Genomic DNA, 53,643 nt, shown 5'->3' with positions numbered 1-53,643 from the left:
AGACTGATATCGGATTTTGAAGTCTTAAAACGATCGGTCAACCGATCAGGAAAATATTCTTAACTGATCGGCATTAGCCTTAGTGCCGGCTTTTTGTTGTTCGTTTCTCTCAATATATTTCGTTCAGGGTTTATGACGCTATTGCAGCCTTTTCTTGCCCCCCTTTCTTGTTAGATTCTTCTTACATCCTGTCAGCGTTAATTCATCGACATTGGTCGTAATGTGCTTTAGCAAAACCAATTCTGTTTTACAGTGGTATAAGCAACGAACAAGCTAAAAACGAAACGTACCGTTTACTATCATCAACTATAGGAAGGTGAATCGTGACGCCAAAGGTTATTTTCTTCGATATTAATGAAACACTACTAGACATGCAGGCCATAAAAACAGGCTTAGCGTCGGTGCTAAACGGCGATGAGACACTGGTAGACTTATGGTTTGCTAACCTATTGCATCACAGTTTAGTGGATGTTGCGTCTGGACAGTTTCACGATTTCATTGATATTGGAGCCGCAGCGCTTACCATGGTAGCTCACAGTAAGGATATCTCTGTTGATGAGGCTACCGCAAAAGATACCATCAAACAGCATATTACCCGATTGCCAGCGCACGACGATGTTGTTCCTACATTAAAGGCGCTTCAAAGTGCTGGTGTAACCTTGGTCGCGCTTTCAAACTCGTCTAAAGCCGGACTAGACGCACAGCTTGAGTTTGCCAATATTAAGCCCTATTTTTCCCATGTATTAAGTGTGGAAAGTGTACGTACCTACAAACCACATGCTGCGGTTTATCACTGGGCCTGTCAGCAGGCTAACGTAAAGAACGAAGATGCCATGATGGTGGCGGCTCATGGTTGGGATGTAAGTGGTGCTAAGGCGACAGGTATGCAAACCGTATTCGTAGAGCGCTCGGGAAAAATGGTGTACCCGTTAGGGCTTGCTCCCGATCACAGCATTGCTTCGCTTACTGCGCTTATCGAAATGATAAGTTTGTAACGGGTTCTGTGTGAGGGCACAACGACCTCGCTGTGCCTGACCGCTACAAATCTAGCGTAGTTGCAAAATAAATAGGCGCAAACAAAAAAGTCTTACCGAAGTAAGACTTTTTTCAAATCGAAATACGAAACAATTAAACTTTTGCTAGCTCGGGCTGGTTTGGCTTAAAACCTTGTGTGCTGCAAGAATTGCGTTTCGTTTCTAGTGCGCTTAATTGACGCTTAAGCCATGACTTCTGAATACCTGACTTAGCTGCGTCCATTTCAGTGCTTACGCGAGTGATTTCTTTTCCGACGTTCACGCATGCTTTCTTATTCGGTTCAAAGCCGCCATTAGCCAAAACAGAAGAAGAAAACATTAAAGCTGATACTGCTATAAGCGTTTGCTGTTTCATAAGAGTCCCCAACTACTCGTTATAATCCCGGGTTAGTGTCATACCGTAAGAATGAGCATATATTTGCTCTCAAATCTGTAAGGAATATAGCAGGCCTTTTATTCTAGTTAGGTACTACAAAACATACGCAGTAATAAAACTTTGCCTACCTTGTTCTTGCTAACGCACATAAGCCATTGTCTTTTATATTATTATGTCGACAATGATTTACCTTACCATTCCACTTACGTATCGATTTTTATATTTTTACGCACTAAATAGTGAGCCTATCCATAGTATCGGCTACAGCAACAGCATTCTGCAGCAGCATTACTCACTATTAAGCGTTGCTATTAAAACACCTTAGCTTTTCTGGAACAAGAAAAGTTATAACAATCCTTTTACAGGTTTTAGGACAGAAATTGCATTCTGTAAGTATTTACTCACTATACTTACAAGCGACTACCTGCCGAGAGCTTTTCTACGGTTTGCATAACACTTCTGCCCATATCATCTAGGCTTATTACGCGCTTAGCGGCGCCCTTTTCTATGGCTACTTTGGGCATACCAAAAACTATACAACTAGCTTCGTCCTGACAAAATGTTTCGCAGCCCGCGTTAAACATTTCGTGAAGGCCGCTTGCGCCGTCGCTACCCATGCCCGTAAGTAAAACGCCTAACGCATTGCTACCAGCACTTTTACAGATAGAATTAAATAACACATCCACCGAGGGCTTGTGACCCGATACGCGCGCGCCATCGGTCAATCTAATCCGGTAATCAGCCCCGCTTCTTTCAATTTCCATGTGTTTATCGCCAGGTGCAAGGTAGGCTTGGCCTGGTAGTAAACGTTCTCCGCCTTTCGCTTCTTTGACCTGCATTTGGCACACGGCATCTAGTCGTTTAGCGTAAGTCGAAGTAAACCCTGCTGGCATGTGTTGTGTGATCACGGTGGCAGGAGCGTTCGCCGGAAAGGTGCGTAACACCTCTTTTATGGCTTCTGTCCCACCGGTCGAGGCACCAATTGCAATGATTTTCTCAGTACCCGAATAATTGACTTTGCTCACGGTAGACACTTTCGAAGGCGCTGATTTTTTCACTTTAGAGCGCGCAGCTGTACGTATTTTCTCAACAATCAACTGGTGATAGTCTGCCATGCCTTGCGCCACACCTATTTTGGGCTTTGCAACAAAGTCGATAGCTCCTAACTCCAAGGACCTCAGCGTGGCATCAGCGCCTTTTTCAGTTAGCGTAGAAATCATGACTACGGGCGTTGGCCTCGCATTCATCAGCACTTCTAGAAAGCGTAATCCGTCCACTTTAGGCATTTCTATATCAAGTGTAATAACATCTGGCGACTTTTCTAGAACCAGCTTTTTTGCCACGAAAGCATCGGGAGCAGCACCCACTAATGCCATGTCTGGCTCACTTTTTATAATTTCACTTAGAATTTGCCGGATCAGTGCCGAGTCATCTACCACCAAAACTTTTATCGTCATTGTTAGTCCTCGAAGATATCTACGCTACCGGTAGGTGCACGTCTTGACAGTTCCCACCGATGCTGACTTTCTCTTTCAATAATAGTGGCGTTATTAAGCTCGTGAATTCGTTTCATAAAGACATTGCCGTTGCTTGGAAAAAAGTAAACCTTGCGCGCGTAAACATCACATAAGTCACTGGCCAACATCGGTATGCCTTCCGTGCTTAAAAAGTCTGTTACGAATTCTGCGTTGAACTTCCCAACATCGTGCTGCACGAAGGACGGCACCACTTTTCCACCACCAAACACTTTTGCTTTTATTCGGGCTTTATTGGCACCGGCTTTCACTAAGTCGTTGATAAGAATTTCCATGGCATGCACGCCGTATTTGGCAGCCATACCTTGTGTTTTTTCGAACTCACTGGCAGTTTTATTTACTGTAGGCAACATAAAGTGATTCATGCCGCCAATGCCCGTTTCAGGGTCGTATAAACATGCCGCCACACACGAGCCCAATACCGTTACCAACATTTTATCTTGTGTTGTTACGAAGTATTGTCCAGGTAATAGCTTTACTGCGTCGATAGAAAAACGTTTGTCGTAATAGCTAATAGGTACTTCGAAATTACAAGATTCCACACGTGCTCCTAATGAACCGGGCGATATATAGTTTTACCTACCGGTCTCACAAGATTAGTACACATATTGAAGTTTTCAGAATGCCCTGCCATATAAAGTCCTGCAGGCTTTAACATACCCACCATTCTTTGTAACACGTTTAATTGCGTGGGCTTGTCGAAGTAAATCATTACGTTTCGACAAAAAATGATATCGAGCGGACCTTTTACATCCCACTTTGCATCGGTAAGATTGAGTTTTTTGAACTGCACCATATGTCTTAACTCATCCACTACTTTCACTTTTCCCTCGTTTGCACCTTTACCTTTATGGAAGAATTGTTTTTGTCTTTGGACGGGTATTTTCGCGATCGATGCTAAAGGATAAATACCCGCTTTGGCTTTTTGCAGTACCTTACTGTCTATGTCTGATGCAATGATTTTCACAGGCGTTTTGAAGCTTCCAAACGCCTCTGCGACGACCATGGCAATAGAGTAAGGCTCTTCTCCGGTGGAGCTGGCAGCACACCAGATAGTGGTTACTTCTGGATGTTGTTTTAAGTGCTCAGCCAGTGCAGTGAAGTGGTGTGGCTCGCGAAAAAACGACGTAAGATTGGTCGTCAATGCATTGATGAACTGCTCTAGCTCAGGTTCAGACTTATCAACTACGCCTAGATAATCGTTAAAGCTTGTGAGCTGAAGGGCTCTGATACGCCGAGCCAATCTGCTGTATACCATCGCTTCTTTAGCGTCTGACAACTTTATACCTGCTTTTTTGAAAAGCATGTTTTGCACTTTGTGGAAGTCCGCCTTTTCAAAGGCGAACTCCCGAGTGCTATCACGCGATGAAAGAACCGTTGTCATTAGAACGACTCCCACTCGGCTTCATCAGGCAGTGCGGGTTTCAATGCTTGTGCTTGAGGCGCGTTGTTAATCACTGAGGCTACGCGTGGCTGCTTGAAGTCGGTGTGAGAGAGCGCAGCGATGTGCTTTTGCTCCATTGACAAGCCCTTTCCAACTTCAAATACCGATACCCGTTCATTAAGTTGCAACGACTGCTGCTTCAAACTGTCCGCGGCGGCGGCAGCCTCTTCTACCAGTGCTGCATTTTGTTGGGTCATTTCATCCATTTGAATGACCGCTTTGCTCACCTCTTCAATGCCCGCCGCTTGCTCGGCAGACGCAGCGGCAATTTCAGACATAATGTCGTTTACGCGCTTAATGGAAGTTACTACCTCAGCCATGGTGTCACCCGATTTCACAACCAGCTCGTTACCGCTGGCTATTTTAGTAACAGAGTCGGAAATCAGTTCTTTGATGTCTTTAGCAGCTTCGGCTGAGCGCTGAGCTAAGTTTCTTACTTCTGAAGCAACTACCGCAAAGCCTCGCCCCTGTTCGCCCGCGCGAGCAGCTTCAACGGCTGCGTTTAAAGCAAGAATATTAGTTTGAAAAGCGATGCCGTCTATAACGCCAATAATGTCAGAGATCTCTTGTGCCGAGTCGTTGATTTGGGTCATGGTTTTCACCACTTCACCTATAACCTGCCCCCCTTCTGAAGCAATTTTACTCGCCTGTGCCGCTAAGCCATTCGCTTGCTCTGCATTTTCTGCGTTGAGTTTTACGGTTCCCGTTAGCTCTTCCATACTCGATGCAGTTTCTTCCAGGCTGGATGCCTGTTGCTCGGTGCGGCTTGATAAGTCAGCATTGCCCGTTGCAATCTCACCCGACGCCACATTAATGGTTTCTACTGCTTCGTTAATACTTGTGATGGTGCCTCGCATTTCGTTGATGAACTGATTAATGGCCTCGCCCAACACAGCAAAGTCACCGTCTAAAGCATGTTCAATGTTGACCGTTAAGTCGCCCTCAGTCAGCTTGGTCATTACGTGTTTAATTTCATCAACAGCTTGGGTTCTACCCGTAATATCGGTAGCAAACTTAACTACACGGAAAGGCTTACCGTTGTGGTCTAAAATAGGGTTATACGTGGCTTGAATAAATATCTCTTTGCCGTTTTTACCCAATCGACGATATTCACCTGAAGAAAAAGTGCCGCTGCGTAGCGCATCCCAAAACGCCGCGTATTCTGGGCTTGCTCGGTGAGCAGGGTCGACGAACATGCTGTGATGCTTACCTTTGATTTCATCTAAGGTGTAGCCCACCGTAGTTAGAAAGTTTTCATTGGCGTGCTGAATAATGCCATCCATATTGAACTCTATGACGGCCTGAGACTTTCCTATTGCAGCTAACTGCCCTTCAAAGTAGGCATTTTTCACTTTCTGTTCGGTGATATTACTGGCGTACTTCACCACTTTAACCACATTCCCACTCATGTCTAAAATAGGATTGTAGGTCGCTTGAATCCAAATATCTGAGCCGTCTTTCGCAATTCTGTGAAATTCACCCGAGTAAAATTGGCCTTCTGCCAGTTTTTTCCAAAACGATTGGTACTGTTCAGATTCTCGCTCTTGTTTAGTGACAAAAATGCGGTGGTGTTTGCCCTCAATTTCATCTAGGGAATAGCCAACCGTTGCCAGAAAGTTATCGTTGGCGACGAGAATATTGCCCTTTGTATCAAACTCGATCACCGCTTGTGATTTACTTATTGCGTCTATTTGCCCTGTGTTAAACGCGTTTTGTAGCTTCTGTTCAGTCACATCAGAGGCATATTTCACCACTTTTATTGGCTGGCCGAACTCGTCAAAAATAGGGTTATAAGACGCTTGGATCCAAAGCTCACTGCCATCTTTTTTTACCCGTTTGAATTCGCCTGACTTAAACTCACCTTTCTTTAAGTCACGCCAGAACGCTGCATACTCAGGGCTCATTTTATAGTTGGGTTCAACAAACATACTATGATGCTGACCTTTGATTTCGTTCAGCTCATATCCCGTTGTTGCGCAGAAGTTTGCGTTGGCGTTTTGAATAACGCCTTCAAGGTCGAACTCAATCACAGCAAGGGACTTGTCAATGGCATTTATTTGGCCTTCGTAGTCTGCATTTTTGCGTTTTTGCTCCGTTACATCGGTAGCAAATTTTACTACCCGAACAATATTTCCGAGCTTGTCATAGATAGGGTTGTAAGAGGCTTGAATCCATACTTTGTCGCCGTTTTTCGCTACGCGGCAATATTCACCGCTGCTGTGCTCACCGTTTCGCAGCGATTCCCAGAATGATTTATATTCTTCAGACACGCCGTAGTCTGGCAATACAAAAAGGCGATGATGCTTACCAACAATGTCTTCTTTCGAATAGCCTGTAACCTTCAAAAAGTTTTCATTGGCGTCTTCTACTATTCCCTCCGGCGTAAAGGAAATAATGGCTTGGCAACGATCTAACCCTGCCAGTAAACCTGTTTTATATTGCAGCTCCTGATCATTAAGCCATTCCACCATAGTGCCGAGCTTGTCGCCTTCAACACTTTTAATGGTAGATAACTTAAGGGTAAAGAGTAAGTCGCCCACAGGCAGTAAAAAGGTATCGCTGCTATCACAGCTTTTGTAACGCAAATTCAGGTCGCTATTGTTGGCGAAAAACGCTGCCATAGTAGAGCCCGTCAGGCCTTGAAAATTAATACCTGGTAAAACACGCTCGAACTGCGTTTGGTGCTCGTTGGCTAAAGCATAAAATGCTTTGTTGGCGAAGGTGATCGTTCCCTCGGCATCGACCAACATCAAACATGCGGTACTTTCGCTTAGCGCTTGCTCTTGAAACCGTGAAAGACTTTGTGCCGCTACTAACTCTTCATTATGAAATATATTAAATACGCCCATTATTCCATCCACCTGATTTGCGACGCTCTGTTCTAAAAGCGTCAAACTAAATGCCGTGTAATAAAAAAGGCGAATTCCTTTTCAAGAATTCGCCTTCGCTTTTTTAGAACGACTCCCAATCGTCACTGCTTGGTACTTTTGGAGCCAGTTTCTTTTGCGTTTTAATTGCTGTAACCGGTGCAACGTGTTTATTCTTGTTTACTGATGCAACCTTTATTGTTTTTTCTTCACTGACCATCGCTTTATCACCAATGTTAAATGCTGATACGCGTTCAGATAAACTTCCCGCTTGCTGCTGCAAACTTTCTGCGGCAGCCGCAGCCTCTTCCACCAGCGCTGCATTTTGTTGCGTCATTTCATCCATTTGCACAACGGCTTTACTTACCTCTTCAATTCCAGAAGCTTGCTCAGAACTTGCCGCTGCAATTTCCGACATAATGTCGTTAACTCGCTTAATGGAAGTCACCACTTCTTCCATGGTGTCGCCTGACTGATTGACGAGTTTGTTACCGCCATCAATCTTGCTTACCGAGTCTGATATAAGCTCTTTGATTTCTTTTGCTGCTTCGGCAGAACGCTGAGCCAGGCTTCGTACCTCTGACGCAACTACCGCAAAGCCACGGCCCTGCTCACCTGCTCGTGCAGCTTCTACGGCAGCGTTTAATGCCAGAATATTAGTTTGGAATGCGATGCCGTCGATTACGCCGATGATGTCTGAAATTTCCTGCGCAGACTCGTTGATAGACGACATGGTGTCCACAACCTGACGGATTAGCTCACCGCCCCGCGACGCGATTTCACAGCTCTGAGACGCTAAGCTATTGGCTTGTTCCGCATTTTCAGCGTTGAGCTTGACGGTACCGGTAAGCTCTTCCATGCTCGACGCCGTTTCTTCAAGACTAGACGCCTGCTGTTCGGTACGACTTGATAGGTCTGAATTCCCCGTGGCAATTTCAGACGAGGCCGTATTGATTGTCTCTACTGCTTGGTAAATTGAACCGATAGTGCCAGACATTTCACTAACGAATTGATTGATAGCATCGCCTAGTACTTGGAATTCACCCTCGAACTGTTCATCAAGCTCTGCCGTTAAATCACCGCCAGATAAGCGGGTCATCACATCACTGATAGAACCGATAATGCGACGCATATCGTCGATAAAGCGGTTGATTGACGTGCCAAGCTCTTTAAATTCACCCTCGAACTCATGCTCAATGCGGCAATCTAAATTACCCTGAACCAATTCATTCATGGCGGTTTTGATATCGCTAATGGCCTGTTTTCTACCAGTAATATCAATGGCATATTTCACCACACGGTGAGGTCTACCGTTTTGATCCAAAATAGGGTTATAAGACGCTTGGATCCAAACTTCTTTCCCACCTTTGCCCACGCGCTTAAATTCATCAGTGAACTGCACGCCTTGGCGCAACTGTTCCCAAAACTGACTGTACTCAACACTGCGCTTATACTCATCTTCCACAAACATACTGTGATGCTTGCCTTTAATTTCATCTAGGCTGTAGCCAACCGTGTTTGTGAAATTCTCGTTGGCGTTTAAAATTTTGCCCTCAAGGTCAAATTCAATAACGGCCTGCGCTTTGTTTATTGCGTCTATTTGTCCTTCGAAATAGGCATTGCGTAACTTAGATGCAGTGATGTCGGTGGCGAATTTCACAACGCGAATAACTTTACCTTCGCCATCGAAAACCGGGTTGTAGGTGGCTTGGATCCAAATCTCTTTCCCCATTTTGTCGAATCGACAAAACTCGCCGTTTTGTGACTTGCCCTCTTTGAGGTCGCGCCAAAATTGGGCGTACTCTTCTGAGCGAATGTATTGTGCGTCACAAAACATTTTGTGATGGTTGCCAACAATTTCATTGAGGCTGTAGCCAAGCGCATTAAGAAAATTGTCGTTCGCGTTTTGGATAACACCATCGGCGTTAAATTCGATAACAGCCTGGGCATTATTCAACACATTAAGCATTGTGCTTTTAATGAGTAATTCTGACTGATCAACCCATTCAACCATGGTGCCTATATTGTTATTCTCTTGGTCAAAAAACGGCGTAAGGGTGAGTTTGAAGTTCAAGTCGCCAATGCTAATCGTAGAGGTCATTGTCGATTTCAATTCAGCAAGGATATTGCGCTGATGCGAAGGATTGCGATGAAACTGGTCGATGTTTTGACCTTCCAAGTTGTCAGCAGAAAAACTGGGGAGTACAGCCTGAAGTTTCTTCTCATTTTCTTTGAGCAGCGACTTTACAGACTGATTAGCATAGATAATATTTCTGTCTGCATCGGCCATCATGATGCAACAGGTTGTAGCATCAAGTGCCTGTTTATTTCTCAATGCTTGGTTAACGTCCGTTGCTTTTGTGAAGTCTTCTAACCACGTCATAATTCCCATTTTCTCAGCCCTCAACCACTTGTGCTTTTGTTTCAACTAAACCCAATTCGTTACTTGTAATTAAGCTTTCAATATTGACTAAAATAACCATGTGCTCATCGACATCGGCCAGTCCGTGAAGGTACTTGCTATCGAACGCCACACCGAACTCTGGTGGCGGCAGCATGTCTTCTTCGGAAAGGCGAATGACGTCAGATACGCCGTCTACCACAATGCCAACGATCCGCTCGTGAACGTTAAGCATAATGACGATAGTAAAATCGTTATAAGTGGCTTCACCTACGTTGAACTTAATGCGTAAGTCGACGATAGGTACAATGTCGCCACGAAGGTTTATCACGCCTTTAATGAAGTTTGGCGCATTGGCAATTTTGGTAACCTGTTCGTAACCACGAATTTCCTTCACGGTTGTGATATCAAGGGCATAGTGCTCCTCGCCCAAGACAAAACTTAAGAATTCGTTCTCTTTCGATGCGCTAACGGCTTGTTGTAAGGCTGCTTCGCTCATAGTGAAACCTCTTCATTTGGAACATTTGTACAGTTAGTAGCCACCGAGTCTGCATCCAAAATCATGGCTACCTTGCCATCCCCCATAATGGTTGCACCTGCGATCCCTGCTACTTTTTTGTAATGTTGCTCAAGGCTCTTAATTACGACTTGTTGTTGACCCACAAGCGAATCCACCAGCACGCCATAGCGCTTCTTACTGCTTTCTAGTAGCACGACGATGCCTTTGGTTGGCTCAGTGATGCCGTCGTCTACCTGCATAAGTTGAGTAAGTGACACCAGCGGCCAGTACTGGTCTCTAATCCACAGTACTTTGTCATTGCCAAGGGTTTTCACTTGAGATGATGTGGGTTGAAATGATTCGATAACGTTAAGTAGTGGGATAACGAAAATTTGATCGCCAACCGATACACACATGCCGTCTACGATAGCGAGCGTGAGTGGTAAGTGGATATAAAACGCAGAGCCTTCACCCTGCGATGATTCAATTTCAATGCGCCCGCCAATAGACTCGATGTTTCTGCGAACCACATCCATGCCGACACCTCTGCCCGACACATCAGTAACTTCTGCAGCAGTCGAAAAGCCCGCTTGAAAGATAAGCTGCCAAATTTCACTGTCGGGCATATCTGGCGTAACCGTGAGGCCGTTTTGTGTGGCTTTCTCTACAATGCGTGCTTTGTTTAAACCGGCTCCATCGTCGATAATACCAATGATGATACTGCTACCTTTCTGCTCTGCACTTAAGATAACTGTGCCGTTTTCGGCTTTGCCAGCTTCAAGGCGTTTTTCAGGACTTTCTATACCGTGATCGATACTGTTCCTCACTAAATGCGTAAGCGGGTCGACCAGTTTTTCGATAAGGCTCTTATCTATTTCGGTGTTACCACCTTGAATCACCAAATCCACTTTTTTGCCTAGCTTCGAAGACAAATCACGTACCACACGAGGGAAGCGGTTAAACGTCATATTTACCGGCAACATGCGCATAGACATGACTGATTCTTGAATTTCACGGGTATTGCGCTGCAACTCGTCTATAGCAAGCTGTAGGCGCTCTCCGACTTGCCCTTCAACTTCCTGCCCCACGTTTGAAAGCATGGATTGAGTAATCACGAGTTCGCCGACCAGATTAACCATCGCATCGATTTTTGTGGTATCGACACGAATTGATGCTGCCTCTTTCGTCGCTGCTTTTGGCTTGGTTTTAACGGGCTTCACAATAGGTTGTTTTGGTGTAACTTGTTGCGAAGAAGTTTCAGTAGCGTCTGTTTTTACAGGAAGGGTGTCGGGTTCGAAAAAGCCAAAGCCCTCATCAGCTATGCCGACCTTGGTATTCGCTTCACCTTTAGCCTGCGTCTCTTCTGATGCTGCTTCATCTTCGAAAAGTCCGAAGCCTTCAATGTCATCTGAGATATTTTGACTTTGAGAACTTTCTAAATTGGTTTCTTGAGATCCAGTCTCGTCTTCATCAAAGAATCCAAATCCATCAATCTCGTTGTCTGTATTAGCTTCACCTTGAGCAGTTTGATCACATGTTTCTTCTGCGTTTTGTGGCATTTGTCCTGACGCACTTGCGAGGGTATCTTCAAGGACTTTTATACTTGCATCAATTTGTTCTTGGGGAAGATCTGTTTGTTCTTTATATGCCGATAAGGTGTCTTTCAATACATCAAGGGTTTGCAAAAATATGTCGACGATGTCTGCCGTAACCTGAATTTCCTGGTTTCGGGCTTTGTCGAGCAAATTCTCCATTACGTGAGTCAGATTCATTAGTGCATCGAACCCGAAAATCCCACTGCCGCCTTTGATAGAGTGCGCCGCTCTAAAGATACTGTTCAGCTCTTCGGGGTCGGGCGCATCCACATCCAAGGTCATGAGCAACTGCTCCATATCTTGGAGATGCTCATCACTCTCGTCAAAAAACACACCGTGAAATTGGTTTACATCAATGGTCATGACTGACTCCCATTTACCGTATTCAAACCGACTCTCTTAACCTAGAACGCGCTTCATCACATCAAGTAGCTTATTGGGGTCGAAAGGTTTCACCATCCATCCGGTTGCTCCCGCGGCTTTGCCTTTTGCTTTCATGTCATCACCGGCTTCAGTGGTCAGCATGACAATTGGCGTCGACTTGAAGTTCGCTAAACCTCTGAGCGATTTGATAAGCGTTAATCCGTCCATGCGAGGCATGTTTTGATCGGTAAGCACGAAGTCGAAACGCGCGCCTTGGCATTTGTCCAACGCATCTTGGCCGTCTTGTGCAGTAGTAACGTTGTAGTTCGCTGACTTAAGGGTCATTTCTACCATCTGGCGGATGGACACAGAGTCGTCCACAATCAGTATGCTTTTACTCATAACTCAATCACCTATAAAAATGTCAGGGTTAATCACACATCGTTGTGTAACTATTTATTTTTGCTGTTAAAAAAGTTCTACGTCACCTGCGTCCATTGACGTTGACGAAACAGGGTTGTGATCTGCTTGCCCTTTTTCCGTCAACGAAATCTGGTAGTTAGCTAGGTTGTCTTTCACTTTTGTCGCAGACTCAGGGCTTAGTTCTGAAAGCTGCAACACAATGAAATCAATAACCTCGCGGGTGTAGGTTAGGTTTTGACCGTTAATATCGCCAAATTGTAAGCCGCGAATAGCGGCAGCAGTTGAGTCTGCAAGTTGTTGGCGAATAGCTTCAAGCTCACTTGCGCCCTCTATGTCGGCTTCGGCTTTTTTGATAATGCCTTTTAGCTGCTCGCTAATGGCGTCTTTCGCATTGACCACGTGAGAAATGTCCTGAGAAGCAACCACTTCTGCAGTTTCCGTTAGTTTATCGATGAGCGATTTGATGTTTTCTATTTGCGTTTTTATAACGTCGCTAAACTGTGTAGAACGGGTAGATAGCGCACGGACCTCATCGGCAACAACAGCAAAACCGCGTCCTGCTTCACCAGCACGCGCTGCTTCAATGGCAGCGTTTAGCGCCAAAAGATTGGTCTGAGAAGAAATATCATCAATACCACTTAACGCCTCAATGACAGTAGGCATGGCCTGCTGAATGGTTTGTACTTGGGTTTCTAACGCCCTTGTAGACTCGGTCATTTCAGTTGTTGAGGCGATGAATTGCGTTAGTGTGATGTCAGTATCAGAAGCAAATGTCCGCATTTTATCGGCATAGGCACAGTCGCTGTCGTCATCATCTGTCAGCAGATTATTGATGCTAGTTTCTTGTTGGCCTAGAAGGGTTTGTAGCGAAATAAACGAGTCGCTTAATGTGGCAACCGCGTCATTTTGTGTTGAGAATATGTCGGCCAGGTTTGATGAGGTGATCGTCAGTATGCTGCTTGCTTCAGATACAGCAACACCCATAGCGTCATTGGCTAACGAGTTTGTGTTTGAATATGAAAAATCTTGTGATGGCGTGCTTGTGCTATTGGCTGCAGAGTCCTGATTACCCTTTGTCACTTTGAGAAGTACGAAAAGCAAAAATAAAACGCAAACAGAGCTGATAGCAAGCCCCAAGTGCGCTATCGAGGTGAAAGCCAGACTCCAACTCGCCAACATCATAAGAAACGCAATAATGAACGCGTTGCTCTTATTAGAGAAAAAGTTATCCAGATAATTTGCTGCAATAGCGACCACAATCCCACCTCAATTGTTACTACCGCGTTAACGGATGTACGAAACACAATCAAATTATGGTCAAGTTTCCAGCTTCAACAATTATACTTTTGAATATTTTTGTTAACTTATTACTTTGGTGACATTTGCGACACCCGATCATCAGCATTGCGCTAGACTAAAAAACTTCAATAGTTCAGCACTGTGGGCATTGCATTAAGATTAAAGGCGCGAGCCCGCGCCCAATGCTTCTAGCGTATCTAGAATTGCATCTGAGATATCTTCTAACGGCTTGATAAAACTAGCGGCTTTCATTTCTACAGCCACTTTAGGCATACCGTAAACAACGCAGGTTTTTTCATCCTGACAAAACGTAACAGAGCCTTTCGTGTGCATACTCTTAAGCCCTTTTGCTCCATCCCGTCCCATGCCTGTAAGCAGCACACCCACCGCGTTTGCGCCAGCATGCTCAGCCAGCGAGTCAAACATCACATCAACAGAGGGCTTGTGTCCCGATACCTTGGGGCCATCATCAAGGGTTAAACGATAGTCAGCGCCGCTACGCTCTACTTTTAAATGTTTATTACCTGGTGCCAAGTATGCAAATCCAGGCAATAAACGCTCCCCTCCGTGCGCTTCTCTCACGGTTATTTCACAAAGGCTATCGAGCCGCTTGGCGTAGGTGGTTGTGAACCCTGGAGGCATGTGTTGGGAAATAATGGTGGCCGGTGCATTGCGGGGAAAATGCATGATAACGTCTTTTATTGCTTCGGTTCCCCCAGTTGATGCGCCTATACCAATTAACTTTTCGGTTCCTGTGTAGCGCATAGAAGCATGTTTTGTGCAGCGTGTTTGCGTTGGTTGGCCTAACCTCGAATGCGCTGCTGCTTTTATCTTTTCAACAATAACCGCCGCGTATTCAGCCATACCTTGCGCTACGCTGAGCTTTGGCTTTGCCATAAAATCCACAGCGCCTAGTTCGAGCGCACGCAGTGTTGCGTCGGCACCTCTTTCAGTCAGCGTAGATATCATCACAACAGGGGTTGGCATCGCCTTCATCATTACTTCTAGAAAACGTAGCCCGTCTACCTTCGGCATCTCAATGTCCAGAGTAATAACGTCTGGCCTGAACTCTTGCACCATTCGCTTCGCCACATAAGCATCCGGCGCCGCACCCACAAGCGTTAAACCTGGATCACGGGTTACTATTTCTGAAAGAATTTGGCGGATTAACGCAGAGTCATCAACTACGAGGACTTTTATAGGCATGTGACTGTTCCGAAAATGAAATTACACCCGTCTTAGCTTGTTCAGAAAGTAGAACCCGGTGGGTAGATTCGCGCTCGTAGAGGGTAGCATTGTTAAACTCGCGAATACGCTTCATATAAACATTACCGTCGGCAGGAAAGTAATAAATTTTGCGAGCATAAGTAGACATTAAATCACTACTTATTAACGGTATGTTCGCGTCATCCAAATACTCCAAGACAAATTCAGCGTTTACTCGTCCAATGTCTTGCTGCACAAACCCAGGAAGCACCTTTCCTCCCCCGAATGCTTTAGCCATCAACTTATTTCGCCGTGCGCCAAGGTGCACAAGCTGATCAATTAACATGTTCATGGCGTGTACACCGTACTTTGTGGCTAGGCAAGTGTCGAGATTGGTGGTGAAGTTGAGGTCCGGCAACATAAAGTGATTCATACCGCCAATCTTCTTTTCTTGATCGAAAATACACGCTGCTACGCAAGAACCAAGAATGGTTACCAGCGCTTTGTCTGAAGCAGTGGCATAATACTGACCCGGCAAAAGTTTAACGGCTTCTTTTTGAAGGCGGTTATCAAAGTATCGAATGGGGTTTTCGTCCTGACTCATACTGCAAATTCCTTTTAAACGACTGGCCGATAAATGGTTTTCCCCATGGGAGCGACCAGTTCAGGATACATCGTGAAGTTCTCAGAGTGCCCTGCGACATACATCCCGTCATTGCACATCATTTTAACCATTCGCGCTAAAATTTTGCGCTGCGTGGGTCGATCGAAATAAATCATGACGTTACGGCAAAAAATCACGTCCACTGGCGAATCTACACACCAGTTTGGCGACATCAAATTTAGTGGTTCGAACTGCACCATTTTTCTCAGCTCATCCACTACTCTTACTCTTCCGGTTTGTGCGCCTTTTCCCCTATAGAAAAATTGCGTTTTATAATCGTAAGACAGCTGACTGATACTGTTTTGGGCATACACTCCTTCCCGAGCCTTTTGCAGAACTTTACTGTCGATATCAGTGGCAAGTATTTGTACATTAGGGGTAAAAGTGCCAAACACCGACGCCACTGTCATTGCAATACTATAAGGCTCTTCGCCAGTGCTGCTTGCGGCACACCAAATACGCTTGGTTTGAGGTCGCTTTGTCAGGTAATTGGCAAGTGCGTCAAAGTGATGTGGCTCTCTGAAAAATGCCGTGAGGTTAGTGGTGAGCGCATTAATGAAGTGTTCCATTTCATCTTTACAGCTTCCTACATACGCTAAGTACTCTTTAAAGCTGTGTATCTCTAGTGCACGTAGCCGCCTGGCAAGGCGGCTGTATACCATCGCATCTTTTGAATCAGCTAAGTTAATTCCGGCTTGTTTAAACAGCAGGCTTTTAACCCGTTCAAAATCTCTTCGGCTATATGGAAATTCCCTTTGCGCATCCGTGCTTTGTAGAGCGGTCATACACTAAAACGCCTCCCAATCTGACGCATCTGGTGCCGCTGGGTTCAGCGCTTTCATTCGCTGCTTGGGCACTTCACGCTCTTTAGGTAATGCTTTGCTGCCGTTTAGCGACTGAATGTCAGCATTCTGAGTGGGCTTGCGACTACTTCCCACTTTGAACACAGACACCCGTTGGGCTAGTTCACCCGATTGCTGTCTCATACTGTCTGCAGCCGCTGCTGCTTGTTCAACTAACGCAGCATTTTGCTGAGTCATTTCGTCCATTTGCACCACCGCATTGCTCACTTCCTGTATTCCGGTGGCTTGCTCAGACGATGCCGCAGCAATTTCTGACATAATGTCGTTAACGCGTTTAATTGCAGTGACGATGTTGGCCATGGTTTCCCCAGACTTATTCACCAACACGTTGCCATCACCAATTTTATCGACCGACGCAGAAATTAGCGCCTTTATGTCTTTTGCCGCCTCGGCAGAGCGCTGCGCCAGCGTTCTCACCTCAGAGGCAACAACGGCAAACCCGCGACCTTGCTCGCCCGCTCTTGCAGCTTCAACTGCTGCGTTCAGTGCGAGTATGTTAGTTTGGAAAGCAATGCCATCAATAACGCCGATGATGTCAGATATACGCTGGGCAGAGTCGTTAATTTCACCCATGGTATGCACTACTTGCTCAATGACTTTTCCGCCCTCTGATGCTACTTCTGATGCCTGGCTTGCCAAGCCTTTTGCTTGATCGGCATTCTCTGCGTTCAGCTTCACTGTGCCCGTTAACTCTTCCATGGCTGACGCTGTTTCTTCTAAGCTAGACGCTTGCTGCTCGGTACGACTAGACAAATCGGCGTTGCCGGTGGCGATTTCATTTGAAGCCGTATCGATGGTTTCCACAGCGGTGTGAATTTTTACTATGGTGTCGCGCAGTTCACCAATAAAGTGATTAATAGATTCGCCAAGCACCTTAAAGTCACCTTCTAATGGCTCTTCTATCGTTTTCAGTAAATCACCGTCTGTCAGACTTGCCATAATAGACTTAATACTTTCTACCGCTAAGGTTCTTCCTGTCACGTCCGTGGCATATTTAACGACTCTAAACGGCGTGCCGTTTTGGTCTAGGATTGGGTTGTAAGAGGCTTGAATGTAAACTGGTTTTCCTGACTTGTTGAAACGCTTGTATTCTCCGCTAGCATAAACACCTTGGCGCAATTGCTCCCAGAACGCTGCGTATTCAGGGCTGTTTTTGAAAGCAGGGTCCACAAAAATACTGTGATGCTTTCCTTTCACTTCATCTAGGGTATATCCCATCGCGGCTAAGAAGTTGCTGTTTGCGTTTAAAATTACCCCCTCAAGGTCAAACTCAATGACGGCCTGTGACTTGCTAATGGCATTTAACTGACCTTCAAAGTAGGCGTTTTTCAACTTCTCTTCGGTAATGTTAGTCGCGTATTTGACCACCCTAAACGGGTTGCCATTCATGTCTTCTATAGGGTTGTAAGAAGCTTGGATCCAAACGGCTTTTCCTGCTTTGCTTACGCGCTTAAATTCTCCTGAGAAGAAATTACCTTCTTTAAGTTCAGACCAAAAACGCTGGTACGACTCTGACTGCCTGGTTTCTTCATCCACAAATAGTTGGTGATGTTTACCTTTGATTTCGTCTAGTCGGTAGCCCATGGTGTTGAGGAAGTTGTCGTTAGCAGTAATGATAGTGCCGTCGACATCAAACTCGATCACAGCCTGAGATTTACTGATAGCGTTAATTTGCCCTTCGAAATACGCATTTTTTAACTTGTCTTGCGTTACATCGGTGGCAAATTTAACGACTTTAAATGGCTTACCCGAGCTGTCGAAAATGGGGTTGTACGATGCGCGGATCCATATTTCTCTGCCACCTTTTGCAATGCGTTTATACTCACCCTCACTGTGCTCTCCGGCTTTTAAGCTTTGCCAAAAAGCAGCATATTCAGCGCTTAACTTATAGCTTGGGTCAACAAACATGCTGTGATGCTGCCCTTTAATTTCAGAAAGGCTGTAACCCATTGCGGCGAGGAAGTTTTCGTTGGCGTTAAGAATATTACCTTCTAGATCAAACTCAATAACGGCCTGTGACTTATTAATGGCAGTAATCTGTCCTTCGTAATCGGCATTTCTTTGTTTTTGCGCTGTAATATCAGAGGCAAACTTGATGATGTAATCTACGTCACCGTTGTCATCAAATACTGGATTGTAGGTCGCTTGGATCCACACCTCTTCGCCTTGCTTGTTTATTCTGCAAAACTCACCGCTGTGTACGTCGCCGCTTTTTAGCTTTTTCCAAAACTGCTGGTACTCTTCGCTTTGAGCATAATCACTGTCGACAAAAATGCGATGATGCTTTCCCACCACTTCACTTTCGCTATAGCCCATTGCGGATAAAAAGTTATCGTTGGCCGACAAGATTTCTCCGTCTGTCGTAAACGATATCACCGCCTGGCTTCGCATAATGGCATCGACCATACCTTTGTTGCGTTTATTTTCAGTGTTGTCCTGCCACTCGGTGACATAAAGCTGAGTGCCATTCTCGTCTATCGTTATTGTAGATGCACTTACACAAAAGCCGTGCTCAGCAAGAGAAACGAGGTGCTTATCGCCCGAAGTATGGGTAAGTAAATAAGACAGGTTTTCTGAAGCGCTTGCCCCATTTGCAATGTCGTCTATGTGCTTTCCTGATAGTGAAGACTCACCATCGTTGACAGTAAAGTCCTTAGGGTAGGCCTTTGTCATTCGCAGGAATGCGGGAGTGTGGTAGTGAATAACCCCCGACTTGTCGATAACCAACAAGTTTGAGGCACTGGCCTTTAGGATATTCGACTTCAATAGCGAGTCGTGCTTCGCTATTTTTAACTCTTCGCCGTTCAGAAAATTAAATACGCCCATAACTAATATTTCCCAATGTCAGGTGTTTCCGTTTAGTGAAGGACCTTGTAACTACGCGTCGTCTTTTACGCTCTCAGGTGCGACTAAACCCAGCTCTTCGCTGGTTATTAAGCTTTCTATGTTCACCAGAATGACCATGTTTTCATCTACATCAGCTAAGCCGTGTAGATACCTGCTGTCAAAAGCTACGCCAAACTCTGGTGGCGGAAGTACTTGTTCTTCAGACAAGCGAATAACATCGGATACACCATCTACCACGATGCCAACAATACGCTCTTGAATGTTCAGCATTATCACTATTGTGAAGTCGTTATATGTGGCCTCGCCTACGTTAAACTTAATGCGCAAGTCCACGATAGGAACGATGTCACCACGCAAATTAATCACGCCTTTTATGAAGGCTGGCGCATTCGCAATCTTAGTGACTTGTTCGTACCCTCTAATTTCTTTTACTGTGGTAATGTCCAAGGCGTAATGCTCATCGCCAAGCACAAAACTTAAATATTCTTTGTCCTGTCCGCCGGTAACCGCTTGATGCAAGGCAGTTTCACTCATGAAAGTAACTCCTCTATTTGACTGGAGGTATACGTTGTAGCAATGGAGTCTGCATCGATAATAAGTGCGACTTTTCCGTCGCCCATAATGGTTGCCCCCGCTATTCCAGCCACCTTACGGTAGTGCTCTTCTAAGCTTTTAATCACCACCTGCTGCTGACCGACGAGTGCATCAACCAAAACACCAAAGCGTTTTTTACTGCTTTCAAGCAACACCACAATGCCTTCTGTGGGAGAAAGCGCGGCATCCTCTACTTCCATGAAGTCGTAGAGGGGCACCAAAGGCCAGTATTGATCTCGTATATAGAGAACGGTGTCGTTGCCCAAGGTCTTCAGCTGCTGCTTAGTAGGCTGGAAGGATTCAATAATATTTAAAAGTGGGATCACGAAGATTTGCTTACCCACCGACACACACATGCCATCAACTATGGCTAGCGTAAGCGGCAGGTGAATGAAAAACGCTGAACCTTCACCGGCGCTAGACTCGATATCGATACGACCGCCAATCGATTCGATATTGCGGCGCACCACATCCATACCTACCCCTCTTCCCGATACATCGGTAATGGCTTCGGCAGTTGAAAACCCAGGTTGGAATATAAGCTGCCATACTTCTGAATCAGGCATGTCATCAGATACGGTGAGCCCGTTACTTCGCGCTTTATCGAGAATTTTGTCGCGGTGAAGACCACCGCCATCATCAATAATGCTGATAATAATGCTACCGCCTTTCTGCTCGGCACTTAGAATAACCGTGCCTTTCTCTGGTTTGCCAGCAGCGACGCGTTTGTCGGGCATTTCTATGCCGTGATCGATGCTGTTGCGAACGAGATGGGTAAGGGGGTCGACGATCTTTTCAATTAAACTTTTATCAATTTCCGTGCTGCCTCCCTGGAGCACCAGTTCTACCTGTTTACCTAACTTACCTGCCAAATCTCTTACTAAACGCGGAAAACGATTAAAGGTTGCGGTTAGCGGGAGCATGCGCATAGACATCACTGATTCTTGAATTTCCCGGGTGTTTCGCTGCAGCTCATCAATAGCTAGCTGCAACCGTTCGCCAACTTGCCCTTCAACGTCTTGCCCTATCATAGACAGCATAGACTGGGTGATAACCAGCTCTCCGACTAAGTTAACCATGGCATCAATTTTAGTGGTGTCTACACGAATAGAGGCCGATTCACGGGCGGTGCTCTTTTTCGCTGGCGGTTTTGGTGGCGTTTTGGCTTGTGTTGTCGTGGGGGCAACGCCACTTGTTGGCGCTTTATCATTGTTAGATGTTGTTGCTGTATTTAATTGAGTACTCGCGCTTTGCGCGTTATTACTACTCGCAATTTCTAGGGAAGTATTGATATTGGTAGCTGACGGTGCGTCTTCGAAAAAACCGAAACCCTGCTCTACTTCAGCTGTTTCGGCTTTAGTCGTTGCAGTTTGTGCGCCGACTGTATTATTCGATATTTCATCATCGAAGAAGCCAAAGCCGTCATCGTCATTATTTTCACTTTTAGTGTTGTCGCCGTGAGAGAGCGCTTCGTTAACTGGTTCGTCGTCGAAAAAACCAAAACTGTCGTCAGCGGCTTCAATAGCACTATTAGGCTCATCGTCAAAGAAACCAAAGCTGTCGTCCTGAGCGCTTTCGTTTTGCGCATTCACGCTTACTTCTGAAGCATCGTCACCATCGCCTGAGGCTGCGTCTGTAGATTGACCGTTGATTACGCCATTTAGAATTTTAATGCGCTCGGCAATACTGTCTTCTGGTACGGGGGTCTCATCGCGGTAGGCGTTAAGCGTGTCTTTTAAAACATCGAGAGTTTCTAAAAGCACATTTACAATGTCAGCGGTAACACTAAGCTCATTGTTGCGGGCTTTATCTAACAAGTTTTCCATCACATGCGTTAAATTCATCAACGCATCAAAACCGAAAATACCGCTGCCACCTTTAATCGAATGGGCAGCGCGAAAAATGCTATTTAGCTCTTCAGGATCAGGGGATTCAACATCTAAACTCATCAATAGCTGTTCCATATCGTCGAGATGCTCATCGCTCTCGTCGAAAAACACGCCATGAAACTGTTCTATATCGATGCTCATTCCGAATCCTTCCAGATTTTAGGAGTGGGTGGGCGATTTAGCCCAGCACGCGCTTCGTTACATCAAGAAGCTTGTTTGGATCGAAAGGCTTTACCATCCAGCCTGTGGCGCCAGCGGCTTTACCTTTTGCTTTCATATCGTCGCCTGCTTCTGTAGTAAGCATAACAACAGGCGTTCTGCTGTAAGTCCCCAAACCGCGCAAATTTTTTATAAGCGTAAGGCCATCCATTCGTGGCATATTCTGATCGGTTAAAACAAAATTAAATTGCTGACTTTTGCATTTATCTAACGCATCTTGCCCGTCTTGGGCTGTCGTAACGGTATAGCCCGCACCTTTTAGGGTCATTTCTACCATCTGACGAATGGATACTGAATCGTCAACAACTAGAATGTGTTTGCTCATATGCTCACTTCTCCAAAGTAGGTCATTACTGACTGTGCTTCCTGTTCCTTGCTTAGCTAGAACAATTCGACTTCCCCAGCGTCCATAGATGTTGCAGACACAGGGTTGTGGTCATTTTTCCCTTTCGCAGCGAGTCCTTTTTGGTACTCGTTTAATGCACTGACGAAACGCTCGATATTTTTGGCGTCTAACGTCGCCAACTGCTCTAAAATGAACTTGATCATATCTTGGGTATACTGAATGTGTTGGCCGTTGATATCGCCAAACTGCATACCCCGAATGGCCGCATTTATCGACTCGTCAAGCTGAGAGCCAATGTCTTCAATCTGTTTAGTGGTTACAAGGTCAGCCTCCGCTTTCTTGATAATCTCAGACAACTGCTCACTGATATGTGATTTAGCATTAACCACCTGAGAAATATCCTGCGACGCTACAAATTCGGCAGTGTCTGTGAGCTTATCTACCAGACTTCTTATGTTCTCGACCTGGGTTTTAATCACATCACTAAACTGAGTGGAGCGAGTTGAGAGCGCCCTGACTTCATCAGCAACAACAGCGAAGCCACGACCAGCCTCACCTGCTCGCGCCGCCTCTATAGCCGCATTCAAAGCAAGTAAATTAGTTTGTGCAGCGATGTCATCAATACCACTCAGTGCTTCAATTACCGTAGGCATGGCCTGTTGAATGGTTTGCACTTGCTCCATTAGGTGCTTTGTCGACGACGACATCTGTTCTGTAGAATCAATGAATTGCGTTAGTGTTCCATCGGTTTCGCGGGCGAAATTGCGCATTCGGTCGGAGTAAGACTGCGTATGCGCTTCGTCCACACTTAGCAAATCCTCAATACACTCAATTTGTTGAGAAACTAGTGATTTCAAACTGCTAAAGGCGTGAGACAAGGTTTCTACTGCGTCATCTTGCGTTGATTTGATGTCTGATAAATTGGCGTCACAAGTGCCAAGTGAAACACTTAACCCCTCACTGGCTTTTTCAATATCAGTATTTCTGCTTGTCGCCATATCCTCAGCACTATTCTCTGTCGGGTATATCTCGTCGCTTTTGCTGTTATTTTTTGAGTGAATAAGGGCACAAATCACCACTGCGCCGGTTAGCACAGCGAGAGCGGCTAACGCCGATACTGAAAAGTAGAGCACCCACGAAGCGATAACTCCAATACCTGAAATAGCAAATATAGTGTTTACTGCGCTCTGCTGATTTGAAGATGTGTTGTTAGCTGACAAAAAACTCTCCTTGAGAATTACGCGCGGCTTAGTTTCACCCTGAACATTCAACTGCCGGTTGCTTCTTTCAGACAAGGCAGTTGAACGAAGCAGCTAGCTTCCTATCATTATTAACAGTTCGAAGTTTCTCACTCCGCTTAAAATCACAGGTGTTAAGCCAAAAACTATCTCTTTAAAACACAGAGCAATGGCGCGTTACCTCTTTTAAAAAGTAACAACGTTATATTTCGCTGCGTTTTTACATATGAAGTAAGCGTAGTACCCATTTTGAAAAGTAGGCAAGAACATGCATAAGTTTTTTATTAAAAAAGCGTTTTTTGGCTTTAACTGCGCCTAAAAAGCGCAAACTAGTTCTTATCAAGCTTGTTTTCAGAGTATTTGGCGTAATTCCACTATGCGACAAGTACGCGACTATGCAGGTTGCTCTTTCTGAAATCGAAACATTCATGTGCGACTATGGTGCACACCACTCCCTAGTAATTTATCCATACATGCCATTAATTATTTTTGATTTCGACAACTGCTTAGCTCCGGGCAATAGTGTAGGTGAAGACATATTGCTACCTCTATTCGATGTCATCGAGTCAGATAAGAGTAACGATTTAACTCCCTCTATGAGACAAGAAATGCGTCTGGATTTTTGGCGTAAACCTTTGGACTATATTGTTGAAAAATATAAGTTCTCTGAGCATTCAAAATCTGCGAGTTATACGTACTTTTCGCAGTTGAGTATTGCGCACCCTATTGAAGGCTATGAAGACACTCATTTAGTTCATGCGTTTGAAGGGGTGAAGCTACTTGTAACTTCTGGATTCCAAAAATTTCAACATTCGAAAATTCGCCAATTGGGCGTTGAAGGTGCTTTTGAAGACATTTACTACGATGACCCAGGTAACCCGCCTAGAAAAGGCAAAGCATTCTACTTCGACATCATAGCCAAAAAATATAATACAGCTCCGAGTGAGGTATGGGTTATTGGAGACAGTGAGGAGTCAGAAATTAGTGCGGGTAATAGTTTAGGTATGAAAACGGTTCAGATACTTCGACAGGGCGTTAAAAAGTCACCAAAGGCACAATTCCATGTGTCTTCGCTTCAAGAGTTTTTACGTTTGCTACAGATGTCTTAGCGCCTGTTGGACTAGGTCTGCGATTAGCGCTAGAAAGACATAAAGCGGAAACAAAAAAGCCCCGCATTTTCATGCAGGGCTTTCTGAATAATGGTGCCTCGACCCGGGATCGAACCAGGGACACTCGGATTTTCAATGCAAATCACCACTTTAACCCTTTGAAAATAAGCAACTTTTAATTTCTTTGCAAATTCTTTGCAAAAAGAACTCTTTTCTGTTTTACTGGCGCTATGGCAAAACAGACTGAAAGACACGACATAAACGATGAGCTGTATATCTTTAAACAAGATAACAGTGAACGCTGGTACGCGCGATTTATACTAACCAACCACAAAAAATGGCTCTGTAAATCAACTAAGAAGAAAGATAAAGACGAAGCTATCGCCATGGCACATCGAATCTTCTTAGACCACCAAATTAGACACGAAAATAACACACTAGTCCAAAGTAAGCGATTCAAAGACGTAGCTGACCGCGTCATCGAAAAGCTTGAAGAGCAACTAGAACACGGGGGCGGTAAACGCACCTATAAAGACTATATTCGAGCTTTAGAAAACTACCACATACCTTACTTTTCACGGACATTTATTACTTCAATTGACCAAGAAGAAATATCTAAATTTGATGAGTGGCGTAAAGGGCGGATGAAGAAGTCTCCAGCCTCCTCTACATTATTAACTCACAATGCTGCTCTTCAGCTCGTTTTTAAAGAAGCTATTGAGCAAAAATGGATGATCGCCGCTCAAGTACCTGTTCTTTCATCTAAAGGTGAAGCAGGCAAACGCCGCTCTGCATTTTCGGAAGAGGAATACGAAGCTGTATTGGACGCAATACTAGAAAGAGAATTTAATGCCCATAGTGAAAAAACTCGTCAGATCTGTGAGTTACTTTATGATTATTGTGAAATAACAATAAATACTGGTATTAGACACGGAACGGAAATGGACGCCTTAACGTGGAAGGACATCGAAATAAAAACGCAAGGGTCTAAAGCTCAATTCTTCATTCACATCACCAAAGGTAAAACAACAAAATATACAGGCCCTCGTAAAGTAGTTTGTAAACGTGATGTGATTGGTGCTTTAACTAGACTCAGAGAACGTTTTCCACTGCGTACACCTAACCAAAAACTATTTTTGCTAGCAAATGGTGAACCCACAAAGCAATTAGGTAAGGCATTTGAGAAAGCTCTCCAAAGTTCGGGATTAAAAGAGTCACCCAGAGGACCGCGAACGCTATACTCTCTTCGACATACCTACATTACGTGGCAGCTTCTCAACGGAACCAGCATGGACGTAATTGCGCGCCAATGTGGAACCAGTACAGCAATGATCGAGCAGCACTATAGTCACGTAAAGCCGGAAATGTTTGCCGATGCTTTGTCTGGAGTAACATTTGACAAAGAAGAGCCCAAAGCATTGTCTAAGAAAACATTGAACAGACGTGCAAAGACCGCAGAGCGCGACGAAAAACGCTTTAAAGAATGGGCTGAGGAGTTGAGAAAGCGTGGGTGTATTTAGTGCAAAATATAGTGAGATAATATTATTAATAAGTTCCGCCTAACGATGAAGTGAAAAAAACTGAGATAAAAACCGATTGCCGGTCGGTACTCTCTATGTATAATACCTATCGTTAATCGGTTTTTTAAAAGGGTGCGGCGAATATGAATCTTGGTGAACTTGAAAAGCTAGTTCTACATTATTTATGGAAGCACAAAGATGTTGATGTAAAGCAAGTTTATTCGCATTTCATAAATGTGAGGGGAGGAAGCTTAAATACCTACCAGAGTACACTTGATCGCCTTTTCAAAAAGGGACTTCTAGCCAGAAAAAAAGAGGGGCATGCATATATCTATAACACAAAAGTCGAGAGATACGAGTTGATCGGACAGCTTATAAAGTCAGTTGCTAGTGACTTTATTGCTGGCGACGATAGCAGCCTTATCGCAGCTTTTTCTTCCATCTCAAGTGAATTTAGTGTCGACCAACTAACTAAACTAGAGCAACTTATAGAAGAGCAAAAAAAGCTCAAGTCAGTGAACAAGGATTAAGTAAAATAATGACAATATTCTTCAACCTGCTAGCAATTTTTACTATTGCATTCGCAATAACTAATTTGGTTGTGTCTATTGGCGTATCTTTACTAGGACAAAAGTTAACATCTGTTCAGTTAAAACCAAGGAAAGCTCTGCTTTGGTTTTGTGTTTCAATGCCATGGATAATGAGCATTTTAGTCTGTCTTTACTTACTTGATATATATGTCTACTCAAGCATATTTGAAACTAAACAATATGCTCATTGGCATCATATATCAGATTTCAACTGGTTTAGTTGGCATGCAGTTACAATAATACTCCTGCTCTCTTACATGATGTTTGTATTGACTTCAAAGACGAGACAGCTATGGCTTCATAGACAGGAGGTGAGCTTGCTAACTTGCCTCTCAAAAAACTTAAGCCGGGGGGTATATGAAGTTGAGATACCTAAATTTGCAGCGTTTACCTCTGGAATACGGAGCAAGAAATGCTTCATAACTACAGGGCTTTTGAATGAGGTTACTCCCGAAGAACTTGATGTCATTTTAAAGCACGAAAGAGCGCATGTTGTAAATAATGATCCCCTGAAAAAGTGGCTTTTTAGTATTTTGGTCTCATTTTATTTTGCACCAGTAGCAAGATTACTAACTCTACAGATGGTGTTGGCTATGGAACAAGATGCAGACAATGCTGTATTAGAAGAAGGAATTGACCGGATATTCGTTGCAAGCACTTTAATTAAAGTTGCAAAGCTTAATGCGCAAGAGGACATACTTAAATCAAGCGCTTTAGTTGTAAATTTCGGAGCAGATGTCCTTGAGCAACGCATCTATTTCCTCTTGGGTAGGTTGCAGTTGTCACCTATCAATAAGACTGTAGCGTTCTCTTTTGCCATTGCATTATTTTTTCTATGTATGACTTCTTTAGACGGTGTTCATCATCTTATTGAAACGGTGTTTAGCCATTAAAATTTATTCTAAAAACCGATCGGTGAACGGTTTTTATTTTCAAACTTAGTCGAAGGCTTTTAAAAAGCTTTCATAAGGATTTTATTTATGTTTTTTGGAAAAAAATTAAGCAAAAAACCGATCATCAATCGGTATTTTGTGAGTGGTATGCTTATAAGCATGTCCATCAGTGGGATGTCTGTTGGTGTTAATGCACAAGAAATACTCACATTGAATGATGCAATTAGTCTATCCCTGCAACAACATCCTGAATTACATGTATTCACACATAAATCAGAGGCTGCAAAAGCTCTTATTACTCAAGCTGAGGTTGGCACGCCTAAAGTAGTTAATGCGCAACTCGAGGATTTCTTGGGCTCTGGTAACAACTCAGGGGTATCTGGATTGCAAGCAACATTGAGCATTTCATGGTTACTTGAAAATGACATTATCGAGTCTAGGGTCAATCTAGCTTCATCGAAAGCTGACGCAACTACAATTGATCAAGAGGTTAAAGCCGTTGATATCGCAGCAAATACAGCACGATTGTATATAACCTTATTGGCTCAAAAAGAGAACTTAAAGTTGGCGAAGATTGCAGAAGACCAAGCGAAAGATCTCTTGGACAATGTAGAAGGTCGTGTAAAAGCAGCAAAAGCTAACGCTATCGATGAACTCCGCGCTCGCGCTTCGCTATCTTTGTACGAGCTAGAAGTAGAAGATCTTGTTCATGAGATTGCAGCAACAAAATCTGCATTAGCGGCGCAGTGGAAGGGTACTACAAACTTTTCAGTAACTGGAACGCTTACAAATATTCCTTCAATTTCTGAGTTAGATGAAGTTTTGAAAAGATTGAAGGAAAACCCGAAAATCCAACGCTACATACTACAGCAACAAGAAATTGAATCTGAAATTGATTTGGCAGTAGTAGAGGAGTCACCCGCTTGGGAAGTGTCGACAGGCATTAGACGAAACGAAGTAATTGACGACTTTGCATTTGTAGCTGGGATATCAATACCTATTGGAGGCGAAGGTCGTAATAAAGGATTAATCACGTCTTTGCGTGCAAAGCAGAGCCAAAGTGCTGCTGAATCTGATGCCTTACTTCAAAGTATTTCCACTGATGCTCTGTTGTTGACTCACAAATTAAAGCACAGCCTCCATGTAATCCAAAAATTATCAAACAGTTCCATTCCGATGTTAGAGCAAGCAAATGAGCAAGCTAGTCGAGCATACAACATCGGAAGTTACTCATATACGGACCTCTTTGCGGTCCAGAAAGAACTGTTAAATGCGCAGAAGAGCCTAATCGATGCCTATACCAACATTCAACTATTTAACATTGAATTAGAGAGATTAACGGGTACTTCGGTATCCAAGAATGAGAGAGCACTATGAAACTTCGCAAATTATTTACCTTAATAGCATTTGCCCATATTGGCATTAGCTTATCCGCAATCAGTAACCTAGCTGTTGCTGAGTCAGCTAAAGAAATTACTCAAGAAGAAGTAGAGAAAGGCCCTAATAATGGTCGAGTATTGAGACAGGGTGACCTTGCTATCGAGCTGGCGATTTATGAAACCGACACCCCTCCCGAATTTCGTGTATACGCTAGTTATGCAGGACAGCGAATATCAGCTGAAGACATTGAAGTGAACGTAAAACTCACGCGTTTGGGAGATGGCATCGATGACATAGATTTTTATGTTGAGGGCAATTATCTGCGCGGTGACATGGTTATCTATGAACCTCACTCTTTTTTAGTTTCACTTACTGCCAATTACCAAGGCAAAACATACGAATGGTCTTACGATAACTATGAAGGAAGGACAAAAATAGATGATTCACTAGCAAAGGCTATGGACATTAAAACCGATTTCGTATCGAGTAAAAAACTTAACGCGCGGTTGAAAGTATATGGCCAGTTAGTTTTACCCCCCAATGCAGTGAGGAATATATCTGCGCGTTATCCAGGCGAAATAACTTCTGTTGATGTCATTTTAGGTCAAGCAGTAAAGAAAGGGCAGACTCTTTTCACTATCCAATCAAGCGAAAGCTTGCAAAGTTATCAAGTTAAATCGCCGATTGATGGCCTAATTACATTTCAGGATATTGGGGTAGGCGAACAATCGGGAGACAAGAAACTAGTCGCTATTACTGATACCTCGCAATTAATAGCAGAGCTGAACGTATATCCAGAAGACCAAAACAAGAAATTGTTAGATGCTCCCGTCGATATACAAGTTCCGGGTCACGATAAGACGATAAGCACTAAAATTTTTGACAGCCTTTATGCCGTTAACGGCTCGCAAGCAAAAGTCTATCGCGCCATTGTAAATAATAATGACGGCTTTTACTCACCAGGACAGTTTATAACAGCCCAAATTCTCTTTGACTCATTCACCGTTGAAAGAGCTGTGAAAGAGGAATCCCTTCAGGCTTTTAGAGATTTCACGGTGGTCTATGGAAAGTTTGGTGATCAATACGAAGTTCGGATGCTTGAGCTCGGCCGAAAAGCAGAGGGATGGGTTGAAGTACTAAACGGCATTCCCTCTGGAACAGAATATGTCACTCTCAACAGCTACATAATAAAGGCTGATATTGAGAAGTCGGGCGCGTCTCACGACCACTAAGGAACTCCTTGAATGTTAGATGCTATTTTAAAATTTTCAATCGAGAGAAGTAAGCTAATTCTCGTTTTTGTTTTCGCGGTAGCGATGCTTGGCCTTTGGAACTTCCAAAAGCTGCCAATTGATGCTGTACCAGACATTACCAATGTGCAGGTTGTAATAAATACAGAGGCACTTGGGTATACCCCACTGGAGGTAGAGCAACGTATCACGTTTCCTCTTGAAACCGCATTGTCAGGAGTTCCAAACCTGTCTTATACGCGTTCTGTATCTCGCTATGGATTATCACAAGTAGTTGCGATCTTTAATGATGACACTGATATCTATTTTGCTAGGCAATTAGTCAATGAACGTATTAACGCTGCAAAATCTGAACTTCCCTCAGGACTGGAGCCTGAGTTGGGGCCAATTTCTACGGGACTTGGTGAAATATTCATGTTCACGGTTGACGCTAAGGAAGGGACAACCAATGAAGATGGTCGTCCAATTTCCCCGACAGACTTAAGAACAGTTCATGATTGGGTAATTCGTCCACAATTGATGCAAGTAGAAGGCGTTGTTGAAGTCAACCCAATTGGAGGATTTGAGCGCGAGATCCTTATTGCACTGAACCCCGATAAATTATTGTTATTCGGTTTAACTCAGCAAGATGTCATAAATGCAGTAGGAAAGCATAATTCAAATAAAGGTGCAGGTTTTATTGAGAAAAATGGTGCTCAATGGTTAATTCGACTGCCTGGACAAGTGGAAACGCTTAAACAAATTTCTGAGATTCCTTTGCCTACAGACCTTGGCAAGATTGTTCGAGTAAAAGACGTCGCGGAAGTAAAAGAAGGTAAGGAGCTAAGATCTGGGGCTGCAACACAGAATGGTCGAGAGGTCGTGCTGAGTACAGTCTTTATGTTGATAGGCGAGAACAGCCAAAAGGTCGCGAGAGGTGTTGGTGAACGAATAAAAGAAATTAGCGCGTCACTTCCCGAAGGAATAGTCGTAAACGCTGTCTACGATCGAACAAAACTAGTCAATACAACATTAGATACGGTCGAAATGAACCTTACTGAAGGGGCTATTTTGGTCATTGTTGTTCTGTTCTTACTATTAGGCAACATAAGAGCCGCATTTTTGACAGCTTTAGTTATTCCTTTCGCCATGCTTATGACTGTAACGGGAATGATTCAAACACGAACAACAGCGAATCTGATGAGCTTAGGTGCACTCGATTTTGGATTGTTAGTCGACGGGGCTATCATTATCGTTGAGAATTGTTTGAGGAGACTTTCTCATGCCACTCAAAAAGGCGAGCTTAACGCCAAACAACGTTTATCCTTAGTTTACGATGCGACACGAGAGGTCATTCGACCTGCTTTATTCGGGGTTTTCATAATAACCGCAGTCTACTTACCTATATTTGCGCTATCAGGTGTTGAGGGAAAGATGTTTCACCCAATGGCAATAACGGTAGTAATAGCTCTTGTTAGCGCGATGGTACTTTCAATTACATTTATCCCTGCTGCTATTGCGCTAACTTTCAAAGGCAAGGTAACTGAGAAAGAAAACATCATTATCAATACCTCAGTATCACTTTATAGGCCTGCTCTGAAGGTTATTTTAAAGGCGAGATGGCTGGTCATTATAGTTGCATTCTCATTAGTTGTGCTGGCTTCATTTATGGGGATGCGGCTCGGCAGTGAGTTTGTGCCAAACCTTGATGAGGGCGACATCGCGATGCATGCGCTGAGAATTCCTGGTACTTCACTATCGCAATCTATTGCGATGCAGAAAGTACTTGAAGAGAGAATAAAAGCGTTACCCGAAGTAGAGCGCGTATTTGCAAAAATAGGTACCGCGAATGTAGCTACAGATGCAGTTCCTCCTAGCGTTGCTGATAATTTTATAATTATTAAGCCTAGAAGCGAATGGCCTAACCCTAATAAGACTAAAGAACAGCTAGTTGCTGAATTAGAAGAACTAGTTACACCTGTGCCAGGCAATAGGTATGAATTTCTCCAACCAATACAGATGCGATTTAATGAGTTGCTTGCTGGAGTTAGAGCAGAGCTTGCAATAAAAGTATTTGGTGATGATTTTGATACTTTGGCTGAACTCGGGAAAGAAATCGAAACGGCAATTCAGGATGTTGAAGGTATACGTGATGTGCAGGTAGAGCAAACTAAAGGTCTTCCAGTACTCACTTTTCTACCGCACAGAGAAAAGCTCGCATTATACGGGCTTAGCCTTGAAGACTTTCAAACACAAGTAGCTGTGTCTATGGGGGGGCAAGTCGCAGGAAAATTTTACGAAGGCGATAAACGTTTCGATATTGTAGCGCGTCTTCCTGAGGAAAAGCGCCAAGATGTAAATTCGCTGTCTAATTTGCCTATCTCCTTACCAAATGGTGAGCATATACCTCTAAAAGAGCTTGCTGATATGGAAGTTATTTTAGGAGCTAATCAAGTCAACCGCGAAAACGGAAAGCGCAGAGTCGTTGTTACTGCCAACGTGCGTGGTCGAGATTTAGGTAGCTTTGTTCAAGATATACAGGCAGCGATTAAATCTAAAGTTAAATTACCTGCCAGTTACTGGATTGAATATGGTGGTACTTATCAAAAGCTACAGTCTGCGTCTGAGCGTTTAAGCATTGTGGTGCCAGTCACACTTGTTCTTATTGTTTTACTTTTATTCTTAGCACTAGGTTCGATAAAAGACTCGCTCATTATTTTTTCAGGGGTTCCATTAGCACTTACAGGGGGGATCTTTGCTCTGTACCTTCGAGGCATCCCTTTTTCAATATCTGCGGCAGTCGGCTTTATAGCGTTATCTGGTATAGCAATTCTGAACGGATTAGTGCTTGTTTCGTTTATTCGAGATTTAATTTCGAGGAACCAATTGCTCGAAAGTGCAATTATCGAAGGAGCAGTAACGAGGTTAAGACCTGTTATCACTACAGCTCTCGTAGCTTCGCTAGGTTTTATTCCAATGGCATTAAACACAGGAATCGGCTCTGAAGTTCAAAGACCATTGGCAACCGTTGTAATAGGAGGTGTAATTTCTTCAACAATCTTAACGCTTTTCGTCTTACCCGCACTATTTCGAATTTTACATTCGAACGACAAGTCTGAAGAGCACATTTCTGGGAATTCATTAATGAAAAGCGAAGGGTAAATAAATGTTAGGTAAATTAAAGCTAACGCATTTGGTGTACCTTCTTCTATCTCTGTGTGCAATGGCTTCGTTTGAAGCCTTTGCACACGGTGTAGACGACAGTACACGTAACTTCTTAGAAAACAACACTGGTATCCAGATAATTCCTTTTCTGTATATCGGAGCTAAACATATGGTTACGGGTTATGACCATTTGCTGTTTCTAGTGGGAGTGCTGTTTTTTCTGAGAAATAGTAAAGACGTCTTGCTCTACGTAAGTATGTTCACGATAGGTCACAGTTTAACTCTAATGACTGGAGTCCTAGCTAATATCCAGGTTAATGCATACCTGATTGATGCAATTATCGGTTTATCAGTGGTTTATAAAGGGTTTGATAACCTCGGAGGATTCACCCACTTCTTTGGTAAACAACCCGACCCTAAGAAAGCTGTACTTATTTTTGGCTTGTTTCATGGCTTCGGATTAGCAACAAAGATCCAAGAGTTTCACTTACCTGAAGATGGGCTAGCGCTAAATCTGCTCTCCTTTAATATTGGAGTAGAAATTGGTCAGTTTATGGCTCTTATTTTTATTCTTCTGTTAATTAATTTTTGGCGTCAATTCGAGAGTTTCGACCGTTTTTCTGCGGCAACGAACACAGTCTTGATGAGTGGTGGTTTTATGTTAGTTGGCATGCAACTAACAGGGTATTTTGTTAGCTAAATCTTATGAGAAATATATTTATGGAATCTAATCAAACAAATCGAGCACTGATAAAAGCGACTGTAATTGCATTGTCAGTAGCAGTAGTGACTCTAGTGTTATTTATTTTACCTGCTGAGTATGACATTGACCCTACTGGTGTCGGAAAGAAGCTCGGTCTAACAGTATTTAATCAGGACGGAGAATCTCCATCTGCTAAGACAAGTACAGACGGTGACCAAGATACAGTGGTCGTTACTGTTCCAGCAGGTAAAGGTATCGAGTATAAGCTCAGCATGATGGAGAGCCAGCAGGTCACTTATGAATGGCAAACAAGTAATGGCGAGCTATATGTCGATCTTCATGGTGAACCAGATGGTGATAATACTGGCTATTTTAAGTCATACACTGTCGCTACTGTTGAAAGTATGAAAGGGAGTTTTGTTGTTCCTTTTAACGGGTCACATGGCTGGTATTGGAAAAACAACACAGACAAAGATATTGATGTTCAACTAATTTTCAGCGGTGAATACATCGTTGAAGGTTTAAAGTAAAAATGAGGAATCACAGAATGAAACACATAAAAGTATTAACAATTGCATCTGCGCTTTTAGCTTCTTCTAATGCTTTCGCACATGGAGGAGCGCATGGCGAGGTAAGTGTTATGGAGGTCATCCAAGCTGCCCAGACAACGGCTAAAACACTTACTTTTAAAAACAATGGAATGTCTGTAGGGAAGCTGGACACTTCATGGAATAAGGTCGCACAGGGAGATTTCGAATTAGTTGAAGCGACAGAGAGAGAATATATAGTTAAAGCGACAAACTCTGAGAACGGTGAAACTCTTTTCTTTAGCATTAGCAAAAAAGGGAAAGTCCTCAATGTTGAAAAGGCAACCTCATTTGACAAAGGTCATGGCCATTCTCATTAACTTCGATTAATGAGAATTTAAGTTTCGAACAAGAGATTTTCAGAATCATAAAGTCAGCCCCAACCGTGCTTTTGGTTCTGAAACGCTTGCTTAGCCATACCCTCAATCTTCTTGGACAAAGAAGTAAAAAGCAATCTCTTGTTCGCTTTTTTTGTATCTAAGGATAGGTATTAAAGAAGGTGTAGATTTACGAGTAAAATTAAACTATTTGAATAGTTGGTAAGCATTACTTTAAAAAGTTAAATCAGACTGATACGCAAGCTGTTAGAGTAACGTAACGCTTGATATCAATCGACTAGATTATATTAGACAAATTTTCGTTTGAACTTTTTGCTTCTTATACGCTAATGGAAATACGTACACGCCTTCAAATAAAAGATATTGAAAAATCTATTATTAGATAATAGTAACGTTAATCTATATTAAGATAACCTATTGTCAGCAAGTGTTTTTCAACAGTTTCTTGGTAGAACTCTGCAAAAAAATCGTAAAGTCATTTTATCGTTGTACGCCCAATGAGTTGAATGGAAGCATTGACTTGTTCCAGCAGCAATTATCCGTGACAAGGAACAGGTGGCCGAAAACTTTTTTGATCTCCACCACATACCAAATTCGAAAGCTAGGTTAAGTTTCATTACCCTATTTTTATTCTCTTGCTAAGTCGCAGTCTCTCTTTTCAGGAGTGTTATTAAGGCTAAGGTTACAGTAACTTAAGCCTGCCTAAGATTACGGACCAATAGTTTCATTTTTAAAAGTCAACAAAAACGATATGTCTTCTTCGGTGGTTTTGGTTACAGAAACTTCTGCACATACAGCGTCGCACAATGCATTTACTATAGAAAGACCTAGCCCAAAGTTATCTTCAGATGTTCTAGAAGCATCTTTTTGCCAAAGCGGTTCAAACATATGCTTTAGATCATCCTCATTAACCTCTGTCCCCACCTTATTTGTCACTCTGAGGTAAACATTACTAGAACTATTTACACCTAAGTTCACAAGTATTTCTGTATCAGTTTTTCCGTGTTCGATAGCGTTATCTATCAGATTACTTATTATCGATTCTACTCCAACGCGATTGCTCTTGACGCTTAACTGAAAATTGGAGCTAATCTCTACCTTAACATTTCTTGCTTCTTTGATCTGAATAAGTTGAGATACTAATTTGTGGATATCTATCTCATCAGTTAGCTCTAGGGTCTTAAAACTATATTTTTGGATTAACATAAGGCCAGAAATAATATTTTTCATTCTTGTGCCTATTTGCAAAACACGTGGCTTAAAATCTTTTTCTAATCTTATTTCTCCTGGAAACTTAATTGCTACTTCAGTCATATTTATTAATTCAGAGACTGGTGTTTTTAGCTCGTGTGCGATATCCGAAGTCAACCTCTTCTCACGCAGGTAAAGCGAATAATTATCTTCAAAAAAGTGATTCAAACTTTGGGTAATGGGTTCCAATTCCTCGACATTATTTTGAAAAGCTTCGTGTTTTTGTCTAGTGGTAAATCGTAGTCCTTTTATCTTGGCATTTAAGGCATCCAAGGGTGCCAGAGCATAAGCCACAGTGTTACGCACTGTAAATCGAACAACTAACGGCACGATAATTAATGCAAATAGAAAAGCACCATCGATAAACCACAACGTGAAATTTAACAATTCTGTAGATGTTGCGTACGCGATAACCATTGACGGGCGAGTATCGTTACCCTTGCCCATGACGCGATAAAATCCAGCTCTGTCTTCAGAATCAATCTGAGGTATATATCGAGTGTAAATTACCCGACCCGTACGGCCATCGGGCAGAGTAATATCCTGGAAAGAATATTCATCCAGGCCAATGCTGCTGAAAGGCAATTCATTGATGGTATAAAGCGCCAGAGTATCTGATTTTTCAAACGTTGAATCTTTGTACCAAAGTTGAAAATACTCGGGGGAAGATGTCCCTTCAAACTCAGGCAAATACTCACCTGCAAATTCGAATTCCACACCCTCGACATCTTCATTTACCAAGCTCTGAAGCACACCTACCTTTGCCTTCATAGCCTGGTTGAATTCTTGTTCGACCCAGGAATCAACGCCAATATCTGCTGCAAGTAAAACGGCAATGACTAACAGTGAAATAATAATAGAAAGTCTTCGTGTTAATGTTTTACGTATTGATTTCATTAGCTTCTATAACTCTGTAACCAAAACCACGTTTACTTGTAATGGGTAGAGACGCGCCGCTTTTTCTTACTTTTTTCCTTGCTGAGGAAAGGTGAGCTTCAATAGCATTTTTTGAGATATGGTCATAGCTTCCAGAAATAAATTCACTCAGCATTTCTGAGGTAACTATCTTGTGTCTATTGAGAAAAATACATTCAACAATTTTGTACTCATTCGGGGTCAGGTTGATAATGCCATTATTGTATGAAAGCGTTTTAAACTGGATATTGAGTGTCAAACTGTTGATAGTAACTTGGTCATTGAGACAATTTACCGCACCTCTCCTCATCAAGCTAAGTAGTCTAGCAGTCAATTCGTCAAACGAGAACGGCTTAGAAAGGTAGTCGTCAGCACCTGCCAATAGCCCCGCTACCTTGTCTTCAGACTCAGATCGCGCAGATAAGATGATAACCTTTGTTTCTAAATGTCTTTTTCGTAACGTTTTAAGAATAGTCATACCGTCCAACTCAGGTAGCATCATATCAAGGATGATTATTTCGTAGCTACCAAGCAACGCCATACTCAATCCCTCAGAGCCAGTGCCAGCAGTATCGACTGAATAGCCCAATTTTTCCAAGCCTAAGCTCAAACTGTTTCTCAATGATAAAGAGTCTTCTATCAGAAGTATTCTCATAATTTGAATGTCAATTTTAAAGTTATTTGAGTATACCTTCTCAACCTTAGGATTTGCTGAAGAAGCTATTGAAAAGGTGCTTATAGTTAACCTACGTATACGTGGTTCTTTTAGCATAAATCGATTGATTTACTTCAATAGCTCTTAAGTTTATCTCGATATTTTGTTCATATTAATAACAGTCTTGTGACTAACGATGAAGGCTTATTTTATATCAGCGCTGCTACTTTGTGGGTGCTCAATAACCTCTACAGAAATTTCTCCCCCCAATGGTAAAAGTGACAAAGCTGTCATTTTTGACATCGATGGAACATTGATCCCCTGTAACGCCTGCATTTTTTCTGAAAGAGAAAATGCGTCTGAACGTGTTCAAGCATACGCTGATAAAGGCTTCAAAATTATCTATCTGACTGCGCGAAATGTATACTTCCAGTTCAACATTCCACTTTTTTATCCCGTTACCATCTCCCAGATAGAGATATTCAGGTAGCTAATTCGATGGCTTAGCGAAAAAGCTTTTAAAACGTTTAAACTAAATATTCTAAAGCCTTACAAGGAGTCTGGCTGGAAACTTTTCGCTGCTTATGCCGATTCAAGCACTGACTTTGTGGCTTATTTGGCCGCAAGCGTTCCTCAGGACAAAATATTTGCAATAACATGACAAGGTGATTGTAAGTGCAAGCCAAGGCCGTGGCGAAAGTACTACGATAGCTGGTCGAAACACACTCCTATAGCGTTCCCTCCTTAACCAGCCTCTTTCTTCCTTCCTGAGCGATTAGAACATTATTACCTCAATTAAATGACTCTTCATAAGCGTATCTTAAGTTTCGTTTGTTAGAGTTTTCCTGTCGAAAATAGAATTTGCTTGATCTTGGGGCTTTGACAGAGGGCTACGTGCGAATTTCAGTTGTAATACCAGCAAAAAACGAAGAAGAAAATTTAAAACCCTTAATTGAGGAAATTTATAGAGCGTTAACAGGTGTAGCAAACTTCGAAGTCATCTATGTTGATGATGGAAGTACGGATAAGACATTTGAGAATTTGCTTTACCTGAAAGCGAGTGGCTTTGACAAAGTTAACGTACTACGGCATAAGCACTCGGTGGGACAAAGTACAGCTATTTGGACAGGGGTGAGCCATGCTGATGGAGAACTTGTAGTAACACTTGATGCGGATGGGCAGAATGATCCCTCTGATATACCAAACCTCCTGACTATGGCCTCTCAATTTCCGTTAGGGAGTCACTTTTGCATTGCTGGTCACCGTAAAAACAGAAAGGATACAGCTTGGAAAAGATTTCAGTCAAAACTAGCAAATTCTGTAAGAAGTAAACTTCTTAATGATGATACACCTGACACCGGATGTGGGTTAAAGGTCTTTCCAAAACAAACATTCCTCGATTTACCCTATTTTGATCATATGCATCGTTTTCTGCCAGCACTGATCCGGCGACAAGGTGGGATCATTAAAGTTGTTGAGGTGAATCACAGAGACAGGCAATTTGGAAAATCAAAATATAATATGTTAGGGCGGCTTGGGGTCGGACTAACTGATATGGCAGGAGTTTATTGGCTTCAGAAACGTAATAAACTTAATGATGTCATCTTAGAAAATGAAGAGAGTATCTAATTGAATTCCAGTCTCCTTCGTTTCTTCATTTTGGTACTTACCATTCTGTTTTTTAGTCATTTGATTCCGGTCTCTCCCTCATTTGACGCATTTAATCAGGAATGGATAGACAAGCATACCCGTAATAATGGAGTGACAGGGATAGCCAAATTTTTAGCCGTCTCAGTATTTTTACTTTCTATCGGACTTCCACGCCAGTTAGTCGCATTTATGGGGGGGTATGCCTTTGGATTTGCTGCAGGTATCATCTATTCAACATTAGCAGCTATCCTCAGCTGTGCAACAGTTATGGCAGTGTCCCGATCTTTCGCTAGACCGATTATTATTCAACACTTTGAAATGCGGGTGCGCAAGTTAGACCATTTTCTAGTTCGCTCTCCCTTTCTTAAGTCCGTTATCATTAGACTGTTGCCAGTAGGAAATAATCTACTCACAAACATTTTTGCTGGCGTTTCAAAGATTCCACGACGCTCTTTTATTCTTGGGTCTACTATTGGCTACATCCCTCAAATGGCGGTTTTTGCATTGATGGGTAAGGGTGTATTAGTCAACTCTGAACTTAAAATAATCATAAGCGCCCTATTATTCGGGATTTCCAGCTTGCTAAGCGCATATCTTTTTAAGGTTTATCGTCGTCAACATAATGACGATAAAACTCTTCGTTCACTCACAAAAAGCAGCAAATGTAGCAATGAATCAGACGAGCTTAGCCATTAAACATAAGAACAAGCACCCAAATTATACTTTCTGGCTTTTTGTACTGGCTAGCGTGTTGATATTTATCGGGATTGGGTTAAGAGATCCCTGGCCTGCTGACGAACCTCGTTTTGCACAAGTTGCAAAAGAAATGGTTGAAACAGGTCAGTGGTTCTTTCCAGCCAGAGCGGAAGAGTTTTATCCTGATAAACCACCTGTGTTTATGTGGTCTATCGCTTTTTTCTTTGCGCTATTCGGGTCAATTAAGATTGCCTTTCTGCTCCCATCTGCTTTATGCAGCCTACTCACACTTTTTTTGGTGTATGACATCTCAAAACGACTGTGGAGCACAAAAGAAGCGCTGATCGCAACGTCACTTCTTTTATTGAGTTTTCAATTTTTGCTTCAGGCCAAGTCTGCACAAATAGACGCAATGGTCTGCTGCTGGATAACAATAGGATGCTATGGTCTTCTGCGCTTTTTCTTAGTTGAAAGGCGATGGCGTTGGTATTACCTCGCCTTTTTCTTCATGGGAATTGGCGTCATCACAAAAGGGGTCGGATTTTTACCAGTCTTAATGCTGATACCATACTTGATACATCGACGCGTTTGGCCTCAGCGGGACATAGCTAAGAAGCAAACTAAAAACTCCGTATTACCGTGGATAATGGGTGCAGTGGTGATGTTACTGGCTATATCACTATGGTTTATACCTATGTTGATATTAGTCGAAAATAGCCACAACACATCACTTGCTCTATATAGAGATAACATTCTTTTTAGGCAAACGGTCACTCGATATGCTGATTCCTGGCATCACATAAAGCCATTCTGGTATTACCTCGTTGAGGTTATTCCATTATTTTGGCTGCCAATTAGCATCGCTCTTCCATGGCTCATCCCATTTTGGTATAGCGCAATTAAAAAAGGTGATGCCCGCATACTCTTACCGTTGGGTTGGATTGTACTTGTCCTGCTTTTCTTCAGCGTAAGTCCTGGCAAACGGGGGGTGTACATCTTACCCGCATTGCCGATGCTGGCACTGATCTCTGCGCCTTACTTTGATTCAGTTGTTAATAAAAAAGTATTCTCCTGGCTTTTGTGGGGTGTTGTATTTTTACTATCAGTAGGCTTATTGGGGTTTGGTTTTTCCGGCATAGTAGAAGCATCATTCGCCCTAAAATTAGAAGAAAAGTTCGGGCTTTCTCCGTGGATGTTTTTTTTAGTAACGGGGGGACTGACGTGTCTGGTTACGGTGATTACTTCTAGAGGGAAGCACTGGAAAGCCTGGCCTTATTTCTTGTGTACTCTTTGGGGCATGTACGCTACATGGGGTTACACTTTACTTGAAGATGTAAAAACCCCTAAAAGCGTATTTGGAAATATTGAAAAAGAAATTGGCAAACATGATGCAACTATTGCACTTGTTGATTTTTCTGAACAGTTTATTCTCTTCTCGCCTTATCCCATCGTCCACTTTGGCTATCATACCCCTACTGATGAGCAATTATCTGCCGCCTACCAGTGGATGGAGAAGACTGACAAGGGAAGATATATCCTCGTCGATGAAAAACACGTACGTAATGATTGTTTTAAAAAAGAAATGGCAACGTCTGTAGGATATGCACATCGCGTCCACTGGGTTCTATTATCGCACGAGGCATTAACCGAAAAATGTCCGCTTACGAGAACGACGACTGAGATCTTTAGTTATATCCCAGACAGGCCCGTTACGTGAGAAATACATATCTTCATAAAATGAAAAAATAGTGCGAAAATTTTCATTCCACAGTTTTCCTTAAGCGTCATTTAAGTTTTGACAGGTAACTTGTGTGCTAAGAAGTACACGAGAGCCTTATTGTGAAATTCCCAATAACACTAAACTTTAATCCTACATCAGCTCAGTTCATTTTAGTTTCTTCACTATTTATCGCAGCAATATTCAACGCACCATTTCTGTCTGCTGTTTATGAAGTTGTAGCCCCTGTAACATTGAATGAGTGGGTATTTTTTCTCTCTGTACCGCTCTTGCTAACCTTTTTTAATGTTATTTTTCTAAGTCTTTTTGGTGCCCTATTTTTGCCGCGCACCACCGTTGCAATTGCTTTCGTTGTAAGTTCTCTACTACTTTACGGCACCTTGGCCTATGGTGTCATTTTCGATAAGAGCATGATACAGAATGTAATGGAAACAAATTCTGGTGAAGCTTTTTCCTATCTAAATTCGACACTTGTTTTATTCTTCTCTATATTGGGATTAATCCCTGTATTTGCGATTTTTAACCTGGAATTAAATGGGAAGCTCAAGGCTCGAATCAAGCACCTTCTAGTGCTGAACTTATTAGCTTTATTGGGTATTGCAATTATAGCCACGTTCCTTTTTAAGAGCTATGCAGCTGTCGGCAGAAATAACAAAGACCTAACGAAGTATATTATTCCCTACGCCTTTTATGATTCAGGGTACAAGTACCTTCGGGACACTTACTTCTATCCGCCTTTACCCTACAAAGTATTAGACAAGCGTCCCTACATAAAAGGGAATGCTGATATACATCCGTCTACTACAGTGTTTGTGGTTGGCGAAACGGCCAGAGCTGACAAGTTTTCAAGCAACGGCTATTCGAGGCGTACTACGCCTAATATCCAGAACGCAGGTGCAATCAGTTTTAGCAAGGTGACATCTTGCGGCACTGCTACCGCAGTCTCTGTGCCATGTATGTTCTCAAGACTTTCACGAGAAAATTATGATTCGCGTATCGCAGACAGTCAGGACAATGTTTTAGACATCATTCATCGTGCAGGTGTTGACGTCACATGGATTGACAATAACAGTAGCTGTAAAGGAGTATGCAAGAGGGTAGAGACTATAGACTTCAACCCGTCAAGAGTTCCCAAGTTGTGCGATGGAGATTATTGTTATGATGAGGTACTTATTGACCTTTTAAGAGAAACTCTTTCAAGACCATCTAAAGAACATAGAGTTATAGTCTTACATATGATTGGCTCACACGGGCCTACCTATTACCGGAGATACCCAGAGAAATTTGCTAAGTTCGTGCCAGACTGTCCCAGAAGTGATATTCAAAATTGTGAAGAGGCAGAGCTGACAAATACGTACGATAATACTATTGCATACACAGACTACGTGCTAGGCCAGATTATTGAACAGCTTTCCACTATTCCTAATTCGTCGATGCTTTATCTATCGGATCATGGTGAGTCATTGGGAGAAAAAGGGCTTTATTTACACGGTTTCCCTTATAATTTAGCGCCTGTTGAGCAAACTCATGTACCAATGGTTTATTGGGCCTCCAAGTTTAGCCAACCTGAATACAGTGATTGCGTAAGGTCGTTGTCCAGTCATCCTTATTCGCATGACAACCTTTTTGACACATTACTTGGTCTTACTAATGTGCAAAGCAGCACCTACCAACCCACTCAGGATATTTTACGAAAATGCGAGTCATAGACGAAACCACATCAAAAATGCATTTCGACCCTAAAGCCAAACCAAAGGGCATGTTGCGTATTGTATTAGCAATGAAAAACTCAGTTCGAGCTATATCATGGCTTGTTAAAAACGAGTCAGCGTTCCGGCAAGAACTTATCTTACTTATCTTAGCGGCGGGAGTGCTTGCATTTTGGTCAATTCCTTATATGGAAAAGGCGATTTTACTTTCCTCCATACTCTTCGTTTTGTTCGCTGAAATTATAAATACTGCAATTGAAGTAACTATTGACCGTATTGGAAAAGAGATTCACCCACTGTCAGGCTTAGCTAAAGATTTAGGCTCAGCGGCTGTTTTAGTGACGATCGCAATTTCATCACTGTTGTGGTTAGCTACATTGTGTAGATATTTTTGATTTGAGACTGTTGACTCACCGATGAGGTACCGCACTGACATGGGTCCAACTATGCAAATTCATCAATGTGTATAAAAGAATAGAAAGCCAATAATTAGCGAGCTTTAATATAAGAAGTTAAAGTCTGATATAACTAAAAGGCAATACCCAACAACCTTTAGGTTCAGTTTTCAATTACTAGCCAGGAGTTGCATAGCAAATCGCAAAGCAAAATTGTCAGTTAGAAAAAGTTCTTCGCGTGCTTTTACTTTCGCTGATTTTTTTAAGTTTAATGAAAGTGAAAGCAAAAGTCAGCGATGCCATCAGCTCAAACAGCCAAAATATAGGAATGAAGCCAAACGATTCAACCAAAAAACCATTTTCATCTATACTCGAGCCTTTTATGTTATAAGCGATTAAACACAAAATACCACTAATAAAAAATAAGAAGCTCATCTTATAGTTACTTATAAATTTCATTAATGTCTCTATATTTTATTTTCAACATCTCGTAAGAGCACGAAGGAAACGTTGATGTCGAAGGTACGTGTTCAATCTTGCCTCTTACCACTTTAGTTACGCATTATTATCTATCACACTCTCCTTACAGTTTAACAAAAAATTTAATCATGAGGGGAACAAACTAAAAAGTTCAATGAAAATCTATAGTCATGATTGTAGACAATGTGTCACAAATAAAATTTTAGCTTAGAATTAAAACTTGAATTACTGTCGACTATCATTGTTAATGAGTGATGGAATTTCATCTCACCTCCTCATTAACTGCAGAATGCTCGTCAGTAAACTCTATTTCAACTGTGCTGTAACTGAAGTCAAACATGGCCAAGCTATCATAAATATCAAGCTTCAATAACTTGTATTCTTCAACTGTCTTTAAGGCACTGCCAACGCGTATAGTAATAACATTGTGTTCTCCGTCAAGTGACCAAATTTTTAAGTCATGGATATATTCAACTCTATCAACACTCCGGAGTTCATCTAACACTTGTTTGTATAAGTTTTTCTCTGGAACACCTTGCAAAAATAATTTTAAGGTTGCTAATAAGTTTCGAATTACATTAAACAATATAAAAAGCGTAAAGCCAATCGAAAGTAGGGGGTCTAAAATTGGCCAGTCGACAAATTGCATTACTATGGCAATAATTAATACAGCAACCCAGCCTAAAACGTCCTCCAATAAATGCCAGTTCAACACTCTCTCGTTTAGGGTATTTCCTCCCTGGAGTTTATACACAGCAAAGCCGTTTACAGCGACACCTAGAATCGCAAGTAATATCATGCCTTCTGTATTTGGAACGACCGGGTCTAATACTCGAGGAATGGCTTCTGATAATACCCAGATTGAGCCAAGGATAAGTACGGCTCCGTTAATAAATGCCCCTAACAGGCTGAGTCGCTTGTACCCATATGTGAAATTTTCATCGGCCTCTCTCTCTCCTAACTTATTGAGACACCAGGCGCTTCCAATAGAAACTGAATCGCCGAGATCATGAACAGCATCTGCCATTATAGCAGTGCTGTTCGTTAGCCAGCCGCCAATAAATTCAATAATTGTGAAGCTGAAATTTAATAGAAAAGCCCACCCAATTTTGTTTGAGCTATTTGAATGATTATGAGTCATAGAGGCTCCGGTGCGCCCGGAACATACCGGGCGTAAAATTTGATTAAGAGTTGCGTTTGTTATGTGCGAGCTGATAAAGCGCAGGTAAAATAAATAATGTCAATAAAGTTGATGATATAATTCCCCCAATGACTACAGTGGCGAGCGGTCTTTGTACTTCAGCACCTGTTCCTGTATTAAGTGCCATGGGAACAAAGCCTAAGCTGGCCACTAACGCAGTCATCAAAACAGGTCGAAGCCGGATTATGGCCCCTCGAATTACTGAAGTATAAATATCACCATTTTCCTGCCAGAGTTGTCTGATGAATGCGACCATCACTAGTCCATTCAAAACCGCGACCCCGGACAAAGCGATAAAGCCTACTCCCGCAGAAATTGAAAGAGGCATATCTCTAATCCAGAGTGCCAGTACTCCTCCAGTCAAGGCTAGTGGTACACCAGTGAAAATTATCAATGCGTCTTTAACAGACCCAAACGCCATAATGAGTATGCCAACTATTAACGCAAGCGTAACCGGAACGACTAAAGTCAGCCGTTTGCTGGCGGATTCCAGTTGTTCAAAGGTACCACCAAACTCTAACCAATATCCTTCCTTCATTTTTAAATCGGATTTAAGTCTTTTTTGTAAATCAACGACAAATCCTCCTAGGTCGGTTCCTCGTACGTTAGTCGTTACGACAACTCTGCGCTTTCCATTCTCTCGGCTGATCTGTGCAGGCGCCGGCTTTAACTCGAGAGTGGCTACCTCTTCAAGCGGTACAAAACTATTGCCGACACGAACAGGTAAGCTCTCTAACTTGTCAATATTTGTACGCAACTCTTCAGATAATCTGATTACAATTTTAAACCGACGATCGCCTTCATAGATTATGCCTGATTCCTTACCCCCTATGCTGGTTGAAACGAGTGCTTGAATGTCTGCTACGTTAAGACCGTACCTTGCGAGAGCATCTCGTTTTGGTAATATGGACAACATAGGAAGGCCGGCAACTTGCTCAACTCGGGTGTCTGAGGCACCTTGTATCGACTCAGCGATCTCAGCAACCTTATTTGCAGAATCCAACAATTGCTCTAAGTCATCACCGAAAACCTTGACTGCAACATCAGCCCTTACGCCGGAAATCAATTCATTAAATCTCATTTGAATTGGTTGGGTAAATTCATAGTTATTACCGGGAAGCTTTGAGGCGACTGATTCAATTTCAGCCACTAGATCCGATTTAGATTTAGCTGGATCAGGCCATTCTGAGCGAGGTTTAAGTATTACAAAACTATCGGCTACATTAGGAGGCATTGGGTCTGTAGCGACTTCTGGTGTACCTATTTTCGCAAAGACTACCGCTACCTCGGGAATTTCTAACAGCGCATCTTCAAGTAATTCTTGCATTTGAATTGATTGGTTTAGACCGGTACCCGTTATGCGTAAAGCCTGTAAAGCGACATCACCTTCATCCAGTTGAGGAATAAATTCAGACCCAAGTGTTGTTGCCAACCATCCGCAGAAGACAACAAACGCTAGTGCAGCCCCAAGAGCAGCAGCTTTAAATTTAAGAATAGCCCTAAGTGCTGGTTCGTAAGCCAGTTTCACCCAACGTATTAAAAAACTCTCCTTTTCACTGATTTTTCCCCCCATGAAAATTGCGATCGCTGCAGGCACTACCGTCAGTGACAAAATCATTGCCGCAATAAGAGCGATAACAACTGTTATTGCCATGGGATGAAACATCTTTCCCTCTACGCCTGTTAAAGTAAAAATAGGCAGATAAACAGCGGTTATGATCCCGACTCCAAATAAGCTGGGCCTGATTACTTCAATCGTTGCTATTTTCACTTCTTCTAGACGTTCCTTGAGTTGAAGAAGTCTGCCGTGATGCTGTTGGGCTTCAGATAAGCGCCTAATACAGTTTTCAACAATGATGACAGCGCCATCGACAATCAGACCAAAGTCCAAAGCCCCCAAACTCATCAGATTTGCCGAAACACCTCTCTGGACCATTCCAGTGATTGTCATCATCATAGCAATAGGTATGATCGCAGCCGTAATAAGAGCCGCTCGAATATTGCCTAATAGTAAAAATAATATGACAATTACGAGTAATGCTCCTTCCAGCAGGTTCTTCTGCACAGTGTTTATCGCTTTGTCGACCAGTGTAGTTCGATCATAGGCGGGTTCAGTAACTACCCAGCTTGGTAACGATCTTTGAATTTCAGTTAATTTACTGGCAGTTAAAGCTGCAACTTCCCTTGAGTTTTCTCCCAGCAACATCATGACCGTTCCCATCACTGTCTCTTTACCATTTCTTGTAGCGGCACCGGTCCTCAGCTGCTTACCCAAGCCTACAGTTCCAATATCTTTTATTAGAACAGGAACAGATCCTTTTTTTCCTACTACGACATTTTCGATATCCTTTATCCCTGTCAATTGACCTGGAGAGCGAACAAGAAGTTGCTCGCCATTTTTCTCAATATAGCCTGCTCCAGCATTATCATTGTTTAAATATAGTGCTTCAGAAATGTCTTTAAGCGAGACTCCCATCTCCAGCATTTTTACAGGGTCGGGATTGACGTGATATTGCTTGTCATAACCTCCAATAGTGTTTACTTCTACTACTCCCGGAACCTGGGCTAACTGTGGTCGAATGATCCAATCTTGTACCTCTCTTAAAGCCATAGGTGTGACCGGCGAGCCATCGGGTAACGTTGCTCCATCTTTCCCTTCCAGTGTATATACGAAAATTTCGCCAAGCCCTGTTGCGATTGGCCCCATTTCTGGCTCAAGGCCATCAGGTAAAACACTTTTAAGGTTAGCAAGTCTTTCGTCGATTAAATTTCGGGCAAAAAAGATATCCGTTCCTTCTTCGAAAATAACAGTAATCTGTGAAAGACCATACCTCGATATAGAACGTGTATAGGATAAGTTAGGCAAGCCATATAGTGCTGTTTCGACAGGAAATGTTATTCGTTGTTCAGCTTCTAATGGTGAGTACCCCGGAGCTTTGGTGTTAATCTGAACCTGTACATTTGTAATATCTGGTACAGCATCAATAGGTAATCGCTGGTAGCTCCAAACGCCGATCCCAATTAAGATTAGTGCAAGAACAAGAAACAAAAAGCGTCTTTCTACTGAAAGACGAATAATATTATCAATCATTTATCGTCTCCAGGATTAGTGAGCGTGAGAGGCACCGGATTTTTCAAGATCCGCTTTTATCAGAAAGCTATTTTTTGATACGTAAATTTGACCAGCGATTAAGCCACGCTTTACTTCAGTGAAGTTGTCATCTTTTATACCCAGCTCGACAGGGACAGCTTGAAACGTGTTACCATCGTTTAAAAATACAACTGAGTTACCATCCATTGATTGGATAGCTTCATTCTCAACGCGAAGCGAAACATCGACTTTCTGAGCATCAACTACACCTGTAACCATATCGCCGGGGGAGAATTCTCCTTCGGTATTAGTGATTTCAACAATTGCGATCTGATAAGGTTCAAGTGAACCTGACGGAATGAGAAATTTGACCTTTGCATCTTGCTGTCGGGAACCTTTTTTTATGTGGATATAAGAGCCCTGCTTTATTGTATCCCTCTTGGATGGAAATACTTTCAATTCTGCCCAAAGCGTTTCAGCGTCGACTATTTTATAAAGCGTTTCACTGGTAACCAACTGCCCAACATTAACATTTCGACTTACTACCGTACCCGAAATTGGCGCTTTCACGATGTAGGTTTGTAAGCTGTCATTTGATTGAATTTTTGCAATTACATCGCCAGCCTTCACGCTGTCACCAACATCCGAAGCGAGAGTTTCTACAACTCCCGAGAACCGCGCATTAACTTCAGCCTTGTTCTTGGGTGGAATTACAAGAGTACCCAACAATTCGATATGTCTTTCAATGGTCCCACTCTGAACTTCGGAGGTTGCTAATTGAAACTTTTCAGTTAATGCTCTTGAGATCTGTGTTCTTCCCTCGAAGTTTTCCCACTCCCAGGAATACTTTCGTCTTTTGTCAGTCAGATAAATAGTAGCCCTAAAAGAATGAGGTTCAGACAGAGCTTTTATTGACCGCAAAACCCCCTCTGAAGTTTGAAACTCAAATTTTTCTGAGCTTGAACCTAACTTCTGTAGCTCTATAGAAAAGGAATCAGGGATAAATGGCTTCCCATCTTCAAAAGTCGAGGCAATAATTACAGAGCCCTCGGGGCTTTCATCGATACTTACTTCTATTTCGATGTTACCTTTCTGGAATATATTTTGGTTGTCATTTGAATTGGTGACATCTTCACTTGCGGTCGCGATAGATGTCACAGTGCCGATAAGAAATAAAAATAAAATTTGCTTTAGCATAATTAATCCTGGAGATTGAAAGTGAATGATTTCAGAGATTGCCCTGTCCATTGTTCGATAAGTGCTTCATTGAGCAGGGTGGCTTCGCGATAGTTGATGAGACTCCGTTGAGATTGGAGAAGTGCATCACGTGAAGCAAACCATTCTTGATAAGTGTAAATTCCCTTTTGATAGCCCTCCTTGGTCAGCTCCAATGCTCTTTTCAAATCTGGCATTACTTCTTTTTCCAGGTGCAATGCTGCCTGTGAACTAAAATTTATGCTTTTCGTTGCTTTAAATAGAATCGCTTTTACATCGAGATACTTGGTGTCTCGCTCTAATAACTCCGCCTCCTTACTAGCAATTGCAGATTTGACTGCACCCGAATTCCTTTTCTCAGCAAATAGTGGAATTGAGGCACCAAAAACTAACGATGTATCTTGAGCTCCCTGATTCCTTCTAACACCAACAGACCAAGATAGGTCTGCGGTATTATCAGACTTAGCCAACTGAATTTCAGCGTCCTTCAGGTCAAGTGACTTAATTAGTAAATCCGCATTCGATGATGATAAGAATTGGTTAAAAAGTGTTTCGTAGGAATAATTTTTAGCGGGTGAATTTAAAGAACCAGTAAGCGTGATATCTTCATAATTGCCCTGCCAGAATAGTGTGAGAGATTGCAGGGCTATTTCTTTATTCACCTTTGCTGTCGCAAGTTCTAATTTCGCTTGATTTAAAGCCGATTTAGCTCTGAACAATTCAGCATCATTCGTTGCACCACTTTTTATTCTATTAGTGATCACAGTAAGAGCATCTTCAGCTAAGCTCACACTTCGCTCAGCTATTTGCAGACGCTCCTGTTGTGCCAGAACGCGAATATACTGCTGAGTGAGCCCACCAAGTAGTGAGAGAGACATTGAATACTGCTCTGAATCTAAAAGGGCAGCTCTGGCATCCACAACCAGTGTTCTTGCACTCTTCTTTCCACCAAGTTCATACACTGAAGATAGAGAGATGGTTGCTTCTGCTGCTTGAACTCCCGAAGTAGAACTTGTGCCCATCACATTTTCTAGATTAGCACCTACGGTGTAAGCTGGAGAAAGCAAAGCTTGTTGGCGATCTCCCTCAAGAGCTCTAGTAAGAGGTCTGAATTTCAACAAGCTTGGATGACGGTTGAGAGTAAGTTGAACTGCATCATCTAAAGTTACTTGTTCTGCCAATGCATTGGCTTGAGATAGCATCAATGCACTAGTCAATATCCCGGCGCGCGTAAGTTTGCGCACAGGAAACTGTGAAATTTTCATGATATATAATCCTAGTCAGTTGAAAAAACGAAAAACGACAGGGATTAAATTCTTGGAGGACGCTCTATTTGGTTAATGAAACGATTAGGTGTAGCTTCACTATAAACTGAGACTAAATTGGGAGACTTTTTTAGAAACGAGCTTTCAATATCAAAGTAAAAAGCTATGTGTGTAAAATGACCATGACAAGAACAACAATGGTCACAATCACTTCCCGCATCTAAATCGTAAGCATCGGACAGTTCGATTAATGTATTTTCAGTACATAATTCATTGCTAAACAAGTGGTCTTGTTCAATAGAAAACGCGTCAGTCACAATCAACAAAAATTGTGCGCACAACAAAAAAGCGGCTAAGACCACTTTTAGATTTTTGCTAATGCGGTAATTCGTTTTCAACACAAGATTCCTCTATTGGCAATCTATGTTCTCTTAAAATATGATTGTAGTCAATGCCTAAATGGTCAGCTTTCTGATTCACAAGAGGAACTCTGTATTAAAAAGCCATGTATTTCAATTAAGTTGCTAAATCTTGTCAGAAAAACAGAAATCTACTGCGAAGCCTGCTCATACATAATCCGGCAATGTAAAATAAGTACACCGAAGGAATAGGAGAATACAAAATGCATTTTCAATAAGCCTGTCACAGTTATTGCGTCTCGCTCGTACCAAAACCTGTAATACCCCCTAAAACAAGTGTAAAAGCAAGTCCAATACTGAAAGATAAAATCACCGTTGACCCAAGAGGTAGCTTTTCCAATTGCTATCTGATCTCCTTACAGTGAGCGCATCAATGAACAACAAAGTAAATATTATCTGGCTCATGCTATAACCGTGATGCTATGCTTATGAGCATGAAGGTGGTTCGCATCGCTTCTTTGAGTTCACCAAATCATCTAAGGCTCCATTTTCGAATAAACGGTACAATAGACTAGTAGAAAGGCATATCGGAAACTCGATATCGCTAGATACCTTACTGTAACTTTTTGGCTAAAAACGTTGTCGCCTCGCGTAAAAATGCCGATCATTTTTTGACCTTGGCAAGTTCATGTTTTAATCTGCTATCCCCGCGTCACAACGGGGATCACTGCTCTTACGTGTTTTATCTTTAGATTGCGCAGCATGATGTTTTCAGCAGTTAGGTAGACTAAGAAAAATACTAATATCTAAAGCAATCTGACGACCAATAATATCAGGTTTCTAGCAGAGTAATACCGCTTCGAGTATGAATTCTGAAGTATACTTTGTTTGTTAACAACCACTCATTCCTGGCATAGCAAGCTTCTTTAGAGGAGGTTTCCTAAAAATCTGAAGAGGATCCACAGATGACTGAAATCTATGAACGGGCACTATAATAATTGTGATAATTCTCTTTCTGATCTAGAACCGTAGCAGAGTTACTTTCATGTTAAATAGTTCATGTTAATGCACATTAACGTTACCTATTCGAGTAGAGATAAGAAGTTAGCTTTCCTCTTTTGACTACGATATATCATGCAAGCGAATAGCGCTCACTTCAGCAGCAAATTTAAAATAATTAAAGGGTTGTAAATCTCTGTCAAGACAGTTGGGTGACGTCAACATGTTGGAGATATACAAGATGAAAACTAAGCTGCCTCATATTGGTATTTTTTGGGTCTACAAGTCGACTGTACTTGCTAAAGCAATGCCTTTGAATAGTACAGAGCCTGATAGCCTTTCACTCTATGACAGTGACTTTAGCCATTTAGTAGAGTGGGAAGAGCATAGAATATACCTTCCGTGTTTTCCTGAGCTCATTGCTGTTGAATATCAAGAAGTCAGCAGGGGTAGAATAATCTACTCTGGAAACTCAAAGTTCTTTAAAATATATGCAGACAGAAAAGTGGTACAGAGCGTTGAGCTTCAAACCTTGGTATGTGATAAATTTAATCTAATACCGAGTCAATGCACTTGGAAGCTAGACAAGCATTACCGTATCTTTAGTTCATAAAAAGCTTACGAAAAAGTTAAAAAGTCGCTTTGTAAAGAATACGCAAGCAAATCATAAGGACATGACGTTGAATATATTTGAAGTAATAAACAATAGTATTTCTGACTTTGTAGAAAACCAAGAAAATAAAGCGCTCAAGAGAGGTACAGGCTCTTATTCGATACCGTTTAGAGGCTCTATCTTCGGGGAAATCGA

General features: G+C 42.5%; 44 protein-coding genes. 18 read left to right on the top strand and 26 right to left on the bottom strand.

Features of this window, described 5'->3' with window-relative positions; translation table 11 throughout:
• Positions 1 to 323: 323 nt before the first annotated feature.
• Positions 324 to 995, top strand: a complete 672-nt coding sequence (locus WA381_RS18315) for a haloacid dehalogenase type II (protein WP_156085804.1) — start codon at positions 324 to 326, stop codon at positions 993 to 995.
• 133 nt (positions 996 to 1,128) lie between these two features.
• Here the strand turns inward: WA381_RS18315 and WA381_RS18310 are convergent, their stop codons facing one another.
• The 18 genes from WA381_RS18310 to WA381_RS21035 all read right to left on the bottom strand — a co-directional run bounded on the left by WA381_RS18310 (position 1,129) and on the right by WA381_RS21035 (position 23,171).
• The gene (locus tag WA381_RS18310) at positions 1,129 to 1,389 is read right to left on the bottom strand and encodes a hypothetical protein (RefSeq protein WP_014947949.1); all 261 of its coding nucleotides are present in this window, start codon (positions 1,387 to 1,389) and stop codon (positions 1,129 to 1,131) included.
• Between the two features lie 431 nt (positions 1,390 to 1,820).
• Positions 1,821 to 2,867, bottom strand: a complete 1,047-nt coding sequence (locus tag WA381_RS18305; protein ID WP_014947948.1) for a protein-glutamate methylesterase/protein-glutamine glutaminase — start codon at positions 2,865 to 2,867, stop codon at positions 1,821 to 1,823.
• Between the two features lie 2 nt (positions 2,868 to 2,869).
• Positions 2,870 to 3,487, bottom strand: a complete 618-nt coding sequence (gene cheD / locus WA381_RS18300; protein ID WP_156085803.1) for a chemoreceptor glutamine deamidase CheD — start codon at positions 3,485 to 3,487, stop codon at positions 2,870 to 2,872.
• Between the two features lie 8 nt (positions 3,488 to 3,495).
• On the bottom strand, positions 3,496 to 4,329 hold the full coding sequence (locus WA381_RS18295; RefSeq protein ID WP_014947946.1) for a CheR family methyltransferase: 834 nt from the start codon (positions 4,327 to 4,329) through the stop codon (positions 3,496 to 3,498).
• On the bottom strand, positions 4,329 to 7,238 hold the full coding sequence (locus WA381_RS18290; RefSeq protein WP_156087307.1) for a methyl-accepting chemotaxis protein: 2,910 nt from the start codon (positions 7,236 to 7,238) through the stop codon (positions 4,329 to 4,331). Before WA381_RS18290 ends, WA381_RS18295 begins: the two co-directional genes overlap by 1 nt.
• Before the next feature lie 103 nt (positions 7,239 to 7,341).
• Positions 7,342 to 9,648 carry a methyl-accepting chemotaxis protein gene (locus WA381_RS18285; protein WP_156085802.1) on the bottom strand — a complete coding sequence of 769 codons (2,307 nt, stop codon included), beginning with the start codon at positions 9,646 to 9,648 and terminating at the stop codon, positions 7,342 to 7,344.
• 4 nt (positions 9,649 to 9,652) lie between these two features.
• Entirely contained in the window at positions 9,653 to 10,156 is a 504-nt protein-coding gene (locus WA381_RS18280) for a chemotaxis protein CheW (protein ID WP_014947943.1), read from the bottom strand.
• On the bottom strand, positions 10,153 to 12,114 hold the full coding sequence (locus WA381_RS18275; protein ID WP_156085801.1) for a chemotaxis protein CheA: 1,962 nt from the start codon (positions 12,112 to 12,114) through the stop codon (positions 10,153 to 10,155). The genes WA381_RS18280 and WA381_RS18275 overlap by 4 nt, the downstream gene beginning before the upstream one ends.
• Before the next feature lie 36 nt (positions 12,115 to 12,150).
• Entirely contained in the window at positions 12,151 to 12,516 is a 366-nt protein-coding gene (locus WA381_RS18270; RefSeq protein ID WP_014947941.1) for a response regulator, read from the bottom strand.
• Positions 12,517 to 12,582: 66 nt separating this feature from the next.
• Positions 12,583 to 13,794, bottom strand: coding sequence for a methyl-accepting chemotaxis protein (locus WA381_RS18265; protein ID WP_156085800.1), 1,212 nt, complete (start codon positions 13,792 to 13,794; stop codon positions 12,583 to 12,585).
• A 201-nt stretch (positions 13,795 to 13,995) separates the two neighbouring features.
• The gene (locus WA381_RS18260; protein WP_156085799.1) at positions 13,996 to 15,042 is read right to left on the bottom strand and encodes a protein-glutamate methylesterase/protein-glutamine glutaminase; all 1,047 of its coding nucleotides are present in this window, start codon (positions 15,040 to 15,042) and stop codon (positions 13,996 to 13,998) included.
• Positions 15,017 to 15,646: a chemoreceptor glutamine deamidase CheD gene (gene cheD, locus WA381_RS18255; protein WP_156085798.1), complete on the bottom strand. Its 630-nt coding sequence runs from the start codon at positions 15,644 to 15,646 to the stop codon at positions 15,017 to 15,019. Before cheD (WA381_RS18255) ends, WA381_RS18260 begins: the two co-directional genes overlap by 26 nt.
• A 14-nt stretch (positions 15,647 to 15,660) precedes the next feature.
• Entirely contained in the window at positions 15,661 to 16,491 is an 831-nt protein-coding gene (locus tag WA381_RS18250; RefSeq protein WP_039225824.1) for a CheR family methyltransferase, read from the bottom strand.
• 3 nt (positions 16,492 to 16,494) lie between these two features.
• Entirely contained in the window at positions 16,495 to 18,975 is a 2,481-nt protein-coding gene (locus WA381_RS18245; RefSeq protein ID WP_418655454.1) for a methyl-accepting chemotaxis protein, read from the bottom strand.
• 471 nt (positions 18,976 to 19,446) lie between these two features.
• Positions 19,447 to 19,950: a chemotaxis protein CheW gene (locus tag WA381_RS18240; protein ID WP_014947935.1), complete on the bottom strand. Its 504-nt coding sequence runs from the start codon at positions 19,948 to 19,950 to the stop codon at positions 19,447 to 19,449.
• Positions 19,947 to 22,040 (bottom strand): chemotaxis protein CheA, encoded by a 2,094-nt coding sequence (locus WA381_RS18235; protein WP_156085797.1) that lies wholly within the window; start codon positions 22,038 to 22,040, stop codon positions 19,947 to 19,949. The genes WA381_RS18240 and WA381_RS18235 overlap by 4 nt, the downstream gene beginning before the upstream one ends.
• Positions 22,041 to 22,077: 37 nt before the next feature.
• Entirely contained in the window at positions 22,078 to 22,443 is a 366-nt protein-coding gene (locus tag WA381_RS18230; protein WP_014947933.1) for a response regulator, read from the bottom strand.
• Between the two features lie 56 nt (positions 22,444 to 22,499).
• Positions 22,500 to 23,171 carry a methyl-accepting chemotaxis protein gene (locus WA381_RS21035; RefSeq protein WP_404978302.1) on the bottom strand — a complete coding sequence of 224 codons (672 nt, stop codon included), beginning with the start codon at positions 23,169 to 23,171 and terminating at the stop codon, positions 22,500 to 22,502.
• Positions 23,172 to 24,001: 830 nt separating this feature from the next.
• Between WA381_RS21035 and WA381_RS18220 the strand changes: the two genes are divergently transcribed.
• The 10 genes from WA381_RS18220 (at position 24,002) to WA381_RS18175 (ending at position 35,198) form a co-directional block, all read left to right on the top strand.
• Positions 24,002 to 24,811 carry an HAD family hydrolase gene (locus WA381_RS18220; RefSeq protein ID WP_156085795.1) on the top strand — a complete coding sequence of 270 codons (810 nt, stop codon included), beginning with the start codon at positions 24,002 to 24,004 and terminating at the stop codon, positions 24,809 to 24,811.
• A gap of 230 nt (positions 24,812 to 25,041) precedes the next feature.
• A complete protein-coding gene (locus WA381_RS18215; protein ID WP_012516826.1) occupies positions 25,042 to 26,331 on the top strand; it encodes a tyrosine-type recombinase/integrase in 1,290 nt (429 codons plus the stop codon).
• 143 nt (positions 26,332 to 26,474) lie between these two features.
• Positions 26,475 to 26,861, top strand: a complete 387-nt coding sequence (locus tag WA381_RS18210) for a BlaI/MecI/CopY family transcriptional regulator (RefSeq protein WP_020742709.1) — start codon at positions 26,475 to 26,477, stop codon at positions 26,859 to 26,861.
• A gap of 8 nt (positions 26,862 to 26,869) precedes the next feature.
• Positions 26,870 to 27,814, top strand: coding sequence for a M56 family metallopeptidase (locus WA381_RS18205; RefSeq protein WP_012516824.1), 945 nt, complete (start codon positions 26,870 to 26,872; stop codon positions 27,812 to 27,814).
• 87 nt (positions 27,815 to 27,901) lie between these two features.
• Positions 27,902 to 29,191, top strand: a complete 1,290-nt coding sequence (locus WA381_RS18200; protein ID WP_020742708.1) for a TolC family protein — start codon at positions 27,902 to 27,904, stop codon at positions 29,189 to 29,191.
• A complete protein-coding gene (locus tag WA381_RS18195) occupies positions 29,188 to 30,426 on the top strand; it encodes an efflux RND transporter periplasmic adaptor subunit (RefSeq protein WP_012516822.1) in 1,239 nt (412 codons plus the stop codon). The genes WA381_RS18200 and WA381_RS18195 overlap by 4 nt, the downstream gene beginning before the upstream one ends.
• Before the next feature lie 12 nt (positions 30,427 to 30,438).
• Positions 30,439 to 33,585: an efflux RND transporter permease subunit gene (locus tag WA381_RS18190; RefSeq protein ID WP_020742707.1), complete on the top strand. Its 3,147-nt coding sequence runs from the start codon at positions 30,439 to 30,441 to the stop codon at positions 33,583 to 33,585.
• 4 nt (positions 33,586 to 33,589) lie between these two features.
• Complete coding sequence (locus WA381_RS18185) at positions 33,590 to 34,288, top strand: HupE/UreJ family protein (protein WP_020742706.1); 699 nt, start codon at positions 33,590 to 33,592, stop codon at positions 34,286 to 34,288.
• 20 nt (positions 34,289 to 34,308) lie between these two features.
• The gene (locus tag WA381_RS18180) at positions 34,309 to 34,821 is read left to right on the top strand and encodes a hypothetical protein (RefSeq protein ID WP_012516819.1); all 513 of its coding nucleotides are present in this window, start codon (positions 34,309 to 34,311) and stop codon (positions 34,819 to 34,821) included.
• A gap of 17 nt (positions 34,822 to 34,838) precedes the next feature.
• The gene (locus tag WA381_RS18175; RefSeq protein WP_020742705.1) at positions 34,839 to 35,198 is read left to right on the top strand and encodes a DUF6488 family protein; all 360 of its coding nucleotides are present in this window, start codon (positions 34,839 to 34,841) and stop codon (positions 35,196 to 35,198) included.
• A gap of 726 nt (positions 35,199 to 35,924) precedes the next feature.
• On the opposite strand, the gene WA381_RS18170 is transcribed toward WA381_RS18175, so the two are convergent.
• Together WA381_RS18170 and WA381_RS18165 are read right to left on the bottom strand one after the other, a co-directional pair.
• Positions 35,925 to 37,364: a sensor histidine kinase gene (locus tag WA381_RS18170; RefSeq protein ID WP_020742704.1), complete on the bottom strand. Its 1,440-nt coding sequence runs from the start codon at positions 37,362 to 37,364 to the stop codon at positions 35,925 to 35,927.
• Positions 37,348 to 38,037: a response regulator transcription factor gene (locus WA381_RS18165; protein ID WP_041702971.1), complete on the bottom strand. Its 690-nt coding sequence runs from the start codon at positions 38,035 to 38,037 to the stop codon at positions 37,348 to 37,350. The genes WA381_RS18170 and WA381_RS18165 overlap by 17 nt, the downstream gene beginning before the upstream one ends.
• Positions 38,038 to 38,233: 196 nt before the next feature.
• Between WA381_RS18165 and WA381_RS21030 the strand changes: the two genes are divergently transcribed.
• The 6 genes from WA381_RS21030 (at position 38,234) to WA381_RS18140 (ending at position 44,225) form a co-directional block, all read left to right on the top strand.
• Positions 38,234 to 38,527 carry an LNS2 domain-containing protein gene (locus tag WA381_RS21030; protein ID WP_043961311.1) on the top strand — a complete coding sequence of 98 codons (294 nt, stop codon included), beginning with the start codon at positions 38,234 to 38,236 and terminating at the stop codon, positions 38,525 to 38,527.
• Positions 38,528 to 38,931: 404 nt separating this feature from the next.
• Entirely contained in the window at positions 38,932 to 39,666 is a 735-nt protein-coding gene (locus WA381_RS18160; protein ID WP_015066033.1) for a glycosyltransferase family 2 protein, read from the top strand.
• Positions 39,667 to 40,383, top strand: coding sequence for a TVP38/TMEM64 family protein (locus WA381_RS18155; RefSeq protein ID WP_015066032.1), 717 nt, complete (start codon positions 39,667 to 39,669; stop codon positions 40,381 to 40,383).
• The gene (locus WA381_RS18150) at positions 40,358 to 42,100 is read left to right on the top strand and encodes an ArnT family glycosyltransferase (RefSeq protein WP_156085794.1); all 1,743 of its coding nucleotides are present in this window, start codon (positions 40,358 to 40,360) and stop codon (positions 42,098 to 42,100) included. Before WA381_RS18155 ends, WA381_RS18150 begins: the two co-directional genes overlap by 26 nt.
• 122 nt (positions 42,101 to 42,222) lie before the next feature.
• The gene (locus tag WA381_RS18145) at positions 42,223 to 43,830 is read left to right on the top strand and encodes a phosphoethanolamine transferase (protein WP_020742701.1); all 1,608 of its coding nucleotides are present in this window, start codon (positions 42,223 to 42,225) and stop codon (positions 43,828 to 43,830) included.
• Positions 43,818 to 44,225: a diacylglycerol kinase gene (locus WA381_RS18140; protein ID WP_015066029.1), complete on the top strand. Its 408-nt coding sequence runs from the start codon at positions 43,818 to 43,820 to the stop codon at positions 44,223 to 44,225. Before WA381_RS18145 ends, WA381_RS18140 begins: the two co-directional genes overlap by 13 nt.
• Positions 44,226 to 44,441: 216 nt before the next feature.
• Here WA381_RS18140 and WA381_RS18135 read toward each other — a convergent pair whose 3' ends face one another.
• From WA381_RS18135 to WA381_RS18110, 6 genes are all read right to left on the bottom strand, one after another.
• Positions 44,442 to 44,660 (bottom strand): DUF3955 domain-containing protein, encoded by a 219-nt coding sequence (locus WA381_RS18135; RefSeq protein ID WP_226434510.1) that lies wholly within the window; start codon positions 44,658 to 44,660, stop codon positions 44,442 to 44,444.
• A gap of 307 nt (positions 44,661 to 44,967) precedes the next feature.
• The gene (locus WA381_RS18130) at positions 44,968 to 45,846 is read right to left on the bottom strand and encodes a cation diffusion facilitator family transporter (protein ID WP_020742700.1); all 879 of its coding nucleotides are present in this window, start codon (positions 45,844 to 45,846) and stop codon (positions 44,968 to 44,970) included.
• Positions 45,847 to 45,889: 43 nt separating this feature from the next.
• Entirely contained in the window at positions 45,890 to 48,997 is a 3,108-nt protein-coding gene (locus WA381_RS18125; protein WP_044445997.1) for an efflux RND transporter permease subunit, read from the bottom strand.
• Between the two features lie 15 nt (positions 48,998 to 49,012).
• Positions 49,013 to 50,194: an efflux RND transporter periplasmic adaptor subunit gene (locus WA381_RS18120; protein WP_020742699.1), complete on the bottom strand. Its 1,182-nt coding sequence runs from the start codon at positions 50,192 to 50,194 to the stop codon at positions 49,013 to 49,015.
• A gap of 2 nt (positions 50,195 to 50,196) precedes the next feature.
• Positions 50,197 to 51,477 carry a TolC family protein gene (locus WA381_RS18115; protein WP_015066027.1) on the bottom strand — a complete coding sequence of 427 codons (1,281 nt, stop codon included), beginning with the start codon at positions 51,475 to 51,477 and terminating at the stop codon, positions 50,197 to 50,199.
• Positions 51,478 to 51,521: 44 nt separating this feature from the next.
• Positions 51,522 to 51,878: a hypothetical protein gene (locus WA381_RS18110; RefSeq protein ID WP_231497909.1), complete on the bottom strand. Its 357-nt coding sequence runs from the start codon at positions 51,876 to 51,878 to the stop codon at positions 51,522 to 51,524.
• A 1,198-nt stretch (positions 51,879 to 53,076) separates the two neighbouring features.
• Here WA381_RS18110 and WA381_RS18105 point away from each other — a divergent pair.
• A complete protein-coding gene (locus WA381_RS18105) occupies positions 53,077 to 53,448 on the top strand; it encodes a hypothetical protein (protein WP_226434503.1) in 372 nt (123 codons plus the stop codon).
• Positions 53,449 to 53,643 lie beyond the last annotated feature (195 nt).

The sequence above is a fragment of the Alteromonas sp. CH_MED4-4 genome (genome assembly GCF_037029575.1).
GTDB classification, from domain to species: domain Bacteria; phylum Pseudomonadota; class Gammaproteobacteria; order Enterobacterales; family Alteromonadaceae; genus Alteromonas; species Alteromonas macleodii.
Note: the sequence above shows the minus strand (reverse complement) of the source record. Positions and strands in the feature narration are given on the sequence as shown.

What these genes read in the sequence shown, in the direction of transcription:
- WA381_RS18310 (WP_014947949.1), bottom strand. Translation starts at nt 1,389, where the DNA reads ATGAAACAGCAAACGCTTATAGCAGTATCAGCTTTAATGTTTTCTTCT.
- WA381_RS18305 (WP_014947948.1), bottom strand. Translation starts at nt 2,867, where the DNA reads ATGACGATAAAAGTTTTGGTGGTAGATGACTCGGCACTGATCCGGCAA.
- WA381_RS18295 (WP_014947946.1), bottom strand. Translation starts at nt 4,329, where the DNA reads ATGACAACGGTTCTTTCATCGCGTGATAGCACTCGGGAGTTCGCCTTT.
- WA381_RS18290 (WP_156087307.1), bottom strand. Translation starts at nt 7,238, where the DNA reads ATGGGCGTATTTAATATATTTCATAATGAAGAGTTAGTAGCGGCACAA.
- WA381_RS18285 (WP_156085802.1), bottom strand. Translation starts at nt 9,648, where the DNA reads ATGGGAATTATGACGTGGTTAGAAGACTTCACAAAAGCAACGGACGTT.
- WA381_RS18280 (WP_014947943.1), bottom strand. Translation starts at nt 10,156, where the DNA reads ATGAGCGAAGCAGCCTTACAACAAGCCGTTAGCGCATCGAAAGAGAAC.
- WA381_RS18275 (WP_156085801.1), bottom strand. Translation starts at nt 12,114, where the DNA reads ATGACCATTGATGTAAACCAATTTCACGGTGTGTTTTTTGACGAGAGT.
- WA381_RS18270 (WP_014947941.1), bottom strand. Translation starts at nt 12,516, where the DNA reads ATGAGTAAAAGCATACTGATTGTGGACGACTCTGTGTCCATCCGCCAG.
- WA381_RS18260 (WP_156085799.1), bottom strand. Translation starts at nt 15,042, where the DNA reads ATGCCTATAAAAGTCCTCGTAGTTGATGACTCTGCGTTAATCCGCCAA.
- cheD (WP_156085798.1), bottom strand. Translation starts at nt 15,646, where the DNA reads ATGAGTCAGGACGAAAACCCCATTCGATACTTTGATAACCGCCTTCAA.
- WA381_RS18250 (WP_039225824.1), bottom strand. Translation starts at nt 16,491, where the DNA reads ATGACCGCTCTACAAAGCACGGATGCGCAAAGGGAATTTCCATATAGC.
- WA381_RS18245 (WP_418655454.1), bottom strand. Translation starts at nt 18,975, where the DNA reads ATGGTCGATGCCATTATGCGAAGCCAGGCGGTGATATCGTTTACGACA.
- WA381_RS18240 (WP_014947935.1), bottom strand. Translation starts at nt 19,950, where the DNA reads ATGAGTGAAACTGCCTTGCATCAAGCGGTTACCGGCGGACAGGACAAA.
- WA381_RS18235 (WP_156085797.1), bottom strand. Translation starts at nt 22,040, where the DNA reads ATGAGCATCGATATAGAACAGTTTCATGGCGTGTTTTTCGACGAGAGC.
- WA381_RS18230 (WP_014947933.1), bottom strand. Translation starts at nt 22,443, where the DNA reads ATGAGCAAACACATTCTAGTTGTTGACGATTCAGTATCCATTCGTCAG.
- WA381_RS21035 (WP_404978302.1), bottom strand. Translation starts at nt 23,171, where the DNA reads ATGTCGTCGTCGACAAAGCACCTAATGGAGCAAGTGCAAACCATTCAA.
- WA381_RS18215 (WP_012516826.1), top strand. Translation starts at nt 25,042, where the DNA reads ATGGCAAAACAGACTGAAAGACACGACATAAACGATGAGCTGTATATC.
- WA381_RS18210 (WP_020742709.1), top strand. Translation starts at nt 26,475, where the DNA reads ATGAATCTTGGTGAACTTGAAAAGCTAGTTCTACATTATTTATGGAAG.
- WA381_RS18205 (WP_012516824.1), top strand. Translation starts at nt 26,870, where the DNA reads ATGACAATATTCTTCAACCTGCTAGCAATTTTTACTATTGCATTCGCA.
- WA381_RS18200 (WP_020742708.1), top strand. Translation starts at nt 27,902, where the DNA reads ATGTTTTTTGGAAAAAAATTAAGCAAAAAACCGATCATCAATCGGTAT.
- WA381_RS18195 (WP_012516822.1), top strand. Translation starts at nt 29,188, where the DNA reads ATGAAACTTCGCAAATTATTTACCTTAATAGCATTTGCCCATATTGGC.
- WA381_RS18190 (WP_020742707.1), top strand. Translation starts at nt 30,439, where the DNA reads ATGTTAGATGCTATTTTAAAATTTTCAATCGAGAGAAGTAAGCTAATT.
- WA381_RS18185 (WP_020742706.1), top strand. Translation starts at nt 33,590, where the DNA reads ATGTTAGGTAAATTAAAGCTAACGCATTTGGTGTACCTTCTTCTATCT.
- WA381_RS18180 (WP_012516819.1), top strand. Translation starts at nt 34,309, where the DNA reads ATGGAATCTAATCAAACAAATCGAGCACTGATAAAAGCGACTGTAATT.
- WA381_RS18175 (WP_020742705.1), top strand. Translation starts at nt 34,839, where the DNA reads ATGAAACACATAAAAGTATTAACAATTGCATCTGCGCTTTTAGCTTCT.
- WA381_RS18170 (WP_020742704.1), bottom strand. Translation starts at nt 37,364, where the DNA reads ATGAAATCAATACGTAAAACATTAACACGAAGACTTTCTATTATTATT.
- WA381_RS18165 (WP_041702971.1), bottom strand. Translation starts at nt 38,037, where the DNA reads ATGAGAATACTTCTGATAGAAGACTCTTTATCATTGAGAAACAGTTTG.
- WA381_RS21030 (WP_043961311.1), top strand. Translation starts at nt 38,234, where the DNA reads ATGAAGGCTTATTTTATATCAGCGCTGCTACTTTGTGGGTGCTCAATA.
- WA381_RS18150 (WP_156085794.1), top strand. Translation starts at nt 40,358, where the DNA reads ATGAATCAGACGAGCTTAGCCATTAAACATAAGAACAAGCACCCAAAT.
- WA381_RS18140 (WP_015066029.1), top strand. Translation starts at nt 43,818, where the DNA reads ATGCGAGTCATAGACGAAACCACATCAAAAATGCATTTCGACCCTAAA.
- WA381_RS18135 (WP_226434510.1), bottom strand. Translation starts at nt 44,660, where the DNA reads ATGAGCTTCTTATTTTTTATTAGTGGTATTTTGTGTTTAATCGCTTAT.
- WA381_RS18130 (WP_020742700.1), bottom strand. Translation starts at nt 45,846, where the DNA reads ATGACTCATAATCATTCAAATAGCTCAAACAAAATTGGGTGGGCTTTT.
- WA381_RS18125 (WP_044445997.1), bottom strand. Translation starts at nt 48,997, where the DNA reads ATGATTGATAATATTATTCGTCTTTCAGTAGAAAGACGCTTTTTGTTT.
- WA381_RS18120 (WP_020742699.1), bottom strand. Translation starts at nt 50,194, where the DNA reads ATGCTAAAGCAAATTTTATTTTTATTTCTTATCGGCACTGTGACATCT.
- WA381_RS18115 (WP_015066027.1), bottom strand. Translation starts at nt 51,477, where the DNA reads ATGAAAATTTCACAGTTTCCTGTGCGCAAACTTACGCGCGCCGGGATA.
- WA381_RS18105 (WP_226434503.1), top strand. Translation starts at nt 53,077, where the DNA reads ATGAAAACTAAGCTGCCTCATATTGGTATTTTTTGGGTCTACAAGTCG.